The following is a 57,671-nucleotide window of genomic DNA, read 5'->3' as shown; positions in this document are numbered from 1 at the left end:
GTTGGAGAAAGTGTTTATTACAATAAGCCGTTTGGGCTGGAGTCGCTTGTGGTTGAAAGAATTGATTGTCCGACCAACCCGATTCGAATTTATGACCAGCTTGGCAATCGGATTCCGATGCATATTGGTGCGGCAAACAAGGCGATGCTCGCGTTCCTGCCGCAGGCGGAGTCTCAGAAAATTGTTGGTACGCTGGTCGCTGCTGAGGGCCAGGACGCATTTTTCGAGAAATTGCAGGCTGTAAAATTGCAGGGCTATGGCATCAGTCATGGCGAGAAAACGAAGGGAACATCGGCGGTGGCCGCCCCCATTTTTAACCAGATGAATGAGCTGATTGGCGCCATTAGCATTGGGTATGTCAATTTCCAAGTTTCGGAGGAGCGGGAAAAGCTGTTGATTGACAGAGTAGTGGAATATGGTAGAAGGATTTCGGTGAAGTTGGGGTACAGGTATTAGCTAGTCTTGGTTAGTGCCTGGCACCATTGTGAAATTTTCACATTGGTGCCAGGCATTTTTTGTTTAGTTTTGTGTTTCGCTGATTGGAGAGCTGTTATCACTGATAGACAATAAGAGTCCACCCCACACGGACAAAAGGAGCAGAAAGTCCACGGCCGGTGTCAGGCACTGTTTTTTGGCACTGTTTTTTACCATAGATCCTCTATTACTTCTGACTGGATGAGGTTGGTGTCGATGTTGCAGGTTTGGCCGTCGATTCCGTATTGCCAGATGGATACGTTTATTTTGTCGGGCGCTTTGGGCTTAAATTTTGGTGCGCTGTCCTTGTTGGTGATTCCTGGTTCGGGGTTGCTGCTCCAGATGATGGTCTGGTCCTGAATATTCTTATCCTTCTCCATCGCTTTTTTATATGCGGAGGTAACCTTCGATTCCTTTGTGAACACTCCGTAGATTCCAGGTTTATAATCCGATTTGTGCAAGGTATCGACCCAACCGCGTATAAATCCTTCATCGACGGGATATTTTGGTTCGATATCGGCGAAAATCGCGGTCCCCTTTGGAATTCCTATCCTGTTAGCATAGCGTATTGCTTCTTTTGCTTCAGACACCCCATTTTTATAACCGGTAGCATCGATGAAATGATTAAATATCGGAATAACTTTGACTCCCTCTTTGTGAAGAAAGTCAGCCTCTTTTTTCGTAAGTCCTGTCGAGATTCCCTCTTTCGTCTCTAAATAACGGCCAAACACAGCCGGCTTGCCATAATGCTTTTTTACACATTTTAAAAATGCTTGATCCACCTTTGTAGCGGAATCGACACCCCAGAGGGTTTTATGTTTGGGAGCAGGCTTCTTTTCCGGTTTAGGCTGATGGTCTGCCTTGGGATTTGGTTTAGGCTGGGAATGAGTTTGGGAGTGGGAATTGGGGTGAGTCTTTCCAGGATTCTTTGCGGTATTATCCCCCAAGACTGTCTGCACATCAGGCAGATCTGACTGCTTTTTCGTTCCATTATCATGGAACATTACGAGAAGCAACGGGAGAACCAATATGGCACTTAAAACGATTGTCCAAAACCATTTTCGTGTTTTCATACTTTCCCTCCATTCGACATTCTGTAAAAACACAGTATGCGAATGGCAGTTCGAACGTGTGGGCATGGACACTCCTAGTTGGACAGGAGCAGCTGTAAAAAAATAAATCCCTCACGCTTGTGGGAGATTCTGTTATAATAACAACAGATCAAGGGAGGTGCGTACAGTTGGAGAATCACTTAAGATTGTCTGGTACTTCTGCCACTCATGCAAAGCCTAATATTGGAAAGGCGATACTTTGCATGGGGCGAATCATTTAAATTTATCGCTGACCTAGCTTTTCTACTATTTTGGCTTTGCACCTTATTTTTTTCAAAATCAAAATAAGGGGCTGGCAAAAATGAAATATATTAATGCAAACAAGGTTTTACCCGAAAAGCTGATCGTAGAAATCCAAAAATATGTACAGGGGGAAACCCTATACATCCCCAAGCCGGAAACGGAGTATCGGCAATGGGGAACCTCAAGCGGCGGGAGACGGCTGCTCGATAACCGCAATTCCGCTATTAAAGAAAAGTTCAACAGCGGCTGCAGCATTCAGCAATTAGCCGAGGAACACTATCTCTCAACAGAAACCATCAAAAAAATTGTCTATTCGAAAAAGACATAAACCTACAGCACTGGTGAAAAAACTTCATCAGTGTTTTTTTATGTAAAAAACAGTTCTAAGCCATTTTCTCCATTTTAGAAACCTGCATGATTTTTTAAAATAAACAGTATAGAGAATGATAGGAGATACCCAGCATGACCGAAAAATTTATTAGAAATGAACAGCTTAATTTTATAAAAAATCAGATTGCCTTGATTAAGGACAGCGCTAAAAAGAATGTGGCCCCAACCGTTTTAACTGCAGTGATCGACTTAGCTAATGCTAAAATCAACGACCTTTTTCCAAATGCAACATTAGAACAGCAGAAAATGCTCGACCTTTCAGAGCTGAAAACTGATGCCGAATATGACCAATATATCCAGCAGCTTTCCGCCTACGTAATCCCTTTTCCAAAAATCACTGAGCAGCAGTTGAAAAAGATGTTTCCTAAAAATAAAAAATTAAAGCTGCCGGATTTATCACAAATTGATCACGGCCAACTGACCTATTTGAGCTGGAACGACCTCAGTTCCAATAAAAAATTTATTGTTTATGAGCTGGAGGGAAAAATTGCCGGCATCGAATGCAAACCTACTCCCGCCAGTAAAAAGAATATCTGTTCCTTCTGTAACCGGTTTGGCCAGGTTGCTTACATTTCTACCGTAACAAAAGCGAAAAAGTCCAAGAACCCAGATTACTACAAAGCCATCGGCAATTATATTTGCACCGATAGTACCGAGTGCAATAAAAAAATAACCAATGTCGACTATTTGACAGCCTTTCTTCAGGAATCACTGGGAATGTAAAAACTTCACATGGTTTCTTTCACCATTGTTAAGTTTTCACATCCTTCTATTTAGTTGGTGTTAGGAATTGATAGATGGCCGAGAAATCAAGTTCCCCGAGGCCCTGTTGTTTTGCTAACGCATAAAGTTCCTTTGTGAGGTTGGCGCTTGGCATCGATAAAGAGTGTTCGTATGCCGCCTGGGAAACTAACTGAAGGTCCTTTTGCATCAGCCTTAACGGAAAATCGGCCGAATACTCGCCGGAGAGAATCTTGGTCTTTTTTCCTTTCAACATTGGAGCCGCGGTCGGCCCATTTAACAATGTCTCCATAACAGTTTCCTTTTGAAGACCGAGAGCTTCACCAAGATTCAAGGCCTCCGCAAACGCAGCCATCGATTGGGCGAGCATTAAATTAATGACCATTTTCATGGAAGTCCCTTTTCCGACTTCTCCTTGATAGAGAACATCCTTCCCCATGGTCTGAAGCAGCGGCCTTACCTCCCCCATATCCTCTTCCTTGCCGCCTACGAGGAAAACAAGCTCTGCCTTTTCTGCAGGAATTCTTGAGCCCGATACAGGAGCATCCAAAAAGCGAATTTGACGTTTTTCTGCCTCCGCTGCCATTCTTCGTGTAAACGCAGGATCGACAGTACTGCAGTCAACCCATAGGCTGCCTTCACATAAACTCCCCAAAAATCCATCCTCACCCAAGGCAACCTCTTCCACAGCCTTTGGCACCGCAAGCATGGTAAAAATAACAGTGGACTGGGCAGCGACTTCCTTCGGAGATGCAGCCCAATTTGCCCCCTTGTTTAAAAGGTCCTCCGCTTTTTCCTTTGTTCGATTATAAACGACTATTTCATGTCCGCTTTTTAGCAGATTTTCAGCCATACGACTGCCCATAATTCCAAGTCCGATAAAACCAATCAAATCCTAACATCTCCCTTATTTTGATAATTTTAGTATGGCTTATGAGGGTATTTTTCAATAAAGTGGAAGGGGCTTCCAACTTCCTGTTACTTTCCATTAATTTTAATAAAAAAATAGTGAATTTAAATTGAGTGATATTTCAAAATAACCTATTATAGTAATATTACCGACTAATTTCGATGATTATCGCCAATCTCCTATAAACTGGAGGTTGTATACTTTGAGGAGGCTCGTTATGAAACTGAGCAGTGAAGAAATTGAAATTTTAAAAATACTTGAAGAGGACCACCAATTATCGGCGGCCACCATCGCATCCATGGTCATGAGCGATGAAGAAACCGTCAAAAACACGATTAAAAAATTAGAAGATCAAAAGGTTATTATCAGTTACCCGACATTGATCAACTGGAGTAAGGTTGAAGGCGAAGCAAACATTATTGCCATGATTGAAGTAAAGGTTACTCCGAAACGCGGCGTTGGTTTTGATGAAGTGGCGGAAAGAATCGCTCGTTTTCCGGAGGTATCTTCTTTGTATCTGATGTCCGGTGCATATGATCTGTCGATTACAATAGAAGGAAAAACGATGAATCAGATTGCCAACTTTGTTTCGGAAAAACTATCAACGATTGAGCATGTGATCTCCACCACCACCCATTTCATGTTAAAAAAATATAAGCATGATGGAGTTAATTTTGAAGGCGGCGAAGATAAGGATCGCAGGATGGTGGTTACACCATGAAAAACGGGTATTCTTCCTATATTTCGCAATTAGCAAAAGACATTCAGCCTTCAGGAATTCGTAAATTTTTCGATTTGGCTGCCAGTATGGAGGGCGTTATTTCGTTAGGGGTGGGCGAACCGGATTTCGTCACCCCCTGGAATATTCGCGAGGCAACGATTCTTTCACTCGAGCAGGGAATTACCTCTTATACTGCCAATCCGGGGTTGCTGGAATTACGCCAGGAAATCTGTAAATACTTAAATAATCGCTTTTCTGTCGAATATAATCCTAAAGATCAAGTGATCGTTACCGTCGGGGCAAGTCAGGCAATTGACCTCGCTTTCCGTGCGATTTTAAACCAAGGGGAAGAAGTTTTGATTGTTGAACCAGCATTCGTGGCATATGCTCCATTGGTTGCATTGGCTGGCGGTAAACCTGTTCCGGTTTCGACTTCACCGGACAACGGGTTTAAGGTAACAGCGGAGCAAATCGAATCTGCCATCACGGAAAAAACAAAGGCGATTTTACTCTGTTCACCGAACAACCCGACAGGAAGTATGCTGGCAAGAGAAGATTTAACGGAACTTGCCAAGATTGTTGAAAAATATGACTTAATTGTTGTTTCTGATGAAATTTATGCGGAACTAAGCTACGACGAAACCTTTACAAGCTTCGCAGCCATCGATGGGATGTATGAGCGGACCATTTTAATTAATGGTTTTTCAAAAGGCTTCGCGATGACCGGCTGGCGCTTAGGGTTCCTAGCGGCACCAGTGGAATTTGTTGAGGTTATGCTGAAGATTTACCAATATACGACGATGTGTGCGCCGCATATGCTGCAGATCGGAGCGATTGAAGCCCTTCGCAACACCTATCATGAAGTGGAAGAAATGCGAAAAAGCTACCGCAGGAGACGGAACTTTATGGTGCAGGCCTTAAACGAAATCGGCCTAGACTGCCATGTACCGGGTGGTGCCTTCTACGTATTTCCATCGATTCGTTCAACCGGTCTAAGCTCAGAACAATTTGCCGAAGAACTACTAATGGCGGAAAAAGTCGCCGTCGTCCCAGGCAACGTCTTTGGCGAAAGCGGCGAAGGCTACGTCCGCTGCTCCTACGCCACCTCCATGCAACAGCTTCAAGAAGCACTAAAACGCATGCAGCGATTCGTGGAATCAAGGAAAATGGTACTTCAGGGAAATCTTAAATAAGTGTGTTCGACAAAATTCGGGTGGTGCCTGTCACCACCCGAATTTTGTCGACAACTCCCTCTTGACTATGCTAAACTACTTCGGATATAAAGCTAAAGGATGATAAAATGTTACGTTCTTTCACTACGAGTCTTCTAAATCGATCGAAGATGTTCTCCAGTTCTGATCGGGAGTTTGGCAATTTTAACAATGATGTTTTGTTTGAGCGTTTGAAGCTTGTTTCATATATGTTGATTTTCACTTACCCCGCATTTTTCGTTGTCGATTTCTTCCTATTAAATGGGCTTGCTTATTCGACCTACAAAAAGATGCTAGCAGGTGTACATATCTCCGGGCTTATGATTTCGCTTATTTTTATCGTGATTTATCGCTATTTTCGGAACGACATCAAGGCAAAAGGGTCTATCATTCACCTTTATGTCTTTTTTTATTTATTGATTGGGGCCGTTTCCTCTCTCAATAGCCAATTGCTGACCGGAAATCTTTACGCCTATATCATTATCTTAATTGGGGTTGCTGTCATTTTCCCAATCCATCCGGAGATTCTACTAAAAAATTTTACAGGGATTCATTTACTCTTTGTTATTGGCCTTTTTCTCCTTGAACAGGACCGAGTCTCATTTTTAATCAAGCTCATTAATTCCACAGGTGCTGCAGTCATTTCTTTTACGATTGCCCTAGCATTTTACACATTTCGTAAAAATGATTTTTTAAACAAAAGGCAGCTTAGCAGGAATGAGGAAGTTTTTCGCCACTTATTTAATTTAAATCCCAATCCCTTGTTTCTCATAAATCCTGATAACAATGAAATTCTTCTCATGAACCACCAGGCAGTTGAATACTATCAACTCCAGGACAAAGATACCGACGGAAGCTTCTTGTTTCGTACCCCTAAAGAAAAGGATGATATTTTTACAAGATTAAGGGAACAGGGAATAGTTAAAAACATTGTAACGGAGCAACAAATCACTCCAAATATCCGCAAATGGTCCATGCTCCATTTCGAGCTAGTTGATTACTTAGATCAAACCTGTATGTTAATTGGAACAACGGATATTACCGATATCAAGAAAACGGAAGAAGAGCTAGAAAGGCATGCCTCCTATGATATGCTTACTGGTGTCAAAAATCGTAGGATTGGGATTGAGCAGCTCCGTAAACAAGTTTCCGGAGGGCCAGAATCCGAAGAATTTATTCTTAGCTTTATTGATATTAATGATTTGAAAAAGGTCAATGATCATCTGGGCCATTCTTCTGGGGACGAACTAATTAAAACTTGCTGCGAAACCTTGAAAAGGCATATCGATCATCACGATGTCCTCTTCCGTCTTGGCGGAGATGAATTTATCATCCTCTTTTTTAAAAAGAAAAGGGAAGACGTTGAGCACATTTGGGGTGATATTCAGCGTGATTTCGAGTTCCTGAATGAAGAAAAACAAAAGGCATTTCACATCTCTGTCAGTCATGGGCTCTACCACTATGTACCCGGGGCTCCGATTACCGTCGAAGAAATTCTTGAAACCGCAGACAAAGAAATGTATAAGGAAAAATCCCTTTATAAGGCGCGAGAAGCCTCCTTCGTAAGATGACACCTCAACTGTCCACCCACTGTGTACAAAAATGATGAAATGTCCACGAACGGTGTCAGGCACCATGTGAATTCTTCACATGGTGCCTGACATGAATTAGTTCAAATCATCCATCCTTAAATAGTCTGTATAGATTCCCGTAACACCCTGATTTAATAGTGTTTTTGCCTCCACTTTATTATTGACTGTATGGACATACACCGAAATCCCCTGTCTCTTTAACCTCGCAATAAATGGCAAACTAGCTTGTTTCTGTGACAATGTTACTACCTTAATATCGCTATTTTGCAGAAAGCCAAGGATATTTTCCTGGCTCATGTCTAATCTATACGTTGTTAAAATCATATTTTCAAAAGGATAAATCTCCTTTATTTTTTGATAATCTTTTGGCCCGTACACTTGGGGAATTACTCTCTGTAGCAGTGCCCGATTCTCCTTTGAAAATTGAGCCACAACCTCACTAATAACACGTGTATTATCTAATTTTGTATCCGTGACAAAATAAACATCCGGGTACCTTTTCATTAAAGTGATGAGGTCGTATACGGACAGCGGCTCCCACCCGTCATGGATTTTTAAGCTTTTAAACTCTTGAAGTGAAAGTTGATCTCCTTTGTTCTCCTGGCCTAAAAACGGATACATATACGCGTGCCAGTCATGCCTTGCGACTAAATGACCGTCAGTCGTAAAAACAAGGTCCACCTCAAAAACTCGGATACCAATTTTATAATTGGATTGAAAGGCTTTTAAACTATTTGTCACTCTTTTCCTTTCAATTCCGCCCATTCCGTGAGCGATAATTTTGGTTTTCTGTACCCATGCATAGGGAGTGACTTTGAAAGGAATAAAGGGGAACCACTCATTTATATTTTTGGGTAATTCCATCTGAAGCAGCCCTTTACTTTCTTCTTGGTCGATTAGGTCGAATGCAGCGGAGCTTCCAGAACTTCCTGAAAACATAATTAGTCCAGAAAATAAAATAATAGTAGTGCATCTAATAAATAAGCGATTCATTGGCCAACAACATCCTAGCAATAATTAAAGGTAATATTCCGTCCCAATCCGTATTTTCCCTCGAATTTCAACCCATTATTCAAAAAGGTGACAGGCACCGTTCGTGGACTTTTCATCAATTTTGTCCTTGTGGGGTGGACACTAGACAAACAAGGTTAGGTTTATAAAAAGGAAAAGGATCTAAACCTCTGGTTCAGACCCTTTTTCGGAAAGTAGCAGAAGTGGAATTTCAACCCGAAACACCGCTCCTTTTGGCTTTCCGTATAGGGCTTGCCTTTATTGAGGGCAAGAAAAACCAACAACTCATACTCCTTTGTTGTTAACCTAATTTCCTGTCCATCTTTTTCAACGTATCTTTTTTTCGGTGTGAATCATTACATCGCGAACTTTGAGAATAGCCTGGCCACTCCCTTTGGACGATCCATCCGTTTAAAAATATTTTTTATATTGAACCATTAGCTCCCAGGAGGGGCGAAAAATGAACACTGATAGTTATGCGGAAATTTTATATTCTTCGACAGGATTTCCCAGGGAATTTTGCGATTTTCGACGTACGTTGCTAATCTGATAGCATCCTAAGGGGCTGATCAAAAAACTTTTTCACAATAGGAGTTTTTACTTAATTAAAAGCGCATCAAAAAACGTCAACCCTTCCTTAGTCTGAGGGTTGACGCTTGTATACAGTTATTGGAAAATACATAAAAAGAGTGATAAATGTAGAATTCAAGGGAGATTTTAGAGTTGAAGACGTAATTTGAGTTTTGCTAGTTCTCTTTCATTTCTAGCTGCCTTTTCCCATATATGGTCTTGATCAGCTTGGATATCTTTTATTCTATTGTTCATTTCGGTAACTTTTTGATCCAGAGCGCCTAACTTTTCAATCATAGATGTCTGATTTTCACGAAGATCAACTTGATCTTGGCGTATAACTTGCAACTTTTCTTCTAATCCGCCAACCATTGTCAGGATGCTTGTCAACATCTCTTCAAACTTATCCAGCCTTTTCTCATTCATTCTCAATCACCCCCTTCTCTCACATCATTATACATGATTCTACATCCAAAAATCGACACCAATTATGAATTCCTTGCTAAGAAAACAAAGGTCTATTCATTCGACAAAATTCGGGCGGTGACAGGCACCTGTCGAAAAATTTGATTGTCTCCTTCCAGCAAATCAGGTAAGATAAACTCATTAATATGACCAAAGGTTATTTACCATTCAAGGATAAGGATCTGATTTTTAATGCATAAGAGTATTCCGCTTTATCGACAGTTAAAGGAAAAAATCCTCAAGCAATTCAAGGACCAGTCACCTCTCACGCCGATTCCTTCGGAGAGGGAGTTATGTGACCTGTTTGGTGTAAGCAGACCAACGGTAAGGAGAGCACTAGAGGAACTTGAGCAGGATGGTGAGGTATATCGACTTGCCGGTAAAGGAACATTTATTGCGGATAAAAAATACACCGACCATGAACTGCAGTCATTTATTGGCTTCCACGAAGATGCAAGCCAGCAGAACAAAACACCCTCATCGATGGTACTTCAACAAATCGTGACAACAGCACCCGTGGACGTTGCAAAAATTCTTGAAATCCCGGAAGACTCAGAAGTATTTTTACTTGAGCGCCTAAGGTTCGTCGACAATGAACCCATCTGCCTCGTCAGCAGTTATATCCCATTGCACATATGTCCCGACCTCATCCGCACTGATTTTTCCGAACGTTCCCTATACAAATTTCTAAACCTGCACAACATTTCCATTCATAAGGCCAAACGGTCGATTGAAGTAAAAAAGGCACCAACAAGGGAATCTACTTATCTGAACATTGACATGGACAGCCCAATGGTTCTTTTTCAAAGCCTTGGTTTTACTGAAGACGGATTGCCTTTTGAATTCGTCCAATCAAGGTATCCCGCCTATAAGGCCCGTTTCGAAAGCGAAGTATACCGTCCATTCGAGATGTAAACCAGGCAGTCGGTGCTATTACGGCTGTCTTTTTTCGTGCAGAATTAAATTTTTGATTTTTCAAAAAATGTGATTGATTACCAGCTGATCCTTATGTTAAATTATAACCAGAGGTAACATACCAAAGGTAATATAAAATATAAGGCGGAGGGGTAGAAGATGTATAATTTCGATGTAGAACGATTTTTGAATATCCAAAATGGGGCGTTAAATTTAAAAAATGAATTCGAGCAAGCGATTGATACAGTGTTAGAAGAAGGCATTGAAAACGTATTTTTCGTAGGAACAGGCGGTGCAGCCATCCTAATGGAGCCGGCAGAATTCATCATAAAAACACACTCTACCTTGCCTGTCTTCACAGAAATCTCCTCAGAGTTAATGCTCATTGACCATAAACACTTTGGCCGAAAATCACTAGTCATCCTCCCTTCCCTTTCCGGAACCACGAAAGAAACCGTGGAAGCCGCGAAATACGCTAAAGAAAAAGGCGCCACCACCATCAGCCTGGTCGGTCATGCAGACACACCACTGGCACAAATGACAGACTACACCTTCGTCAACTTTGCAGAGGATGATACATCTTGCGAATCCTTTTACATTCAATCCTACCTGCTAGCATTCCGCATCCTGTATAAACTAGGCGAGTTTCCACAATACCACCAATTCGTCGAAGAAATGAAGAACATACCAGGGGTATTACTAAAAGTAAAGGAAGCAACCGAAGAACGTGCGAAAGCGTTCGCCCACAAACACCAAAACACACCTTACCACATTCTTTCCGGTGCCGGCATCGATTGGGCCCAAACGCATTATTATGGAATGTGCATCTTAGAAGAAATGCAATGGATCAAAACGCGCCCTGTCCATGCCTCCCATTTCTTCCATGGCACATTAGAACTAGTCGAAGAAGACACCAGTATCCTTCTTTTCAAAGGGGAAGACAAAACACGTTCACTCGTAGAAAGAGTCGAACGTTTCGCCGAGCACTATTCGAAGGAAGTAACTGTTTTTGACACGAAAGACTATGAGTTAGTAGGCATTTCAGCTGAATTACGAAGCTATATATCGCCGATCGTATTTGCAACCCTGCTCGAGCGCGTCAGCTGCTACCTGGAAAAATACCGCGAACATCCACTGACTACAAGAAGATACTATAAGAAAGTTCCATTTTAATTTTTTAGAAGCAGACACTTCGCGTGGATGCTTCTTTTTTTAAAAAGGAACATTGTTTTTGTAACGGAACAAGTAATGCGCTTATATCTGGTTAAACCTCTCCATCTATAATTCACTCCGAGGGATGCATACTAAATAAAAAACAAAATTCAGGTGGTTAAAACAGTGAAAAAAGTTGTTTTTATCCGGCACGGTCAAAGTTTATATAATCTAGAGAATCGCTTTACCGGCTGGCTTGACGTCGACCTCACCGATGAAGGGTATAATGGGGCACGGGAAGCCGGTGCGATTTTGAAAAAGCATGGTTTCAACTTTGATGTTGCCTATACCTCCGTTCTTAAGCGGGCGATTCGGACCTGTTGGATTCTCCTTCATGAAATGGATTTAGTGTGGATTCCGGTGCAAAAATCGTGGGAGCTGAATGAGCGGCATTACGGCGAGCTGCAGGGGTTGAACAAGGACGAGGTTATCGCCCGTTTTGGGGAAGAACAAGTAAATGAGTGGCGGCGCTCTGCCAGTGTTCGACCACCGGCCCTTTCCAGGGAGGATCACGCATGTTATCTGGCTGATCCGAAATATGCAGGGCTAAGGGCAGAAGAACTACCTTTTGCCGAAAGTCTCCTAGATACAGAAAAGCGTGCTGTAGCCTATTGGAAGGAAAGGATTGTTCCTGATTTACAGCAGAACAAACGCGTCATCATCTCTGCTCATGGGAACACACTAAGGGCACTGGTGAAATATCTAGACCAAATTCCCGACGAAGAAGTCACAAGTCTAAACATCCCCAACAGCACGCCGCTCGTCTACGAACTAGACGACTACCTAAAACCCATCCGGCACTACTACCTGTGCAACGAAGGCGAAGCAGACGAAGAAAGCATTCCACATCACATCGACCTGAACGACCCGGAAAACTGCGAATGGATTGGATGATTGGGTGATTGGATTCGACAAAAAACGGGTGGTGACAGGCACCACCCGTTTTTTGTCGAACACACACCATCACCTCAAGGACTTTCCACTACCGGATCGCCGCTCTTAATTTTCGGTTTTCTTTCCGAGCTAAGGCAGTGTCGAATAGTTGTTTTTCTTCTTCGCTTTCTGGGTATACGCCAGGAACAGGAATCGGTTTTCCCTCTTGATTGACGGCCACCATCGTCAGAAAAGATTCGGTTGTTAAGGTCTTTTTATTTGTAATCAGGTTATGCGCCGTTACCTTTACGTACACCTCCATTGAGCTTCTCCCAGTAAACGTAACAAACGCCTCTAATGTCAATGCATCCCCTACCTTGGCAGAAGAAAGAAAATCCACCGAGTCAATCGAGGCTGTCACAACCGCACAATTCGCATGCTTCATCGCTGCGATTGCCGCAATCTCATCAATATACGCAAGCACCTTCCCGCCAAAAATCGTATCTAAATGATTTGTATCCGGCGGAAAAACTAACCGCGTCTGAATCGCCCTTGAATTCTGTATCGGTAATTTTTCTAGAGTCATGAAAACCCCACCCCCTCATTATTCTTTCAACAAAATTCGGGTGGTGACAGGCACCGCCCGAATTTTGTCGAATCACTCAAACCATTCTAACACAGTCATTCGTTCACGGACCAAATGTGTGGCTTCTACCATATTTTTCAGGGATTGGATGGTTTCTTCGGTTCCTCTGGTTTTTAGGCCGCAGTCGGGGTTGATCCAGAATTGGGCCGGGTCTAGGGCGGCTAGGCCGCCGGCAATGACTTCGACGATTTCTTCACAGGTTGGTATTCTTGGGCTATGTATGTCATATACACCAAGGCCAATTCCTTTATGGTAAGCATGTTGATGGAATGTCGAGATCAGTTCCCCATGACTCCGTGAAGTTTCAATCGAGATGACATCCGCATCTAGTTGATTGATCGGCTCAATGAAATCATGAAAATCACAATAACACATATGGGTATGAATTTGTGTCGTATCCGCTACTGTAGAAGTTGTCACCCGGAAGGCTTTTACCGCCCAGTCTAAATAGTGGTCCCAAGCTGATTTCTTCAGCGGCAGTCCTTCGCGAAGCGCCGGTTCATCCACTTGAATCATTTTAATTCCTGCCGTCTCAAGGGCTTCCACTTCTTTTCTTAGTGCAAGCGCAATTTGAAAAGCAACCTCTGAACGCTGCAGATCGTCGCGGACAAATGACCAGTTCAGAATGGTGACTGGCCCTGTAATCATACCCTTAACTGGTTTTTCCGTAAGCGACTGGGCATACACACTTTCTTTTACCGTCATCGGCAGCAAAAACTCCACATCACCGTAAATCACGGGTGGCTTCACACAACGCGAGCCATAGGATTGAACCCATCCATTTTCCGTGAATGTAAACCCGCCTAATTTTTCCCCAAAAAACTCCACCATATCCGTGCGCTCGAATTCACCGTGAACGAGTACATCCAAGCCAATTTCTTCTTGGATTCCTATCCACTTGCTAATCTCCGCTTGAATAAATGAATCATATTGTTCTGTCGACCATTCTCCCTTGCGCCATTTTCTCCGTGCTTGACGTACTTCTAACGTTTGCGGAAAGCTTCCAATTGTCGTGGTAGGTAGCAGGGGAAGCTTCCAGCACTTTTGCTTTTCAAGACGCACCTCAAAGGAGGCAGTCCGCTCAACCTGCTGTGCCCAGATCCGCGTCACCTCTTCCTGAACCTCCCCACAGTTTCTAGCCGGGGATTGGTTTAAACGTTTCAACGCCCCTTCACTGAGCACGAACGCCTCACCCGCCTCCCCGTCACGAACACTTTCAACCAGACGCTGTACCTCTAATAATTTTTCATCTGCAAAAGCTAAAGCCTCTTTTATAACCGGATCTAACTTCCCTTCATGTTGGCTCGTAACTGGAACATGCAATAAGCTCGACGAAGGCTGCAACCATAATCGTTCCTGAGGGACAATCTTTTTGATCGCATCAACTAGATTTCTTTTTTCAGATAGATGTGCACGCCAAATATTACGACCATCAATCACCCCAGCAGCTAGGACTTTATCCTTCGGAAAACCAAACGTAGCCAAGGCCTGCAGATTCCTTTCTAAACCATGGACAAAATCCAGTCCAATCCCGGCAACCGGTAAATCAATAACGTCCTTATACCATTCAACCGCATCAAAATAGGTTTGTAACATAATCCGGAGCTGTGGCGCTGCTTCTTGCAGTTGCTTGTAAATATAAGCAACAGTTTTCATTTCATCCTTTGTGATGGAGGTAACCAAAATCGGTTCATCTAGCTGTACCCATTCAACGCCCTCTTCAGCCAGTTCTTGTAAAATTTGTGCGTACAACGGGACAATCTGCAAAATGAGCGCAGGCAGTTGCTTCGGCTCATATCCCTTTGAAAGCTTTAAAAATGTGTAAGGTCCAACCAGGACCGGCTTTCCTTGAATGCCAAGCTTATCCCGAGCCTCCCGGTAGGCTTGCAGCGGCTTATTTTCGGTTAAGGTAGGTTGAACTTCCCCGAGCTCCGGAACAATGTAATGGTAATTCGTGTTAAACCATTTCGTCATTTCACAGGCGACCGCTGTTTCACTGCCGCGGGCCATTGCAAAATAGGTTGAAAGTGGAACCGGACCTTTGCCTTCATAATTATATCTTTTCGGCACGCAGCCAAACATAATGGCGAGATCAAGCATATGATCATAAAAAGTAAAATCCCCAACAGGAATCCACTCAATTCCTAGATTTTTCTGTTTTTGCAGGTGGTGGAGACGAATTTCTTCTATTTGCTTAAGAAACTCCGATTCTCCTAATTTCCCGGCCCAAAATCCTTCCAAGGCCTTTTTCCATTCACGTTTTTCCCCAATGCGCGGGTACCCCAAATTACTGCTTTTCATCTTATTTCCTCCTACTCTCTTTGAAAAATAACATAGTGTTCCGTTACTTATTGGCGACATTTTGACTCGCCTCGCACCTATTTATGACCTTTTTTAGGTACATTCACCCAAATCAGCGGCCATTTTTGTCCTCAACCCTAGAAAGCTATTTTTTAAAAATAAAAAAAGGCATCTCTAACGTTCCAATAGAAAGTTAGAAATGCCTAATATCGATAGCGACATACGCCGCCCTTGTTATCAGCAGCAGCCAATCTAACACCTCCCTATTTCCCGTAGGTCTTCAGCGTTGTCGAAACAGGCAGGTCTCCTGACTTAAGGATCATCACCAGCCGCATACCTTCCCAATCATCTCGATCAGTGGCTTACATATGCGTTGATTTCCCTTTTACAGTGGCGGGACCGTGTCGGACTTGCACCGAGCTTCCCTTTTCATCCTTGAAACCATACTTCAAGGAACCTGTTCCCACTTATTCAATTTAACAAGTACTCTACCATCATAATGCAAACCATCCAAAAATTGCAATTTTTAATGAGATTCTAATCGATGATTTTTCAGGTTTCTTAATATAATAAATCACTCTCGAATCAAGGAGGAAAATAAATATGGACAAGAGATTGCGGGAAATCCAGCAGCGGATTACACAAGAACATAAAGACCTTGGTAAGTTCGTACAGCATGTCCTTGACGAGTTCGACAAAAAGACAGATGAACATCGCCGTCTAAGTTCCTCGAACGCCTTAGCCGGAATCAAAACCTCCGGAATCGCAGAAAAAGCCTTCTACGACACCGTAACCGAAACAAAAAAATGGATCCTCGACGTCCTCGAACGCACCATCCAAGACTTCGAACACTCCGGGGACAAACACTGGAACAAAAATTTCAAAGATGGGGTCAGGGAGTAAATGACTTTCGACAAAATTCGGGCGGTGACAGGCACCACCCGAATTTTGTCGAACCGATAAGGTTTCATAAAGTCCATATTCCTCTTCAGTAAAAAAGTGCAAATCTCTGGGAGTTTGCACTTTTTTATAAAAATCTTTTTTATTGCGTCAAATCCACTGAATACTTTGCAAATCCTCCATCAGACGGCCCCATATATTTAATATTCGGGAATTGCCCAAGGTATTTTTGCGCATTTGGTGAGGATTCAAACACTGGAATGGCTGAACCGCTGAATTTCGCAAAGGACCAGTTTTGGTCTGCAGTCGGATTCAGCGGTTTGTGCGCCTGAATATAATTGGTTACAATCTGCCGACTCTCATCCGGTGCCTTTAACACAATTTCGCCCTGACTAACTCCAGGAAAAGTCGCACTGGAAGCACGATAATTATTGGTTGCAACAATAAACTTTTGGTCGGCTGCAACCGGCTTCCCTTGATACGTTAAATCAACAATCCTGTTTGAGCCCGCATTCACCATATTCCCATTCACATCATACTTCGCTGGTTTGGTTACATCAATTTGATAATGAACACCGTCAATTACATCAAAGTTAAACGATGGAAAATCAGGATTAATTAATTCCTGCTCGCCGCCGGCAGGATTAATTTGATTAAATTGTCCCGCACTCATTTCCAGCCATTCTTTCAACTGGGCACCGGTCACCATTTTTGCCTGGAGCGTATTTGGATACAAATACAAATCCGCAACATTTTTGATGGCAAGTTTTCCAGCTGGAATGTCAGTATAATATGTCGGACCGCCGCGACCGCCTGCTTTAAATGGCGCTGCCGCAGAAAGAATCGGAATCCCCGCATATTTTTGGTCCTTTAATGCTCCCGCAACATATTCTGCTTGCGCATTATTGACAATTTGCACAGAAGGATCGTCCTTGACGAGGGCAAAATAGCTATAGATTGGAGCGGTTGTTTCCCCAACAGGCTGATTAACGTAGTTGATGGTCGCCTCATGCTCTTGTCTAATCGCCTTCATTAATGACTCATCGGTTTGAACAAGAGATTTCCCAGCAGGATCCACAATTGGCCGTAATGCCGCTTTACTTTCAACTACTATCCACTTACCGCGTTTTTTCTGCAGCTGCAGGTCAATCACGCCGAGATGGCTTCCAAAGGCTCCGGCCATGACCACCGGTTTCCCGTTAATGGTGCCCTTCTCGAGATTGGTATTCGGCAGGTCCTTGTAGATTGGACCTGGGAAGGTGTTATGCTGATGTCCTGTAAATACCGCATCAATGCCCTTAACCTGCGTTATGTAGTAACCTGCATTTTCCATTCCAGGCTGATAAGGGTCCCCGCTAATTCCCGTGTGAGCAAGGGCGACAATCAGATCAGCTCCCTGCTTTTTCATTTGCGGAACATATTTTTTCGCCGTCTCCACAATCGATCTTGTTTCCACTTTTCCTTCTAAATTGGACTTATCCCATTCCATGATTTGCGGCGGAACAAAACCGATGACGCCTACTTTAAGGTTTTGCTTTTTGCCTCGCTCATCGACAACCTTCTTTTTCAAAATAACAAACGGTGTAAAATACGGCTCTTCGGTTCCAGCCTTTACGATATTCGCATTGACTACTGGCATTTTTGCATCATTCAAAGTTTCCTTTAAAAAATCCAATCCGTAATTAAATTCATGGTTCCCAAGCGTGGTCGCGTCATACCCCAATAGATTAAACGACCGGTAAACAGGATGGACTTCACCTGGCTTTAATCCCTTTACCCTGGCCATATAATCGCCCAATGGATTCCCTTGAATCTCGTCGCCATTATCAAACAGCATGGAGTTTTTCACTTCATTGCGCGCCTGTTTGATGAGGCTGGCGGTCTTCACCAAGCCGACCTTGTCATCCTGCTTGGTTTGATAATAATCATAGTTTGCCAAAAACACATGGATATCGGTTGTTTCAAGCAAGCGCAGCTGCACCGTGCTATCCGGCTTTTGCGCAAATCCTTTAGACGGCATCGCCTGCACCGCCAGAACCAGCACCGAAATGGCGAACAAAATAAATTTTTTTACCAATGAAAAAAATCCTCCCTTATATGAAAATCATACAAACGAGGATAGTATTTGTTACCTTAAAAGGAAATATGACCTTATCAATCTTTTTCAATAAGAAAACTTATCGATCAGCCATTATTTTTTAACCGTCATTTTTGTACTTTTACTCATGTTTCCAGCATGGTCCTTTGCATATATATAGATTTTGATTCCTGCTTTTTGTTTCTTGATTTTTATACTAAAATCCCCATCAGGATTTGCTTTTCCACTACCGATAATCTTCTTGTCCACTTTTACAACCAGTCCTGCCTTAGGCTCGGCTGTTCCATTCACGACCGTGTCATTTGACGTTATTCTCTGAACTTTAGGGGCAGCAGGCGCAATCTTATCCTTTACGGTTACAATCGTAGGTTTGCTTCTATTTAATCCACGATCCTCTGCATATACCAACAACTTTGTACCCGCTTCTTGCTTTGGAATTTGAATTTTAAATTTCCCCCTTGTCCTGATAGACTTAACCCCTATATATTTACTGCCTTTATAGATCCAAACACTTGCCACATCTGAAGCGATCGTTCCTTTTACAAACGTATCCCGATTGGAAACACTACTTACCTTAGGAGCATGCGGAGCAATTTTATCATTTACGATCACAAACGTTTTACCTATATACCCTGCACGATCTTTGGCCGTCACAGATACTTTTGTTCCGGCTTTTTTCTTCTTAATCTTGATACTAAATTCACCATTCTCATCTGCTTTGCCGCTGCCGATTTGTTTAGAACCAGCTTTGAACGTTACATACGAATATCTTTCTGTAGATCCTTTCACAACGGTTGTTTTGTTCGAAAGGCTGTATACCCTTATAGTTGGAAATGTTTCATCTTTAACCGTTACCTTTGCAGCCTTACTCTCATTACTGGATTCATCGGTTGCCGTTACTTTTAAAACGGTGCTTTCGATTTGCCTTCCAATCTTTATTGAAAATTTACCATCTACAGTGACGGCTGTTCCCAGAAGTACACCGTTTGCTTTTACATTAATGGCACTTCCTGCTTCAGCCGAGCCTGTCACATATTTATCACGATCACCAATTGAATCTACCTTTGGAGGCAATGGAGCCGTTCGGTCTACTGAGGTATTACCCTTTAATACACTGCCGCCCCAATATACATAGAGCTTAGAATCAAGCCACTTTTTCGTGAAAATTGATCCAGTAATACGCTTCGGGGCAATTACTCCCTTACTTACATTGACTAAATAGGTAGATTGATCGTTAATAAAAATAACATCCCCATTAGGATTTACTGAATCTACTTTAGAGTCAGAATCCAAAAAAGTGATTTGTTTGTTTTTGGAATGATCCCATAAAAAGATCTGTTTTGTTCCATTCACGTATTTTTCATAGGCAACTCTTCCATTGTTCACTACCACATTGAGGAAATATTCATCAGTGGTTGTTAATTTTTCTTCTTTCGTTCCATCAAACACCACGACCTCGGACGGACCAATCTCCCCCTCTTCCGGGTTGTCACTTATCCTAGACCTTTTAAAAGCGGTTATGGAACCATCTGTTTTTAGTTCTGAAATATGCATATCGGTAGGTTCAGTTAATAGTTTTGTTGTTACACCTTGCTTATACTTCATTAGATCGTTTCCGACGGAATAAACCACTTCTCCAGAATTAGTTAAATCAGCACGGTCTGTAGCATAATTTTTTGTGGCAAGTAACGTAGTTTGCCCACTTTCACTATCTCTTAAGAATAGTTTGTCATCCTTCATCCAAATCACATAATTGCCCTTGACAATAATGGAATCTGCACTGTTGTCGAGTTGTGTAAGATTCCCGTTAGCATATTCCCAAAGACTTAAATTCCCAGCACAAAAAATAGCACCTAATGGCGTTAACCATCCTCTAAGCTGACGGTCGAAATCATCGTGATCTACGAATATCTTTTTTTCTGTTCCACTAGAAATGTCCTTTATATATACATCATGATCATGTTTATATAAAATCCTTTGACCATCATAATCCATTACTTCCCCTGGAACATAATGAAGAGGAGTGAGTGATTTACCGTAGTCATAATAAAAGTCTCTCGATTCCATGTATTGATTATCGACATAAACGGTAAGCTTTCCATACCCAGAGCCCGCCTTCAAAAGAATATCCTTGTTAATAGCGTTTACTCCTTCTACATATCCTCCAAATTGCTCACCAGATGAAATAGATACCCGTATGTTTCTAATCAGCATACCTTTTGTTGATAAATGACATTAGTTTTGAGATTGGAACTTCTTGTGAACGAATGAGAAGATGATAGTGGTTGGTCATCAAACAATAAGAGGCAATTTCAAAGTGGAATTGATCATGGAGCTCATAAAGGATATGGAAGAAGGCATCAATATCGGATTCATCACGGAAAATCGACTCACGCCGGTTCCCTCGACAACCAATATGATAAAAAAGTTGTGGAACATAGATTCTCTTTTTACGAGACATAAAAAAACAACCTCCAAACAGATTATTTTAAACAACAAAGCTTTATTCGACAAAAGTACTAGAAATCCTGCAAAAATCCACAAGGGAACATTCGACAAAATTCGGGTGGTGACAGGCACCGCCCGAATTTTGTCGAAAAATTTTACACTTTCCTACTTTGGTCCTATGAAGTATACTAATAAAAGTGTAGAAATTTGGAGGAGAATGGGAAATGAAGAAAAGATTACATAGGAATGCTTTTAGTTTTGTTTTGGCGGGGACGATTGCGTTGACGCCGATTGCGGCGAATTTTGCGATTGCTCCACATACTGCTCATGCGGCGACGGATGTGACAGCGAATATTGTCACATATCATGATGCAATTTATAAAAAATTGACGGCTTCTGATATTGTCGATATTAAAGCGGCTTATAATAAGGTCGAAACTGTTGATTTTTCAAAGGTTCTTGGTGCTAGTTTAGTAGCGAAAATCGACGGGAAAACTTCTAAAGGTACAGCGGTAGCCATTGCAAAGGACCTAGCCAAGCTACAATATCAAACGAACTCAAAGGATTTCAAAGCCACACTTGATAAGTTTAGAACAGTGCACAAGGATCATTTTACTAAGATTTTTGACGGAAAGCTTTCGGTTGACCAAGCCATCCTATTATTTGCTGATTTTGAAAATCGCTTGCAAAATAAACTTGTACAATCCTTTATTAAAAAAGACAACTCAAGCTTTAATGCGATCGTAAAAGCGGCTGCTAATGAAGCTGCAAAGGCTAAAGGGGTTGACGGATTATTCTCGCAAAAATTAGGCGTATCCCTAGATACCCTTTTAGCTATCAAAGCTAATGCAGAAAAAGCCATGGACCCAGCGAAATCTGCCTCTGCAGGATTATCATCAGGATTGATTCGTAGCAATGGCGGCGACATATATGGCTCAAGCTCCCTATATGCAGGATCGTCAGCTTCCTATACATTTAAAGTTGCTATTTTAGGAGATTTTACGAAGAATGTTCAATGGAAAACAACCAATTCAGACATTGCTTCCTTCAGCGGCAATAAACTGACAGCCAAAAAAGCTGGGAAAGTAAAAGTACAAGCTTACTATTTAAACATGCCGGTTATTACAAAAGATGTGACCATCTCAGTGAAGGACACGGTTGCACCAGCGGCTCCAAAAGTCGATCCTTTTGGCAACCGAGACAAAGTGATTTCCGGAAAAGCAGAAGCCAATTCCTACATCACCGTAAAACGCGGCAGTACTACCGTTGCGAAGGGCAATACTTCATCAAAAGGAACTTTTGCACTGCAAATTGAACGCCAAAAAGGCGGTACGATCCTTACGCTAACCGCAAAGGATAAAGCCGGCAATATTAGTAAGGCAACAACCTATAAAGTACTAGACATATATACAGAAGCACCAACCGTTTACTCTGTTGACAACAATGACAAAGTCATCAAAGGAAAAGCGGCAGAAGGACATTCTTACATTACCGTAAAATATGGTAAAACAACGATTGCGAAAGGCTATACTTCTTCAAGCGGCAGCTTCTCACTTAAGATGAAGACGCAAAAAGCGGGTACTGTCCTTAAGGTTTATGCAAAAGATAAAGCAGGTAATACAAGTGTAGCGACATCCGTTACAGTCCATGATAAGATTGCACCGGCAAAACCAAAAGTTTACTCTGTTGACTCAAACGATAAAGTAATCAAAGGAAAAGCCGAAAAATACGCAACCATTACCATCAAAAAAGGTTCAAAGGTATTAGCAACCGGAAAAGTCTCCAGCAAAGGAAACTTCAGCATTAAAATCAAGGCCCAAAAGAAAGGCACAGTCTTATATGTAACAGCGAAAGATAAGGCGAAAAACGTAAGCAGCAAAACAAAAGTAGTTGTAAAAGCAGCTAAGTAAACATAAGAACAAAACTTTACACAAACCACAAAAAAGCGGTCGTCCCTATTTAAAGGGGCGGCCGCTTTCTAATTGTTGTGGAACATTCACTTGTGAAACAAGAAAATTCGGGTGGTGACAGGCACCACCCGAATTTTGTCGAATTGCTATTTCAAATATTTTTTATCGATCCATACCTTTTTGCCACCGAAGTTGCCGTAGTACCAGGTTGCTTTTCCGACTTTCCATGTGGAAGTGATTTTGAATGTTCTTCCTTTGTATTTGGATAGGCTTTTGTAGGTGGTGTCTTTTTTGCTGCCCCATGGTTTGCTGTAGGCGCTGCCGGTTCCTATGACAACAAGTTTTTTGCTTATTTGTTTGACCTGCGCATAGCTCTGTGAGGAAAGGTCAGTTTGTTTCACCCAACCAATTACTCCTTTGCTGCTACTTGGCTGCGTGCTTACCAAGTAATAGGTTTGTCCCATAAAGCTTGCTTGTTTCTTAATATAATAGACACGACTAGTATAAGTAGAACCCGCCTTGAAGTCGGACTCGCTATCTCCAATCAGTTTATAAATCATTCTTGAGCTGCTTTTTATCCGGCCTAAACGGCTTGTGCTACTCTCTTTGATAGCTTTGACAGAATAAGAAGGAACCCAAACCGTCTTATTGCCCAACTGTCCGCGATACCAAATGGTACTGCCGATTTTAGCGGTTAGCTCCGCCTTAAATCCCTGTTCCTTATAGACGGATAGATTTTTAATAGTGGAATCCTTTACGCCGCCCCATGCCTTGCTATAGGCACTGCCGGTTCCATTGATTAAAAACATCTTCGGATTTTTATCAACTTCTGCATAGGATTCCGTTGTTAAATCCGTCGATTTTGCCCAGCCGATTACTCCTTTTGTGCTGCTTGGCTGTGTGCTAAGCAGGTAATAGGTTTTACCGTTTGCCGTAGCTTTCTTTTTAATGTAAAAAACAGTGCTGGTATTCGTTGCACCCGCTAGATTCGCAGTCGCTTCCTCACCAATGTTCTTATAAATCTTAACATCAGGATTTTTGACCACACCTAATCGGTTTGTGCTGCTTTCAGTGATAGTCGTTACGTTGCTTGAATAAACCCAAACCGTTTGGCCTGCAAGCGTTCCGCGATACCAAATCGAGTTTCCAATTTGCTCCGTTGCGTTGACTGCGAAATCTTGGTCGGCATAGGAAGAAAGCGTCGCGATGACGGCGTCATTTTTCTGGCCCCATTCCTTGCTATAGGCTTTTCCGGTTCCTTTTAAAATAAAATTTTTTGATTTTTTACTGATGAGGGCATATGGCATTACGGATAAATCCGCTGACTTTACCCATCCGATAATTCCTTTTTCATTACTTAATTGAAAAAAGATTTGCCCGTCTTCGATCGCTTGTTTTTTTATGTAATAAACGCGATTGGTATAGGTTGAATCTGCTGTATTGGCAGTGGTGTCTCCACCAATTTCTTGATAAATTTTTGCGCCTTCGTTTTTAATATAGCCTAATCTTTTTGTATCGATGGTTGTATTTAAGGTATTGTATTTTTGCGTGACTTGATTCACAAAGTCATTCCAGTTATAGCCCCATTGGGAAAAATAACCGTGCGGGTCGCCATGGTCTGTGCCGCCAAGGAATTTGGAAACAGCATTATGGGACCACAATGTGCCTTTACCTGTTTTTTCAGCGCTGGTGACGCCTAGATTGTATTCAAATAGTAGAAAGGCAAGGTAGTTCGCGTAGTTATTGATGGAGCGGGCAAATTGATCAAAGCTATGTACTCGGACCAGTTCGACATGGACAAAGCGTTTGTTAGCATACGGTCCTGCGCCCCATGCCCCATAATCGGGGGACTGGATTTCGATGACATGGGAGCCATCGACAAATGCATGAACAAATGCATTGTTATAATGTTTCGACATATAGGCGATTTCGTCGTAGATGGTCGAGTGGCTGTTTGCCGTTTCATGGGCGACGACCCCTTCAACCATCGCATAGCCATTACGATAATTAAAGTCTGGAAACTTACTGATATGCTGATATTCGAATTTCACCGGTGTGAGCTTTTTTGTTTTAATATATTCATTCACATCCGGATAGTTGGCCTTTGCAAAGGCCTGTCCCCCTGTCAGCCATTGCGGGAACATTGTCGAACACATCAACATAACCACTATTAAAATAACTGCTTTTTTCATACTTCCTCCCCATATTTTTATACTCGAAATATTTCACTAAGACCATTATACTATTACTCTATTACAAAATTTAAGATATTTTGAGATTTTTTGAGATTTTTTTGTAAAAAAAGGGGAGAATCGACAAAATTCGGGTGGTGACAGGCACCACCCGAATTTTGTCGAATAGGATAATAAGTCTATTGCAGATGGACTAATTTTTCATCAAAGTATTCGTTCATGAGGAAATTGAGTTTTAGTGAAAGTGTGATGTAGTCGGGGGTGCTTGGACCTTTTTCTTGGTAGAGTTTTTGCATTTTGAGTTTAAGATCACGGATTTCCGTTAAAAGTTTCAGGTTTTCGCTTTGAAAAGCTTGGTTTAGCTTCATCATCCACACCTCTATTAAAGAATTATGATGATTTTGGAAGGTATGATGACTGATTCATTTTGTTGTTTCATTGTTCGATTGATGGGCACAACAATTCCAAAACCAAATTGATCGTATCATAGTCCATTTTTCATGTGAACTAAGATAATAAAAGTAAAAATATTTAAAAAAATAGTAAATAATATTGATATACCAAGTAGCAAGGGAGAATTTTGCCCAAACTCCTTTAATACCATCTTTAGAGTAACAATAGTGAAAAAACACGTTATATCGTAATAATATCCGCACCAAAAATAAAAGTATTTCGAAATCACTAAAAATTCGACAAAAATCGGGTGGTGACAGGCACCGCCCGATTTTTGTCGAATCAAAAGAACCCCCTTACCCAATTAATCGCGACCGAAAAGGTTGGCCGTCCCAGAGGATGTGGCTTTCGGCTTGTCTTTGTTTGACTTCGGGTTGTTCTAGGAGTTGGAAGAAGTTTTTGGTGGGGAGGCTTCCAAGTTGGTGTTTTTCGGATAGTTTGTCTAGATAGGCTCTTCTTGACGCCGGATCTTTCGATTGGTTATTGTTCGCATCGGAAAAGTCGTATAGAACACCGGCTTTCGCCACCCGATGGACCCGGTGGTTTTCCGATACCCGCAAGAAGAAGTCCCAATCCCAATAGTTATGTACGTCAGGGTCAAATAACCCCAATTTTTGATGCAGCTCCCGTCGATAAAGACTTCCCGAGGGAACATAGGTGGAGAAGCTTCTCATTGCCTTTAAATCCATTTCATAGGCAAACAAGAACCGGCTGGCCGCAACCCTCACCCGGTTCTCCATCGTAAAATTCACAATCTCCACATCGGAATAAACCAAATCATATTCCCGTATCGCTCTGACCATCGTTTCAAGATGGGTTGGGATAATTAAATCATCATCATCAATCAGCATGATGAACTCACCTTTAGCCCGTAATACCCCTTGATTGCGCGCCAGTACATGCTTCGAATTCTCCTTCAGCTCCACCATCACCAGATTCAAATCAGGATACACTTCCTGAAGGACATCGACCTTTTCCCCACAATCGTTAACAATGATTACCTCATACTTTTTGTACGTCTGCCTGCTGAGTGCCTCCACCAACTCGGCTAATTGATAAAGCCGATTGTAGGTTGGGATCACAATTGAAACAAATGGCTGACTTAATACTCTTTCTCCTGTCATTATGTTACTCATCCCTTTTATTTCACCTGATAATATTCACAATACCAATCCGTGAATTTTTGCAGCCCTTCTTCAATTGAAGTGGAAGGTTTAAAGCCAACCGCTTTTTCTAGCCTGTCTGTCGAAGCAAAGGTGGCTGGAACGTCCCCCGGCTTGATAGGTTCAAAGACTTTTTTAAAAAGAACCTCTCTGCCCAGCGAACGGCTTAAAGCTCTTTCCAATGTTTCAATGAAGTCCATTAATTTTTCCGGGCGATGGTTGCCAATATTGAAGATGGTATGCGGTACACCTCCATCTGCCATAGGAGGCACTTCTAGTAGACGCACCAGTCCTTCAACAATATCATCAATATACGTAAAATCCCGATAAAGGTCGTTTTCCAAATCACCATTATTAAAAATCCGAATTGGCTCTCCCGCAAAATACTTCTGAGTGAACCCGAAATAGGCCATATCCGGCCGCCCCATCGGCCCGTAAACCGTGAAAAAGCGCAGTCCTGTGGAAGGAATTTTATAAAGATGGCTATACGTATAGGCCATCAGCTCATTTGACTTTTTCGTTGCCGCATAAAGCGAAACTGGGTGATCAACAAAATCCGTCTCTGTGAAAGGCACTTTTTCATTCGCCCCGTAAACCGAGCTCGAAGATGCATAGACAAGATGGTCAACCGGATGATGCCTGCACGCCTCTAAAATATTATAAAAACCAATCAGATTGCTTTGAATATAAACATCCGGGTTCTCAATCGAATAACGAACCCCGGCTTGTGCGGCCAAGTTCACCACGATATGCGGTTCATGAGTCTCAAATGCTCTGAAGACCACTTCCTTGTCGGAAATATCCCCTTTAATAAAAATAAACTGATCATAGTTTTGAAGTTTTTCCAGGCGGGCTTTCTTTAGGTTTACATCATAATAATCGTTTAAATTATCAAGCCCAATGACCCGACAGCCTTGCTCTAATAACCGCCACGCCAAAAAGTAGCCGATAAACCCAGCTGCTCCAGTGATAAGATAGGTTTTATTTTTTTCAAACATGATTTATTTCCCTCTCTAGCACAGCACCGCTTCTCCGCGTTCCCGCTTGTCTTCCAACCGAATAATATTCAACCCCGGCTCCCTTCATTTCTTCCACCAGGTAAATATTGCGGCCATCATAAACCAGCGGTGTTCGCATCCACTTTTTATAATCGTCAGGCTTCACCGCTTTGATTTCGCCCCACTCGGTAAAAATAAAACAGACATGTGCTCCCTCTAAAGCTTCTACCGCCTTTTCCACATATGTGATACTTCCTTTTCCGCTGGAGCCCTCAGGAAACCGCCGCTTAAATTGCTCGGCGCCAACCGGGTCATATGCAAAAATCTCAGCCCCCTGCTCTAGAAGCAATGGAACATTATCAAGGGACGGCGCCTCCCGTGTGTCATCCGTTCCCGGCTTAAATGTCAAACCGAGCACAGCAACCTTCAAGCCATTGAAGGTGATCAGCCGCTTGCTTGCCTTCTTATATAATACCGTTTTTTGATCAATGTTCACGTCAATGGCCGCCTTGACGGTCCGCAGCTCATACCCATGCTGCTCGGCCAAATAGTTGAGCGCCTTTGTATCCTTTGGAAAACAGCTGCCGCCATAGCCAATTCCCGCATGCAAAAATTTTGCACCAATCCGCTCATCAAAGCTCATCCCGACAGCCACATCCTGAATATCGGCACCAACTAGCTCACATAGATTCGCGATATCATTCATATAGGAAATTTTTAGCGCAAGAAAATCATTTGCGGCATATTTAATCATCTCCGCCGAACGTCGGCTGACGGAAACAATCGGCAGCTGAAACGGTTCATAAATCTTCTGCAGCATCTGTTCTGCCCACTTGCTTTCCGTCCCAATAATGATTCTCGGCGCATTTAGTGTATCCTGGACAGCTGTACCCTGTGCCAGGAATTCGGGATTTGAAGCTACCTCGACTCGGATTGGCTTTTCCGAGGCGGCCCCATTTCCCATTACCCGTCCGCGATGATGAGGTAGAAAATCATGGATAAACTGTTCTACTTTATCGTTGGTCCCCACAGGAACCGTTGATTTCACCACCACTAAGCAGTCCTTCTCATTGGTTTCAGCAATTTGCCGCGCAACAGTGGCGATCGACGAAAGATCTGCCGAACCGTCCGGCTGCTCTGGGGTACCGACTCCGATAAAAATTGCGTCGGCATCCCTGTAGGCCTGTGAATAGTCTGTGGTAAACCGTAATCTGCCAGCTGCATAATTCTTCTTCATAAGTTCTTCAAGGCCCACCTCAAAGATAGGAGAAATCCCCTGTTTCATCCTAGCGATCTTGTCTTCATCGACATCGACACACGTCACCATGTGGCCAACCTCAGCAAAGCACACACCGGCAACCAGCCCAACATAGCCAGTCCCCGCCACCGCCAGCTTAAAAACCTGATCATCACGCCTGCTTTCATCTATATAATCATTCATAAATGACAACTTCCTTCCAAAAACCTCACTAGAACCTATCTTAACATAAGTAATGGATAAATAATGGAATCGAAAGCTTCCAAATGAGGGGTTCGACAAAATTCGGGTGGTGACAGGCACCGCCCGGTTTTTGTCGAATTCAAAAAGACCACCGTCCATGGGGACGAGTGGTCTTAGATCTTCTGTTTAGGCAGAGTGGGTGTCTGATTCGATTGCACCGTTGGTTGTTGCTTTTTTGATGGTTTTAGGTATGAGCATGATGGAAATGACGGCCATGATGCCTGTCCCGATTAAGTAGAACGCCGGCATGAGGTTGTTTCCTGTAGCTGTTTGTAAAGAGGTGATAATGAATGGTGCTCCACCTCCAAAGATGGCTGTCGAAACATTATAGGAAATCCCATAGGCGCTGTTTCTTACTCGGTCTGGAAACAACAATGGAATGGTCGAAGGAAATACCCCAATAAACATCGCAACAATAATTCCTAAGGCAAAGAAACCTACTATCGGACCGGCAGAAGATCCGCCTGAAACGAAAGCAATAATCGGAACGGCTGTAAAAATAGCAAGGAAGGATGACAAGAGCAGAAACTTTTTCCTGCCATATCGATCTGCCAGAATACCAAAAATCGGAAAGAGAATCATCATGAACAACATCCCGCTCGTCGTAACCACAAGTGATTGCATTGTCGAAAGCCCCACCTGTGTCTCAAAATAAGAAGGAAGATAGGTTAATAAAGTATAATAAGCACCATTGGCGAACGCCACATTTAAAAAGGCAATCGCAAGCGGCTTGCGAGCAGTTGAAAACATTTCTTTTAGAGGGTTCTTAGATAAAGTATTCTCTTTCTTCATCTGAATAAAAGTTGGTGTATCATCCACTTTCGTTCTAACATACATTCCCACTAACGCTAAAGGCAAGGAACAAATAAATGGAATCCGCCATCCCCATGCTGCCATATCGTCATGGCTTAGCCCGGACGTGAGCAACGCCACAAATATGGAACCGATAATGTAGCCGAGTAAGGACCCCGATTCTAGCAAACTAGTAAATAGCCCGCGTCTTCGACCAGGAGCTGACTCATTCATAAAGACAGATGCTCCTGTATACTCCCCACCTGCGGCTAACCCTTGCGTCATCCGCATCAAAATTAGTAATAGCGGTGCGAAAATACCAATGGACCCGTAACTGGGAATTAACCCGATAATAGCGGTTGAAGATGACATTATCATAATCGTTACCACCATTACTTTCTTCCGCCCCAAACGGTCACCAATCGAACCAAAGATTATTCCACCGAGCGGTCTAAAGAAGAACGAAATTGCAAAAATAGCAAATCCGTATAACAAAGCTACTGAACTACTTTTTTCCGGAAAAAACTGAGCACCAATAAGAGCCGCAGTATAACTATAGATACCGTATTCATACCATTCAACTAGATTCCCTATTGCAGTAGCCATCGTAGCTTTCTTCATCCATGCATCATCCCCTTATTTAATCGAATAAATTTTAGCCTTCTAGATTAAATCTCTTTAAACTAAACAAATTCCTTCAAGGTCAGTTCCCTTGGCATTTTGGCAAAGGTTTCGCAGCCTGTTTCGGTGATCCGGATGGACTCACTCACTTCAAAACCATATTTGTCGAGCCATAATCCTGGAATCAGGTGGAATGTCATATTCGGCTGTAGAATGGTTTTGTCCCCTTTACGAATACTTACCGTGTGCTCGCCCCAATCAGGCGGGTAATTACATCCCATTGAATAACCAAGTCGTGATTCCTTTACAAAGCCGCTTTTCTCAATCGTCTTTCTCCAGGTTTCTTCAATTTCCTCCGCCGCGATACCAGGGCGAATCATCTCAAGGCAAGCATTAATGCCTTCGACCGCCACCTTTGAGAGGGTTTCCATTTCTTCTTTAGGCTTGCCAATTTGAACCGTTCGAGCCAGTGGGGAATGATATCTTTTATAGCAGCCTGCCAACTCCAAAATAACCGCATCCCCATCTTTATATCGTTCATCTGTCCAAGTCAAATGCGGTGTAGAGGTTTTTTCACCGGATGGCAATAACGGTACAATCGCTGGATAATCTCCGCCAAATTCCTCCGTTCCAGTGATTTGGGTGTAAAAAATCTTAGCAGCCACATCACATTCCCGGACACCCTCTTGAATCATTTCAATTCCAGCCTGCATCGCCTTTTCGGCAATCACCGCAGCCCTTTTCATATAATGAATTTCCGCATCAGATTTGATGAGGCGCACCCAATTCACAAGTAAAGTTGCATCTTGCAAGCTAGCATTTGGCAGTCCCTTTTTTAGTTGCTCGTAGCTTTTGGCTGTAAAATAATAGTTTTCCATTTCGACCCCTATGGAGCGATTTTCCTGGCCAATTTGCTTTAAAAAGCCAGCCACGAAATCCATCGGATGCTTGGTGTCCGAATGAATATAATCATCCGGGTAAGGAATGATATTTTCACGATATAGCCAGGTCGTTACCTTAGCAGCATTCGCATCCATTCCTCTTCCAATCCACATCGGCTGTTCTTCGTCAATGATCACAGCAAGCATCTGATGCACATAAAATGACCAACCATCATAGCCAGATAAATAATTAATATTAGCCGGATCAGTGATGAGCAGGACATCAATTCCTTTTTGCATCATTCGTTCTTTCGTTTTCCGTATTCTCTCTTTATACTCACTTGTTGTAAATGACATAAGCGAATTTCCTCCCTGGGGGTATCAACTTTTTTTAAAAACTACTGATCTGATAACTTAAAGCACACGACCTTTGGTTCCGTCATTTCTTGGAGGGCAAACTTGATGCCTTCCCTGCCTAAGCCAGAATTTTTCACACCGCCGAACGGCATCGCATCAATTCGATAATCACTGCTGTCATTGATCATAATCCCGCCCACATCCAATTTGGAAATGGCCTTATGAGCTTTTTCGATATTTTTTGTAAAAATTCCCGCTTGTAAGCCATACTCCACGCTGTTTGACTTTTGAATGGCCTCATCTAGATCCGCTACCGGGTAAAGAAGAACAACCGGTCCAAAAATTTCTTCTTTTGCGATGCTGCAGTTTTCAGGAACATTCGTCAAAACAGTAGGGGCGTAAAAGGCTCCGTTCCGTTTTCCGCCTGTTAGTAAAATGGCACCTTTTTCGATGGCTTCCTCCACCATTTTTTCAACACGGATCGCTTCTTTTTCGGTAATCAGCGGTCCCATGTCGGTAAGTACAGATTGTTTATCGCCAACATGATATTGCTCTGTTCTCGTAACAAATGCTTTTTGAAATTCTGCCATGATCCCCGCTTGGATATAAATACGCTGCACACCAAGACAATTCTGACCAGCAGCCCAAAAGGCACCAGATACGGACGATTCAACTGCATCTCCAAGGTCCGCATCCTCCAGCACGATGACAGGAGAATTGGAACCAAGCTCCATCCCAATCTTTTTCAAACCGGCTTTCCGAACGATTTCTTCTCCCGCTTCCAATCCTCCTGTAAAACTAATCATCCGAATCGCAGGATGTGTGACAAGGATGTCACCAATCTCACGGCCATGTCCGGTGATGACAGATAGCACTTTAGGAGGAAGGCCTGCAGAGGAGAAGGCTTCAGCAAGCATTAGGGCACTTAGCGGTGTCACACTTGCAGGTTTTACGATAATCGCATTGCCTGCCGCAATCGCCGGCCCCACCTTGTGCGCAACAAGATTTAAGGGATCATTAAAAGGAGTAATTGCGGCAATTATGCCTATTGGAAAACGATAGTAATACCCAACGCGATTCTCACTGCCAGGCATTTGATCAAAGGAGAGCGTTTCCCCATTTAATCTCCTTGCCTCTTCGGCACTAATTCTTAATGTTTGAATACAGCGGGTGGCTTCTTTTTGCGCTTCGCGAATCGTTTTGCTTCCTTCATGACTGATGAGTGAAGCATAACGCTCTTTATGAGCTTCAATATAATCAGCAGCCGCATGGATGACTCTGATTCTTTCGTGCACAGGCATGCCGGCCGCGATTTTGGCCCCTTCTTTTGCCGCCTCAATACATTCAAGCATATCATCTTTAGTAGCTGCTGGAACGGTATCAATCAAACGATTATCCTGGGGGTCGCGCACTTCAATCACTTGATCACGCTCCACCCATTGGCCGCCAATCAACATCTTCTGTCCTCTGATTTGAACTGTCATCCCTTTCACGCCTTTCTATTTTTTATTAAACGACTACCGGTTTACGCTCACGGTTAATATGAATCAAGTCGATTAACAGAGAAAATCCTGTTTCTGTTTTACCAGCTCCAGCCCCGCTTAAGGTAACAGGCCCCAGCAGATCACATTCATACGTAATCGCATTGACAGCGCCGCCAATCGATGCTAATGAATCGGTAATCTCAACCTTTTCCGGTGCAACCGAAGCAGTCACTTCGCCGTTTTCCTTTTTCACTTTCCCAAGCAGCTTCCAGCGTTTTCCTTCAGCCTTCGCTTCTTCAATGTCCTTTAATGAAATCTTGGTGATTCCTTTACAAGAAACGTCTTCTACCTTTAATGGAATACCCATGATATAGTTTGCTAGAATGACAACTTTATATCTTGCATCATAGCCTTCGACATCACTTGTTGGATCTGCTTCCGCATACCCAAGCTCCTGTGCCTCTTTCAAGGCTGCTTCATAGGAAACGCCTTCTTGTTCCATCTTCGTTAAAATATAGTTGGTTGTACCATTCAAAATCCCGCGGATTTCCTTGATCTCATTTCCTGCCAGCGTTTCAATTGGCATTCTTAAAGATGGAGTGCCGCTCATTACTGTCCCTTCAAAGCCCCAATGAACCCCATTCTTTTCAGCGATTTCCGATAATTCCTTATACGCAAGGGCAACAGGACCTTTATTGGTCATCACGACATTTTTTCCACTTTCAAATGCTGCTTTGCAGTGGTCAATCGCCGGCTGGCCGGTTTTGACATCCGTATAGGAAACTTCAATAACCGTATCTGCGTTTGTGGCCTTGATCGTTTGAAAACTATCCCAGCCTGTGATTAAACCTGATGTCTGAGGATAATTTTCTAGACTTCCTGTCTCTCTTAGGGCTTTTAAAACAAGATCTAAATCTAGGCCATTCGGGTGATAGATCGACCCTTTGATAAAATCAGAAATCGCCACAACCGTTGCTTCGAATCCTTCTTTTTCCTTTAATTGTTCTTTTTTCTCGAGTAATATTTCTGCTAAGCCCTGACCAACAACGCCAAAGCCGATAAACGCTAATTTATGCGCCATGTACCTGCACCTCCGTTTTTAAAGATTGGGATTTTTCTTTTAAAAAATTCACAGCCGTTTGCGTTAGAATCGCGGCACCAATGGACAAGCTGCTTTCGTCCAAATCAAAGATTGGTGTATGTAAATCCCGCTTGAGCCCATCCTCTGTCCCGCTTCCTAGGAAAAATAAAGCTCCTGGCAGTTTTTGAGTCACATAGCCAAAATCTTCTCCGCCCATCCCAAAGGGACGCTTAACAATTTGAAAATCCGGATACATTTCATCCATTGCCTTTAAAAATAACTCGTTCACATGAGGGTCATTATTTAAGGCAGGTTCCCCTCTTTCCACTTCAAGTGTGTAGCTTCCACCCATTGGCTCGACAATCGACAGTGCCTTCTTCAGTTCTAGACTTAATAAGTCCCGTACTTCAGGCGTATAGCTGCGGATTGTCCCAGAGATGAAAACCTCACTTGGAATGATATTGCTTGCCGTTCCGGCATGGATCTGACCAATACTGATGACACCCGCTTCCAAAGCAGGAATTCTGCGGGCCACAACACCATGTAACGCCTGCATCACAAGTCCGAGCATCCAAACCGGGTCTGTTCCTAGCTCGGGATAAGCCCCATGACCGCCGCTTGCAAAAATTTTCGCCGTAAACACGTCGACATTGGCCATACTATACCCATTATTCACCTGGGCCGCTCCAACTGGGAGCCATGGGCACATATGAAGGGCAATCGCTGCATCGACATCATCATAGGCTCCGGCCTGAACCATGTAGGGTGAACCGGAAAGTCCATGTTCGTCTGTTGCCTCTTCTGCTGGTTGAAAAATAAATTTGACGGTCCCTTTCAGTTCTTCTTTTTCAAATTTCTCTGCTAGAAGTTGGGCGGCACCAAGCAAGATGGTGGTGTGGGCATCATGACCACATGCATGCATGACACCTTCATTTTTCGAATGATAGTCAACCGCATTTTCTTCCTTAATTGGAAGCGCATCCATATCGGCGCGAATCGCAATCACGGGTCCTTCGCCTGATGTTAAGGTAGCGACAACACTTGTTTCGACACCAATCCCTCTTTCAACTTGTAAACCCTTCACCTTTTCTAATGTTTCGGCAACAAATTGGGAGGTCCCGAACTCTTGAAAACTGAGTTCGGGATGTTGATGAAAATGGCGCCTCCATTCAATCAGCTGCTCGCTCAATGCTTTTGCTTGAACTGCTGTAGGATGATTTTCCATCCGTTCATTCCTCCTACTGATTTGGAAGTCTTATTTTACTTGTAATAGGCTTTCAACATGGGCAAATGCTTGTTCAAAGTCTGCAATGATATCTTCAATATCTTCGATACCACAAGAAATACGGATCAATCCTTCAGGAATTCCCACTGCGGCACGCTCTTCTGGTGTACACTCAACGTGGCTAGTTGTACGAGCAGGTCCAACCGTTGTTTCAACCGCACCTAAGTTCGCAGCACGGTTTGCATATTGTAATTTAGGAAGAAGATCACGAACCGTATCAACGCCGCCTTTTACTGCAAAGCTAAGCATACCGCCGAAGTCCTTCATTTGTTTTTTCGCAACATCATGGTGTGGGTGAGTTTCAAGACCTGGATAGTAAACACCTTCAACAAGATCTTTTGTTTGTAAGTATTTTGCTAGTTTCATTGCATTCTCACATTGTGTGCGCACACGCAAGTGGAGCGTTTTCATTCCGCGAAGGATAAGGTAAGCTGCCATTGGGTCCATTGTCGCACCATTAATTTCACGGAAGTGATAAATCTTTTCAACCAACTCATGGGATCCACAAACAACGCCGCCTAATGCATCCGCGTGTCCGCCTAGGAATTTTGTTGCACTATGGATAACTAAATCAGCACCTAATGCTAAAGGATTTTGGTTCATAGGAGTTGCAAATGTGTTATCAACAACCACTAATGCTCCCGCAGCTTTACCTGCTTTTGCCATACGCTCAATATCGGTAATTTTTACAGTTGGGTTTGTTGGTGTTTCCAAGTATAGAATCTTGGCGTCGCCATTCGCTACTTCACGCTCGATTTGCTCATGGTTCCCTGTTTCACATAAAACAACTTCTATACCTTGACGAGGCAGGAATTCTGTGAAAATTTTATTTGTGCCGCCGTAAGTATCTTTAATAGAGATAATTTTGTCGCCAGGCACTAAAAAAGTGGAAAGCGTATTGCTGATCGCTGCCATTCCTGTTGAAAAGCTTGTTGCTGCTTCTGCACCTTCAAGAACTTTAATTTTGTCTTCAAACGCCTGAACCGTTGGATTTGTATTACGTCCATAAATATGGCCTTTTGCCTTGCCGATTGCTACATCATACCAGTGATCCATATCGTCATATCCATATGCCACACTTAGAACTACTGGTACTTGTGTTGCTCCGTGTACTAAATAATCTTTTTCTCCAGCCCATACTGCTTTCGTTCCCATTTTTGCGTTTGTGTTCGTCATTAAAACCACTCCTCATTAGTTATTTTGTAAAATTTTATTGTTTTCGATGGTTATGCCTTTGTTTCTTTTCACCATTTCTTTATAAGCAAACAGGGCAATGGCTGTATCCTGTACACCCGTTCCTGTTAGATCACATACGGTAATTTGTTCGTCGTTTTTACGTCCGGCCACCCACAAGGAAGTTAGGTCACCTAATTCGACAACCTCCGACTCCTCCGTGAGGACAACAGCTGTAAGAGCATGATGCAGTTCCCCTAACCGGGCACATTGAGCTTTTGTATCACAGACAAGGATGTCCGCTTTTGCTAAAACTTCGGCTTCTAATTCCTGCTTATGCTCAGCATCTGACCCCATGGCAGTAATATGAAGACCAGGATGCAGCCACTCGGCTTTGATGATTGGTTCTTTTGCCGGGGTTGTGGTAATCACAATGTCACTATTCCGGACTACCGCTTCAGCGCTGTCAACGGCCGCAACCTCAATTCCTAATTCAGCGGTCATTTCTTCCGCATATTTCTGAGCGCGTTCCGCTGACCGGGCGTACACGAGGACCTTTTGAAACTTCCTCACAATATTCAGTGCTCGCAGCTGGTATTTTGCCTGACTGCCTGCTCCAATAATCCCGACGGTTTCAATCGTATTTTTGGCAAGATAGGATGCTGCAACCGCTCCCGCTGCCGCGGTGCGGACATCGGTTAAGTAGCCGTTGTCGAGTAAGACAGCTTCCGGAACCCCCGTTTGCGTGTTAATCAGGATCATCATTCCATTGCCACTTGGCAGCCCAAGGAGATGATTATTGAAAAAGCCGGAAGAGATTTTGATTGCAAACATTTCTTTTTCCTTGATATAAGCCGTCTTTACATCGACTTCACCGTTTTGATCGTCAATGTCCACTCTCATAATCGGCGGCATGGAAACTTGATTTTGCGATAAGCTGGTAAAAGCATCTTCAACCACTTTTACTGCTTCAGAATTTAATGAAACAAATTGCTTTAGTTCCTGCTCTGTGAAGATTCGCATCGTGCGATTCACCCCCATTTAAGGTTTACTTTAAAAGCTGTTGTCCCTTTAATGCCAAGTCCCTAGGGAATTTTGCAAAGGTTTCACAGCCAGTTTCGGTTACTCGGACCGACTCGCTTGCCTCAAAACCATATTTGTCGAGCCACAATCCCGGAATGAGATGGAATGTCATATTTGGCTGTAAAATTGTTTTATCGCCTTTTCGGATGCTCATGGTGTGCTCGCCCCAATCTGGCGGGTAATTACAGCCCATGGCATAGCCTAAGCGTGACTCCTTCACAAATCCGCTTTTCTCAATCGTTTTTCTCCAAGTTTCTTCAATTTCTTCAGCCGCGATGCCTGGGCGAATCATATCCAAGCAGGCATTGATGCCTTCGACCGCTACGCTCGAAAGGGTTTTCATTTCTTCTGTAGGTCTGCCAATCTGAACCGTTCTTGCTAATGGTGAATGATATCTCTTATAGCAGCCTGCGATTTCAATGATCACAGCGTCGCCATCTTTATAGCGTTCATCTGTCCAAGTTAAGTGCGGGGTAGATGTTTTTTCACCGGATGGTAATAATGGAACAATTGATGCATAGTCCCCGCCGAATTCTTCGGTACCACTGATTTGTGCGTGAAAAATCTTTGCTGCCACATCACATTCCCTGACACCTTCATCAATTAAATCGATTCCTGCCTGCATTGCTTTTTCAACAATGATGGCGGCGCGTTTCATATATTCAATTTCTGCATTGGACTTGACTAAGCGGACCCAGTTAACAAGCAATGTTGCATCTTGGATTGTGGCATTTGGTAGCCTCTTTACAAGCTGCTGATAGCATTTAGCTGTGAAATAGTAGTTTTCCATCTCGACACCAATCACGCATTTGTCTTTGCCAAATTCCTTTAAGCGATCGGCAACAAAATCCATTGGGTGTTTAAAATCGTTATGAACATAATCATCAGGATAAGAAATGATATTTTCATGGGAAAGCCATGTAGTTAATTTGGCGCCATTGGCATCTTGGCCGCGGCCAATCCATTTTGGCTGTTCTTCATCAATAATGACGACAAGCATCTGGTGTACGTAAAACGACCATCCGTCATAACCGGAAAGATAGTTTAGATTAGCTGGGTCGGTGATTAAGAGAACCTCAATCCCTTTTTCAGCCATTTGTTCTTTTGTTTTGCGGATACGTTCTTTATATTCTGTTATTGAGAATGACATAAATCTTGTTCACTCCTGTATCGTTATGTTGTTTTTTGAATATTTCTATTTGTTTGTATTATATAAAACTGTTAAAAGCTTTTTCATCTGTCATTCTGTATGAAAGATTTTGCTAGTTTCTAGTCAAAATTAGCAAAAAGGTAAGTGAAGATTAACTTTATCAGCTAATTCCTGGGATTTATCAGCGTTTCTGACCAGTTTATCAGCGATTCTTGGTTCCTTATCAGCGAATCAAACTATTTTATCAGCGAATTATAAATACAACCTTCTTCCAAAAAAACACAAGTGACGATATCACTTGTGTAATGAAAGATACTTTTCAATGACCGAATGGATCACAGAAAGATCAACATTCTGACCGCTAATGATAACCGCAACATCCCCTTCTTGGTGCGGGATTTTATTGCCTAAAACTGCCGCAATCCCTGTAGCTGCAGCACCTTCCATCATCATCCGGTGTTTGTCCATCATAAAAGCCATGCCAAACGCAATTTCCTCTTCTGGAACTAGAACAACCTCATCCATATATTGCCGGACCATCGGAAACGTGTATTGATTCTCGAGGCCGATTCCACCTAGTAAACTATCAGCGAGTGTCTCGCTTTCCGGAAGCACGACTGGCTTACCCGCCTTTAAACTCTCATACATCACAGCTGATTTTTCCATCGAAACCCCCGTTACGCGGATTCCTGGATCATTGGATTTCATTGTCAAGCCAATTCCAGACAGCAATCCGCCGCCCGAAAGCGGAACAATTACATCGCTTAGATTGGAGATGTCATCCAATAATTCCAGCCCAATCGTTCCTTGACCGGCAATCACATACGGGTCATCAAATGGTTCAATAACCGTTAATCCCCTCTCCTTCTCTAGCTCATAACAGCGCACACCTGCGGCATCCTGGCTGTCACCGACGATTTCAATATGTGCATCAAGCCTTTTTAAGGAGTCGACTTTTGCCTTTGGCACCCGATTGGAAATACAAACAACCGCATTAATGCCAAGCTTTTTTGCTACATAAGCTACCGCCATGCCATGATTTCCGGTTGAGTACGTTGCAACTCCTCGTTTTCTTTCTTCCTCACTTAAGCTTAAGATTTTATTGGCTGCTCCCCTTACTTTAAAGGCTCCAACTTCATGAATGTTTTCGAGCTTTAAATATACATTACGGCCAATTTTTTCTGATAGTATGGACGACTGGATGACTGGTGTTCGTTTGATGAGCGGACTAATTCGTTGCCTTGCTTCCCATACGTCCCGAATTTTCACTAATTCTTTTTTTCTTTGTATAACCGTCATGGAACCAACCTCCGTGCATTTTACTCTAATCCTAAGTTTTTGTTACTGGGATATCAATTGTCAAAACTGTCGATAAATTAGGCGGATTTTTCATACACTTTTAATGAAAAAAGCCGGCAATGAAGTGACTTGCCAGCATTTTATAAAATGATCTGCGAAATTTATTGCCCCATTTTCCAAGTTTTTATGCTCAAATCTAATAAAAACAAATCATCTGGGTCAACAAGTGACAGCCCGGTTAACTCTTCAATTTTTCGTAAACGGTAAAGTAAGGATTGCCGATGCAAAAATAATGCTTTCGCAGTCTTACTTACATTCCCCTGATAATGATTATAGGTACTGATGGTATCAATTAAATCAAGATTCCGCTGTTTGTTATATTCAACGAGCGGTTCAACGGTGGCTGTAATAATTTCTTTCATTTCTTGGTTTTGAAAGAGGTTGAGAAGGATTCGGTCAATCCTTGTGTTTTCATACATCACCCGGTTTCCGATTCCTTTTTTATTCCTGCTGATATTTAAAGCGGTCAGTGCATTTTGATAGCTTTCCTTAAAACCTAAAACCCCTTCATTATAATTGCCAATCCCCCAAGAAATCACCACTTTTGGAAGTAAACTGCGCAGGCGGCGTTCAACAAGATCTAAAAAATTGGTTACGCTTTCTTTTTTGTTTTCTAAAGAAATTTCAATCATAACGATTAGCTTTTCTTGTTGAAAGGTGATCATCACTTCTTTATTCAAGGACTGGGCAGCATAATAAATTTCTTCTTTAATATAATGAATCATGCTTTCAACCCACTGCTGATAAGCCATTTCATCCCAATTATTTTTCTGAAAAAGCTTTTTTAAATTTTCCGGTGCTCCAATCAAACAAATATAGGGAAGATTCAAGTTATAGCCGACAATTTCAGCTTTGGAATTTGCTGAATCCCAAGACGTAAATTCTCCACTCGTCAATTCTTTGACAAAAGAATCGTGAAGAATGGATTTTGCCTCTTCAACTGCATTTTTTCTTGAAAACCACAAAGCAATGGTTGTGACAGCATGCTCTAATACATTGACGATATACTGAGTTAAAAACTGATCTAGCAATACATCAGACGGCAAAATGACGAATAAATAGCCTGGGGTATTTCCTGAGACCTGAATGACGGGGAGCTGTAAGATACAATATTCTTCAATATAAATTGATTGGATTTTTTGAATCATTGGATCATGTGACGATCTTAGCGTTGGCTTCCGCTGGGGAAGGACCCCTTTTACAGCATAGCCTCGCCAATATTCAAGAAAATTGGGGGCATCTTTACTTTGAGCCTGGATTGTCCCAATTTGGTCTGTAATCACAATCGGGTACTCAATACACCCATATAAATAATTTGAGATACAAGTAAGGCCTGTCTCGGTTAGTATTAGATTCAAAAGCTCCTGCTGAACCTTTTCGGATCTTCTGCTTTCCTTATAATTGACATCATTTAATTGAAGCATGACTTCCTCAATGATATTAGAAAAGCGTAATTCCCATGGCAGCTCAATCAGGATTAAATGATTCTGATGCGCTTTTTCAATCACTTCATTTGGAATCTCAAAAATATGACGTCCTAAAGCTACTGCCAGTGCGGAAGCCTCAGAATCAATCACATCTTGTACAAATTTTTCAAATTCCTTCACGTTCTGACCGCAGCCGATTGCTGTAGTTAACACAAATTCATTCTTTCGTACAAAACTCTCCACCGGCATTTCCATAGCAGAAACCCATTGAACCTCTTTATGCTTAACCATATCTTCCCCGGCAACCACCATAGCGTCCTTCATAATCTCTAACTGTAAGATGTCATTTACAAGTAATCCCATGGAACCTCCTGTTCTGCTGCAAACTAATTTATTATCCACGTATAATATTATTCTAACAAACTCTGACTAATCAGTAAATTATGCAAATTTATTCGACAAAATTCGGGTGGTGACAGGCACCATCCTTTTTCAAAAGCATCCGGGTGTGCCAGTCCCTAAAAACCACAAAAAAACGGCCATTTTATTTTCATTGAAATAAAATAACCGCCTTTATGGTTTTGTATTATTCATAATCTTATCCATATTTTACTGGTTCGCCAATTTTTCTTCAACATGGTCTGGTCGGTGATCACAGAGTTGGGTGAACAAATAAGTTAAATAGGAATGAAGTTCAAATCGGTCTTCCTGGACAAAAAGATCAAACAAGTTTTTATGTTTCTCCACGTTTTTTTTACCCCTTTCTTTTTCCTTCGCCGGATTTTCCTTATAAATTTTCGACTATTAGATTGTTCGTTCTGCAGTTACTACATCCCTATTAATCAATCATAATTAGTATCGGCCCCGCCCTACGCTCAATACCATGATGGCCACGCGCGCCATCCACCTATCCATATTATAATTGAAAACGTTTACATATTCAAAGAATATTATGTTACAAGTTTTGACAAAGTGACCGAAGTATAGAAAAACTGCCCACTTAGACAAGCACTAAAACATTTCCGCTTAAAAAGGGGGTGTATAAAAATCCAATTATATTCCTTAATATACAACAATACAATGACTTGTAAAACTAAAAAAAGAATTCGACAAAAATCGGGTGGTGACAGGCACCACCCGATTTTTGTCGAAAAAGTCTATTATAAAAACCCTACAAATATTCCAGCTAATATGACAGAGACGATGGTGACGGAGATGAATCCGCCGACGAGCATGGGTGGCAGCATGTGGCTAGTCAACACTTCTTGTTCTTTTTCGTCTTTGGTTAGGGATTTGATGACTTCGTTTGTGATGATGTAGTCGGATGGGAATCCGTATAGTGCTGTTAACGATACGGCGAAAGCCATGTGTTTGCTAACCCCAAGGGCCTTTCCAATGATAAACGAGAAAATGTACATTCCGATGACACCTAACACAATACAGCCAATCAACGGATATAAAATTTCCATAATCATCCCTGGCGTTGCTCTTTGCAGCGGATCGAAAACAAACAGCATGAGAACCATGATCGCAATTCCAAAACCATTCGCTTTTTGCAATACATGCCTTTCAAGGAAGCCGACACTTCGTGCAATAACACCAAATAATAAGCATAAAACAAATGGACTAATGTCGACGACTGGCTTCAATAAAGTGGAAACGATGAAGGCTAAGAATCCGACAAATGCAAGTCGTAAGAATTTGAAATAATCAGTATTATATTTATCAGGCAAATTTTTAAATAGTTTAAGTTCCTTTGGTTCCGCGACGGTTGTTGCAGCAACCTCCTCGTTTGCTTGAGCCATTCCCAATTGACCGCTGCGATACCTCTGAAGAAGATTCCTTCCTTCTTTTTTCAATACAATCGAAGTAAGTGGATAACCGGCAAATCCTTGCATGACATAAATGACGATGGCAAAGACGGATAACGTTGTAAGCCCTGCTTCCTTTGCCCCTTCCGACATAATCAACGCAGATACTAAGCCGCCGACTAACGGCGGAATCGCAACAACAATGGTTTTAAAGCCAAAAATAAAGGTTCCAATTCCAAATAATAACGCAATGATTCCGGCAATCCCTGCAAGCGAAATGATAATCGTCTTCCATTGTTTCTTTAATTCCTTTAAAGAAAGTAACGTGCCCATATTGGAAACCAATAAGTAGATCATCATTGTCGCTACAACCGGCGGCACACCCGCTAACTCAACAATATTCTTCGGGAAAAATGTCCAATAGCCAATCAAGAATAAAACCGCACTGATAAATACAGAAGGAATCCAAGCTTTGGTCTTAACCGCCACAACGTCTCCAATAAATAAAATAAGAACAACAATTACTAGTGCAAGCATTTGAGACATAAGAATCCCTTCTTTCTTTTTTTATTTAAGGTAGGCACTTGTTCCTCCGAAGGGAACAAAGCACCTGACCCATTTATTTTTTATTTTTCTCCAAATATGTTAATGTAGCTGCTCCTAATACTTTAGCAGCAATTAACATACCCTTTTCGTCAATGTTAAATTTCGGATGATGGTGTGGATAGGTTTCGCTCCACTCTGGGCTTTGGCCGCCTGTGTTGAAAAACGCCCCTTTCACATGTTCCAAATAGTAGGCAAAGTCTTCGCCACCCATTAGCGGCTCGATTTCCCTCACAGCGGTAACACCAGGAACGGTTTCAGCAAGATTCGCAACGAACTCCATGTCTTCCTTATGATTGACAAGGGCAGGATAGCCTTTTTGATATTCATAACGGTATGTGCAATCAGCAGCAAGACAGGTTCCTTTTATAACCCTTTCAATTTCCGCTTCAATAAATTCCCTTGTACTTTCTTTAAAGGTTCTAACTGTCCCCTGAAGGAAAGCCGTATCGGCAATCACATTCGATGCATTTTTCGCTTCAAATGAACCAATTGAAATAACGGCTGAATCGAGCGGATCGACTCGGCGTGAGACAATTTGCTGAATAGTACCGACAAGCTGTGCTCCAATCACAACACTATCTTTTGTTAAATGAGGCTGGGACCCATGTCCGCCGCGGCCTTGAATTTTTACCTTGAAAAAGTCTGCTGCTGCCATCATCGGGCCAGTCCGGTATTCAATCGTTCCAACAGGGGTTGGGGACCAAATATGCTGGCCAAAAATGACATCGACACCATCCAAACAGCCATCTTCAATCATTGCAATCGCGCCGCCTGGGAGAAGCTCCTCTGCGTGCTGGTGGATAAAGACGACATTTCCTTCGATTTCGTCCTTCATGCAGTTTAGTACTTTGGCGAGTCCGAGAAGGGTTGCCGTATGGCTGTCGTGTCCGCATGCATGCATGACGCCTGGCACTTGAGATTTGTACGGAACATCCGTCTCCTCCTGAATGGGCAATGCATCAAAATCGGCACGTAAGGCTACTGTCTGTCCAGGTTTACCGCCATGCAGTGTAGCAACAACACCATTGCCGCCAACGCCTGTCCGGACTTCATGTCCCAAATTCCGATGATACTCAGCAATATATTTGGCTGTATTCTCTTCCTGAAAGGAAAGCTCAGGATGTTGATGTAAATATCGGCGAATCTCCACCATTTCCTCGTATGCCTGATCCAATAATTCATAAAGCTTGTTCATTTCATTGACCTCCTATATATAAAAAAATTGCTGTTTATGTTTTTCCACTATACTAAAGAGTATAAAATATCTGAAAATTATATCAATGTACGATTGCACAATAAAATTACTCATTTACTGTATACTAGTCCATAGGGAGGTCTTCTACATGAAAAATCAGCATCTTTACACCTTTCTTTGTAAAAAATTTAATCCAATGCCTTTTCAAATTTATTTTTTTAAAAACAGAAAGCAATCACCTCAATTGCTATATACAAATAATGAAACAACACCTAATCACTTTACGATGCTGCTCGCTTCAGTAACAGACACCATCTCGATTCAATTTGATGGGAACCAAACGGCAGTTTCTTTTTACTACTCAGAGCACAATCAGGTCCTTCTCACTCTTTCAAGCCCTAACGTGAACCTTTCTGAGCAAGAACTCGAACACCTGCATGTGATGTTTTCTTTTCTTGCGACGGAAAATACTTTACGGGAGAAAGAAGCGGAACTTGCCAGCATGATCGAAAGCAGTCTGACAATTACATCCTCACTAGAGCTTGAAGAGGTGTTAAATAAAATCATTACGCAGGCCCTAAGTGTCATTCCTGCGGCAGATAAAGGATACCTGCAGCTATATGATGAAAAAACAAATGAATTAATTCCACGTGCAGCTGTCGGATACAACGAAAAACTTCAGGCGGTAAAAATCAAAAGCGGGGAATCGATTACCGGAAAGGTCTTTCAGGACCGAACACCTGTGATGTATGAATCACCCTCTGAGGTGTTCAAAGAGATGAAAACGATCACAAAGGGAAATTTGACGATTTTTCAAAAATCAATTGATTTTTTGCAAATAAAATCAATGATTGCCATTCCACTGATCTTGGAAAATAAAGCAATTGGAGTCATGGCGGTTCAACAATTTAACACAGAGGGAAAATTGAGAGAGCGCGATTTCAGCTTATTACAAGGATTTGCCGCCCAAGCAGCAATTGCAATTCAAAATGCCAAGCTTTTTCAAGAAAAGAATGCCCGGTTGGCGGAAATCACTAATTTAACACGAGAATTAGAAGATAAAAATAAACTGCTTTTAAGGCGGGCGGAAATTCATGAAACGTTAACACAGCTTTCCCTGCAAAATAAGAGTGTCGAATTCATCATTCTTGAATTGAACCGCATGATGAACAGTGAAATCTTCTTTTTCGATCATCTGGATATGGAGCTTTTTCCAAAAAAGAACATTCCTTCCTCTTATTTAAGCAATGATGAATTCTCAAAAATTCTAAGAACAAGAAAAAGGCCTTTCTTAATGAAGATTGTGGATGGGAGCGAAATCGAATACTATGTGTATCCGATCCAGTCGGACCGTGTAACACTTGGCTGTTTTTTCGTCCCGTTGCGGGAACCGATTTCCCAGCAGGATAAAATGACGATTGAGCAGGCCAGTTCCGTTCTGGCATTGGAATTAACGAAACGAAAAACCCAGGCAGAGGTATACTACAAAAAAACACATGAATTATATAATGAATTGCTGCAATATAAAGACCCATCAGCCTTAAAGGAAATAGGCGAATTATTAGGGTTGAATTCGCAATCACATTTTTCTGTCATATTCGTTGAAGTGGTCGCATATCAGGATTTACAAACATTAGAAGCGGTGATCCACCGCTTAATTTCCCAATTAAAGCGGCGGATCTCAAGCCAGGGGACCTTGATTTTTGGATTCCATAATAAAGTGACCATTCTTTTCTCGACCCAGCACACACACGAGATAAACGAATGGGTCCATTCGCTTCATTCTCTGTTAGTCAAGTGGAGTGATCGCGAGGAAATGCCTCTTTATGCCGGACTTAGTACCCCGCAGGAAGGAATTCAATCGATTGTGAAGTGTCATGAGGAAGCAAATAAATCCTTGGCTTATTTGATCAGCCGAAAGCAAACAGGAATGATGGATTATAAGAAAATGGGAATCAATCGGTTATTTCCGACAGGATCCTCTCCGGAAATTGAGCGCTTCGCCGAAGAAATTCTAGCGCCGCTTCGTACGGAAAAAGCCAGGAATAATGATCTGGAGAAAACACTTATGACCTATGTAAAATGCAATAAATCGATGATCGAAACGGCTGATACACTTCATATTCATAAAAACACACTTTATAACCGTATTAAAAAAATCGAAGAACTGCTCGGCCTAGAGTTTCACAACCCGGAGGATTACCTGCAGATTCTATTAGCCTGCCATTTCCAGGAAGATCTTTTGCTTTCACGAAGGAATATAGGAGCTCTGATAGAGTAGGATTTCAGTGGAAGAATAAGACAAAAAACAAAGTTGATAATTATTTTCATTATCTATATTAATGCCGCCTCAATTGCTGTTTAAAACAAACCTTTTATCTTAATAAACATGTTATCGACAAAATTCGGGTGGTGACAGGCACCACCCGAATTTTGTCGATGAAACTTTTCTAGCACATCGTTCGTAGGAATATTCATATAGAAGTTGGAAGGGATTGGGTTTATGGGAAATATGATTTTGTTTACGTTTATTATTGGTGTTGTTTCGGCGGTTATTTTGGTCCCTTTTAGGAGTCCGAAAGGGAATGCTCCAAAAGCTCGAGGTTTGGTGGTGGGTTTGATTGTTTTTATACTTGCTATTTTCGCATTCTTTTATTTTTCAAACCTAGATCGAAATTTATCCGCCATATGGCCGCTGGCAATCATCTTAACTGCGGCCGGGACAGTTCTTTCCACTGGATTGGAACAAAAGATTAAAGCAAGCCTGTTTTTGGGGAGCCTGGCCCTGGGCATTTACTTTCTTACGGCCTTTTTATTTAATGCCAACGAAAAATATACAATTGCCAAAATGACGGAAAAGGGTGAAATTAAAGCATTTGATGAGCATGAAAAACCGGCAAGCGTCCCGCCGCAATTTGCCCGTAACAAAATGAAAAAGGCATTTGGACAGGTCCCGAACACAAGTTATTATGAACTGGGTAACCTGCAAATCCAAAAAGTGAACGGGGACTATGTTTATATTGCTCCCGTTGAATTCTCGGGATTTTTCAAATGGTGGAAGGGGTCAGAAACGCCAGGTTATTTTTCCTTAAGCGCAACTGATTCATCAGCAAATCCGAAGTTCATAAAGAAAGAAATGATTTATACCCCTTCTTCTTTTTTCAATAAAAATATTGAACGGCATATTCGCCTGGAATTTCCCAAAAAGATTTTCTTCGGTGATGTCCAGTTAGAAGTCGATGAGGATGGGACACCATACTATATTCGTTCCTACGGTGATTTCATCTCTGCTCGAAATGGTTTTAACGTGGAAGGGGTTGTTTTAGTTGACGCTAAAACCGGGAAAACAAAGGAATATTCATTAGATAAGGCTCCAGATTTTATTGATGGCGCTGTCTCACCGGAGGCTGTCAGCCTGCAAAACAGTTATTTTGGCAACTTTATTCATGGCTACTGGAATAGTAAATTTGGAAAATCAGATGTGAAATTGCCTTCTGATGAGGGTACAGAGGCCAATGTCAGTCCGATTTTTGATGAAAATGGAATCATGTATTATTTCACAGACTTCACCAGCCTGAAGAAAAATGTCGACTCAATGCTCGGTTATTCGTTGACAAATGCAAGGTCGGGCAAGGCAACCTATTATACGGGAAACCCGGAAGAATCGTATATGGATTCCCAAGGAGCCCTGCAAATTATTGAGAAAAAATTCATTGAGAAAAAGTGGGAAGGAAAAATGCCAATCCTTTATAACTTTTTTGGAGAGGCAAGCTGGTTAACCCCTGTCCTTGATTCCAATGGATTTTTACAAAACTACTTTATCGTTTCAGCAGCAAATCCAGAAATTTCCGCCTATGGTTCTACGCCAAACGATGCCTTAAAACAGTATAAAACAGCCTTACAACGTGGCAAAGGAACGGTTGACGGCAGTTCAAAAGCCGATCAAAAACAGGTCAGCGGAACCGTCCTTAGAGTGTACAAAGAAAAATCAGGTGACTTCACGGTCGTTTCCTTTCTGCTCAACAATCGCCATAACTTTATTCTCTCATCTGAAAAGGAACCACTCATCATCTACCTAAAAGAAGGAGATAAAGTAAAACTAACCTACTTAAATACTGAGGAACAATTCCTTCCGGTGAAGGAAATTAAGATTGAAGGACTTCAATAGTGCATTCGACAAAAAACGGGTGGTGACAGGCACCACCCGTTTTTTGTCGAATAGGTATTTTTCATTAAGAATGCATCTTTTGCGTCTATTTATATAAGTACATTTTACTATTTTTGTTAAATTTACTAAATATTTATATTCCATTAAATGTAACTTTACAATTCTCCTATAAGTTTAGTACGAGTACATAACTTATAGGAGATGAATGAAAAATGAAAAAGAGTTTAGTAGCGGGAATTGCTTGTCTTTCTTTATCATTATGCTCAGCTGCTCCATGGGCAGTTCTAGCAGCACCTCACCAAACCGTTGCAACTGACAATGGACAATCTACCTTACAGCCAATCACCTCTGATGTAGCGGTCATTGCCCATCGGGGAGCCTCTGCATACGGGCCGGAACACACACTGGCTGCATACAAAGAGGCAATTAAAATGAAAGCTGATTACGTGGAATTTGATTTACAAATGACCAAGGACGGTCAGTTGATCGCCATGCATGATGAAACATTGGCGAGAACGACCAATGCAAAGGAATTATACCCGGACCGTGCACCTTGGCGTGTGAAGGATTTTACCCTAGATGAGATTAAACGCCTTGATGCCGGTTCATGGTTTAATGCCGCTCATCCGGAGTTGGCGAAGAAAGAATACACCGGGCAGCATGTTCCTACTCTTGACGAAGCGATTCAATTTGTGAAAAAGCATGGGAATGGAAAAGTCGGCCTCTATATGGAAACAAAAGCACCAGATGTTTATCCGGGAATGGAAGAAAAATTGATTGAAATCTTGCAAAAAAACAAGGTGCTAGATAGCAAGAATCTTTTTCTGGAATCATTCAGTGAAGACAGCCTGCGCAAGTTGAAAACATTGGCGCCAAATGTAAAGCTGATTCAGCTATATACGGGGGCGATGCTGAAGGGTAAAGATGTTTATCAGGAGTTCAAACGAGTTTCTGATTACGCCGCTGGAGTAGGGCCTAGTAAGGAACTCGTTGTTCCAAAATTCATGGAGGCTGCACACCAAAATCAACTGCTTGTGCATCCATGGACGGTGAATTCTCAGGATGATTTAGCATCCCTTCTTTCCCTCGGGGTAGATGGCGAGTTTACCAATAATCCTGATAAGATGGTTGAACTAACGGAAAAGCCATTTATTTCTCATGGCGTTGCGAGTGGCGATGTCACCGATACGTCGGCGATTCTATGGGCAAGGACAAATGACGCAGCAAATGTACAATTTGAAATTTCTACGGACAACAGCTTTAAAAAGCCGTTTATCGTAAAAACTGTTCATGCTGAGGTCGAAAATGATTATGCGGTAAAGGCTAAAATTGATGGCTTAAAGCAGGATACTACGTATTTTTACCGTGCTCATGCTATTTCCAGTAGCTATACCGTGAACGGATCATTCAAAACGGCACCGGCTGGAAACAGCTTAAAACCGTTGACCATGGTCTGGGGCGGCGATACGGGCGGACAGGGAGAAATCCCGCCGTATAACTCCTTTAAGGCGATGTCCGCTTTAAATCCGGACTTCTTCCTGTTCAGCGGTGACACGATTTATGCCGATAATAAGACACCGGCTGTGCCAAATCCTCCATCACAAACTGTTCAGGATTTCTGGGCAAAATATAAGGAGAACCGTACGGACGCTGGATTACGTAGCTTACTGCAAAAAACGGCTACCTTCTCGATTTGGGATGATCATGAGGTGACCAACGACTTTTCGGGACCATCTCAGCCATTGACACCGACTGGCCTTCGGGCATTTGAAGATTATTGGCCGATTTCGAATGAACGCAGTGCAGCGGACAAGCTTTATCACACCTATTCTTGGGGCAATACCCTCGATATGATGATTTTGAACAACCGCGGTTACCGTGATCCAAATACTCAGGCAGATGGTGCGGATAAAACGATGCTTGGCGAGGAACAGTTAGAGTGGCTGAAGAAGCAGCTTCTTGAATCGGATGCCAAAATTAAACTGGTTGCTACTTCTGTACCAATCTCTGTTCCAACTGGAAAGGCAAATGCCAGGGATGGCTGGGCAAATGGCAATCAAGTAAACCCAAATGATCCGACCGGATATGAGAATGAGTTCAAAAAAATCTCTGATTTTATTATGGAAAAGGGAATTAAGAATGTATTCTTTGTTACGACGGATGTTCACTTTGCTCAAGTGATTAAATATGACGCAAATCAAGACGGTAAAGCCGATTATCATGAGCTGATCAGCGGTCCAATCGGCGCAGTAAAAATCAACCCCGGAACATTGGACCCAACCTTCAGCCCGGAAAGCATGTACGCAGAAGGCAACTTCTTCAACTTTGGTGTATTTAAAGTAGATCCAGCAACAAACATAGCTACAGTGGAAATCCGCGATGAAAATGGAAAAGTTCATTTCAGCCATGACTTCCAGCTTGAAGATTAAGAGTAATCGACAAAAATCGGGTGGTGCCTGTCACCACCCGATTTTTGTCGATTTTAGATTTTCCGCAAGACGGCGCGGACTGGGCTCCCGTCGGCTTCTACTAATGGAAGTGGAAGTGCGGCAAGTTCGTATTCTCCCGATTCGATTTGATTTAGGACTAGGCCTTCAAGGATATGGATTCCGTGCCGAGTTAGTTCGTGGTGAGCGGTGAGTTCTTTGCTGTCAATCGGGTCGACGGATGGCAGGTCGAGCCCAAGGAGACGGACTCCGAATCTAGCTAAATAGGAGGCTAGTTCGGGTTCAATCTCTGGAATCGCGCTTGGGAACTCCTGGCGGTCCTCCAAGGAATCGGTTCGGATTAGCAGACGAGTAACCCCGCCAAGTTCGTAATCGGATAATTCCTTTATTCCGATTGATGTTGGTTTTGGCAGATGAATCACCTTTGCAGGGCCAATATAAAGATTCACATCGAGATCGATGACCTTCTTACCCTCATTATCAAAATGGAACGGTGCATCAATATGGGTGCCGGTGTGGGTGCTCATCGTGATTTGTCCGACATTAACCGAGCCGCTTTCTTCCTTACTCCAATTAACTTTGTATGTAAATGGGGTGTCACCCGGCCAAACTGCAATTTCGTTGTCGAGCGGTTGTGAAATATCAATCCAAGGATTCATGTAAGAATTCCTCCTTATATTTGTATTTTTTCTTGAAATTTTAGCCCCGAAACGCAAATATCACGCAAAGCGGTCCTCCCATCAACAGGAAGACCGCCTCTTACATCCTACAGCTTCGTCCGTAAACTCAACAACTCAGGGAAAAACTGCTGATCGAGTACTCTTTTTAAATACGTTACCCCAGACGAACCGCCCGTTCCCATTTTGTTCCCAATAATTCTTTCCACCGTCGTCATATGATTAAATCGCCAAAGTTGCTGCTGGTTACCGATATCCACCAACTTCTCTGCCAGCTCATATAAATCCCAATATTGATCCGGATTGCGGTACACAGTCAGCCACGCCGCCTCGACACTCGCATTTGGCTCATAATTTTGTGACCAATCCCGGTTCAGGGCTTCTTCATCAACCGATAACCCGTGCGCCACCAGCGCTGAAATCGCGGCATCATAAATACTCGGCTCGTTTAGAGCCTCCACCATCACCGGATACAGCTCCGGCTGATGCTGATAGACGGCAAGAGTACGAGCATTCTTGTTTCCAAGCGCAAACTCAATCAAGCGATTCTGATAGGATTGGAATCCAGAAGAGTGACCCAATTTATCGCGGAATTGCATATACTCAGACGGGGTCAACGTCGAAAGAACACTCCATGACTGAATCAACTGCTGTTGAATTCGCGATACCCGCGACAACATTTTAAACGATGGCTCCAAATCATTTCGACGGATACACGCAATCGCTGCATTCATTTCATGCAAAATCAGCTTCATCCATAGCTCACTTGTCTGATGAATAACAATAAACAGCATTTCATCATGGTGATCTGAAAGGCGGTGCTGGCTCGATAAAATTTTATCAAGGTGGAGATAATCGCCATAAGACATATCCTTTTTAAAGTCTAATTGAATGCCTTTTTCTAAGTTTTTATTCTCTGAGTTTTCCATTTTGTTGACCTCCTAATTAATCCTCTATCACAATATCCTGTTGGGCAGCTGCCTCCACCCTTTTTTTATGAAAAAAGAAATACACAACCGTTAAAAACACCAGCCATGGGATGCCGAACTGAAGCAAAATTTTAAAAGGCGTAAACCAAGTCGTAATCATTAAACTCACTAACAGAACCGCCCCAATAATGGTCAAATAAGGAAATCCAATCATTCTCACCGGCAGCTTGCGGCCGCCTGATTTTTCCCACATTTTTCGAAAAAATAAATGCGAGATAAAGACCATAAACCAGGTGAAAATTGCGCCAAACATCGATATACCCATCATAAAGGCGTACGAAGTTTCCGGGAACAAGGCACTAACAACAGCTGCTACAATAATTCCCATAGCTGAAATCGCTAAGGCAGATGATGGCACTCCTCTTTTATTGACCCTTCCAAAAACGGCCGGAGCAAATTTTGACTGCGATAAGGAAAACACCATTCTCGTCGATGCATACAATTGACTGTTCATCGCCGATAATGCCGCGGTTAAAATAATAAAATTCATAATTCCGGATGCACCAGGGATATTCAAAATTTCCATTACTTTTACAAATGGGCTTTTATCGATGCCTGCATTTTTCCAAGGAACAATCATCAACATGATAGCGAGCGTTAAGACGTAAAAAGTAGAAAGACGGAAAACGGTTGCCTTCAAGGCTTTTGGCACTGCAACATCGGGATCTTTCGCTTCACCAGCGGTCACGGCAATCAATTCCGTTCCTAAAAAGCTGAACAATGAAATGAAGATGGCGATCCAGACGCCTTTAAAGCCGAACGGAAGAAATCCCCCGTCGTTCGTGAAATTTTCAGGTCCAATTTTGGCAGCGCCAGAGGTGGATCCAAATAAAACATAGGCTCCTAGTAAAATAAAACCGATAATTGCACTGATTTTAATCATTGAAAACCAGTATTCAAAGGTGGCAAAGGTGTTTACACTAGTGGCATTTACATAAATAAGTACAGCTCCAAACAGCAAAATCCAGACAATCCCCGGAACGGTTGGGAACCAGTATTTCATATAAACGGCAATCGCACTGACTTCGACGCCGACCGCGAGTACATTGGCAATCCAATACGAGTAGCGGACAAGATATCCGGCCATCGGGTGAATGTATTTTTCGGCAATTAGTCCGAACGATCCTGAAGATGGGTGTGCAACGGTCATTTCCGCTAAACAACCCATGAGCAGCAGAACAATAAATGCCCCGACCGCATAACTAATCAGCACGCCAGGTCCTGCCGTACTAATCGCGAGACCGCTGCCGAGGAATAGCCCGGTCCCGATGGCGCACCCCATCGCAATCATCGTCAACTGCTTTGTTTTTAACTCCCGCTTTAATCCCTTTTCCATCTTATTCTCCATACGTCCCCGCCTTTCCTTTGTAGGAATCGATTTTTGAAAGATCCTAGAGTATATCATTGAATTTTATCCGCGAATTTTTAGGTTTTATCCGCGAATCAATCTATGCTACAATTTCCCGCTCATTCGCAAACTTCTCATATTGCTTTTCAACCATAATCTTTTTCAAAATTTGAACCACGTTCCAAACATCTTCATAGGAAGTATATAGCGCAATCGGGGCAAGACGGATCACGTTTGGTGCGCGGAAATCTGGGATTATCCCGTTTTCCTTCAATGATTTACAGATGCGTGCCGCTTCCGGATGCTCCAGGCAAACATGGCCGCCTCGGCGTACATCATTACGCGGATTGCCAATTTCAAACCCAAGACCCGCCAATTCAACTTCAATCAAATCCATAAAATATTGATTAATCTCAAGCGATTTTTTTCGAATATTTTCAATTCCCGCTTCAGCATAAATTTCCAGAGAGCCAAGCAGCGGCGCCATACTTAATACATGTGGTGTGCCAATTTGATAAGCTCCCGCCGTTTCAGCAGGAGTGAAAGTATGCTCAAGGTCAAACTGCTTATCCTTATGGGAACCAAACCATCCGGCTAATCCAGGGTTCGCGCCAAAATGCTTGCGGTTGACGTACAGCCCGCCAACACTTCCCGGTCCGCCATTCAAATATTTGTAATTACACCAATAGCCAAAATCAACATCCCATTCACTGAAAGAATGTGGAATCGCGCCGACAGAATGGCAGCCGTCAAAGCCAATTAAAATCCCGCGTTTATGGGCTTCCTCGGTTAACCGCTTCATATCAAGGATTTGCCCGCTGCGATACTGTACCGTTGGAAGAATCACTAACGCAACCTCATCCGTCATTGCTTCAATGATATCCTCTTCTTCAATCAGGCGGCCATCGCGGCTTTTTACACGAATCAAATGCTGTTCCGGATCAAATCCGTGGATACGCAGCTGGCTTTTTAGTGCATAAATATCGGTCGGAAAATTCAACTCATCGGCTAAAATTTTCGTCCGCTTTCCTTGCGGCTGATAAAAGGTCGCCACCAGCTGGTGAAGATTGACGGTCGTGGAACCGGTTACAATTACTTCATCAGCAGATGCGCCAACTAGTGGTGCCAACCTTTCTGCTAATCTCTCAGAAAGTGCAAACCATGGATGGTTTCCCATCGTCCAGCCGTCAATTCCATGTTCTTTCCAATCCTCGACTGATTCGAGAAGGGTTCGTTCCGCCCGCTTCGAAAGCAGCCCCAATGAATTTCCGTCCATATAAATCGTCCCTGGCTTTAGATAAAATTCCTCGCGAAACTGCCTTAGCGAGTCCCCCTTGTCCAACTGTTTAGCGTATTCTAAAGTTGGTTGTATCATTATGATCTTCCCCCTTTTTATTACTTGAAGAAACTATACCAATAAATATGACATCATGTCAATATTACGATTCTGAAAATTGTTAATGTTGTAACCACTTTCATTTTTCGAAAAATCCTTATATGCTTTATGGTAGAGAGTACGGGGGGATACGGATATGAATGAGAAACATGATGTGATTGACAAACGCCATTTGCGTTCGATAAAGACAAAGCAAAAGCTGTTGGAAGCAGCAAAAGCGGTGTTTCTTGAGGAGGGCTTTCAAAAAGCAACGATTTCGCAAATGATTAAAAAAGCGGGGATTGGCTATGGCACCGCTTATGTTCATTTTGAGGGAAAAGAGGAAATTTTAATGGTTTTGATGGATGATGTCATGGAAAAATTCTATGACATTGCCGAGGTTTCCTTTTTACCACAAACAAAGGAGGAAGCCAGGCAGATCATCCTACAGCAAGCAACTGCCTTTTTAAAAATGGCCGAAACCGAACGAAGCATGATGCAATTGTTCGAGCAGGCCATCGGGATTTCCCCTTCGATATCAGCCAAATGGAAAGAGATCCGCGAAAAATTTATCCAACGAATCTCAAAAGATATTGCCTTCGCTCAAGCAAGAGGCCTAGCCCGACCCGAACTAAACCATGGACTCGTCGCCCGAGGCTGGTTCTTCACCAACGAAATGTACCTATGGGAAATCGTCCGCAACGAACACCTTGGCACCGTCGAAGAAATAGCCGGAACCATGACCGCCGTTTATGCGAACGGACTTTATATATAGGGATTCGACAAAAATCGGGTGGTGCCTGTCACCACCCGATTTTTGTCGAATCAAACACCCCTTGTAATAATTTGTTCAAACCTTTATTACAGATTTGTGAAACAGTGAACAAAGAACTCTCATTTCAAGATAAACGGATTATAATATAAGTGTAATCAAGTTATTAATAATACTTTTTCTTAAAGGGGTCCTTTATATGTTTAGCAAATTTTTAAGAGAGAACAAAGTCGCTGCTGCCTTTCTTACAGTCATCCGCTTATATCTTGGATATGAATGGATGATGGCCGGTCTTCACAAACTTACTGGTGGATTTGATGCTTCTGGCTTCCTGAAAGGTGCAATTGCCAACCCTGTCAAAGGTCCAGATGGAAGCATTGTTTACGCCACTTACGTTGGATTCTTAAAACACTTTGCACTGCCAAATGCGGACCTTTTCAATACAATGATTCCATTAGGTGAGTTCCTTGTTGGTTTAGGATTGATTCTAGGTTGCTTAACAACTGCCGCTGTATTCTTTGCTTTAGTTATGAACTTCGC

Annotated in this window: 46 protein-coding genes, 1 pseudogene and 1 riboswitch (1 of these 48 only partly in view); of the genes and pseudogenes, 16 read left to right on the top strand and 31 right to left on the bottom strand. The window is 42.5% G+C overall.

Annotation, left to right across the window (positions count from 1 at the left end):
* On the top strand, window positions 1-456 hold the 3' portion of the coding sequence (locus tag M028_RS0122140) for an IclR family transcriptional regulator (RefSeq protein ID WP_331280331.1). Its footprint begins 351 nt before the window's first position; the window shows 456 of its 807 coding nt (coding positions 352-807); the start codon falls outside the window, past its left edge; its stop codon occupies window positions 454-456.
* A gap of 188 nt (window positions 457-644) precedes the next feature.
* Here the strand turns inward: M028_RS0122140 and M028_RS30790 are convergent, their stop codons facing one another.
* Complete coding sequence (locus tag M028_RS30790; RefSeq protein ID WP_051591194.1) at window positions 645-1,547, bottom strand: glycoside hydrolase domain-containing protein; 903 nt, start codon at window positions 1,545-1,547, stop codon at window positions 645-647.
* A gap of 340 nt (window positions 1,548-1,887) precedes the next feature.
* On the opposite strand from M028_RS30790, the gene M028_RS0122130 reads away from it, so the two are divergent.
* Both M028_RS0122130 and M028_RS0122125 read left to right on the top strand, forming a co-directional pair.
* Window positions 1,888-2,157 carry a CD3324 family protein gene (locus M028_RS0122130; RefSeq protein WP_026575788.1) on the top strand — a complete coding sequence of 90 codons (270 nt, stop codon included), beginning with the start codon at window positions 1,888-1,890 and terminating at the stop codon, window positions 2,155-2,157.
* A gap of 134 nt (window positions 2,158-2,291) precedes the next feature.
* Complete coding sequence (locus tag M028_RS0122125; protein WP_026575787.1) at window positions 2,292-2,942, top strand: FusB/FusC family EF-G-binding protein; 651 nt, start codon at window positions 2,292-2,294, stop codon at window positions 2,940-2,942.
* A 46-nt stretch (window positions 2,943-2,988) separates the two neighbouring features.
* Here the strand turns inward: M028_RS0122125 and M028_RS0122120 are convergent, their stop codons facing one another.
* The gene (locus tag M028_RS0122120) at window positions 2,989-3,852 is read right to left on the bottom strand and encodes an NAD(P)-dependent oxidoreductase (RefSeq protein WP_026575786.1); all 864 of its coding nucleotides are present in this window, start codon (window positions 3,850-3,852) and stop codon (window positions 2,989-2,991) included.
* Between the two features lie 235 nt (window positions 3,853-4,087).
* On the opposite strand from M028_RS0122120, the gene M028_RS0122115 reads away from it, so the two are divergent.
* From M028_RS0122115 to M028_RS30785, 3 genes are all read left to right on the top strand, one after another.
* Window positions 4,088-4,591 carry an Lrp/AsnC family transcriptional regulator gene (locus tag M028_RS0122115; protein ID WP_026575785.1) on the top strand — a complete coding sequence of 168 codons (504 nt, stop codon included), beginning with the start codon at window positions 4,088-4,090 and terminating at the stop codon, window positions 4,589-4,591.
* A complete protein-coding gene (locus M028_RS0122110; RefSeq protein WP_026575784.1) occupies window positions 4,588-5,784 on the top strand; it encodes an aminotransferase in 1,197 nt (398 codons plus the stop codon). Before M028_RS0122115 ends, M028_RS0122110 begins: the two co-directional genes overlap by 4 nt.
* Before the next feature lie 107 nt (window positions 5,785-5,891).
* The gene (locus M028_RS30785; RefSeq protein ID WP_051591193.1) at window positions 5,892-7,373 is read left to right on the top strand and encodes a sensor domain-containing diguanylate cyclase; all 1,482 of its coding nucleotides are present in this window, start codon (window positions 5,892-5,894) and stop codon (window positions 7,371-7,373) included.
* Between the two features lie 96 nt (window positions 7,374-7,469).
* On the opposite strand, the gene M028_RS0122100 is transcribed toward M028_RS30785, so the two are convergent.
* On the bottom strand, window positions 7,470-8,387 hold the full coding sequence (locus M028_RS0122100) for a phosphatidylinositol-specific phospholipase C/glycerophosphodiester phosphodiesterase family protein (protein WP_026575783.1): 918 nt from the start codon (window positions 8,385-8,387) through the stop codon (window positions 7,470-7,472).
* A 735-nt stretch (window positions 8,388-9,122) separates the two neighbouring features.
* A complete protein-coding gene (locus M028_RS0122095; RefSeq protein ID WP_026575782.1) occupies window positions 9,123-9,401 on the bottom strand; it encodes a hypothetical protein in 279 nt (92 codons plus the stop codon).
* A gap of 231 nt (window positions 9,402-9,632) precedes the next feature.
* Between M028_RS0122095 and M028_RS0122090 the strand changes: the two genes are divergently transcribed.
* The 3 genes from M028_RS0122090 (at window position 9,633) to gpmA (ending at window position 12,461) form a co-directional block, all read left to right on the top strand.
* Window positions 9,633-10,355, top strand: a complete 723-nt coding sequence (locus M028_RS0122090) for a GntR family transcriptional regulator (RefSeq protein ID WP_026575781.1) — start codon at window positions 9,633-9,635, stop codon at window positions 10,353-10,355.
* A gap of 159 nt (window positions 10,356-10,514) precedes the next feature.
* Window positions 10,515-11,528, top strand: coding sequence for an SIS domain-containing protein (locus tag M028_RS0122085; protein WP_026575780.1), 1,014 nt, complete (start codon window positions 10,515-10,517; stop codon window positions 11,526-11,528).
* Window positions 11,529-11,693: 165 nt separating this feature from the next.
* Entirely contained in the window at window positions 11,694-12,461 is a 768-nt protein-coding gene (gene gpmA / locus M028_RS0122080; protein WP_026575779.1) for a 2,3-diphosphoglycerate-dependent phosphoglycerate mutase, read from the top strand.
* An 88-nt stretch (window positions 12,462-12,549) separates the two neighbouring features.
* Here the strand turns inward: gpmA and M028_RS0122075 are convergent, their stop codons facing one another.
* Both M028_RS0122075 and metE read right to left on the bottom strand, forming a co-directional pair.
* Window positions 12,550-13,026 carry an acyl-CoA thioesterase gene (locus tag M028_RS0122075; RefSeq protein WP_026575778.1) on the bottom strand — a complete coding sequence of 159 codons (477 nt, stop codon included), beginning with the start codon at window positions 13,024-13,026 and terminating at the stop codon, window positions 12,550-12,552.
* Window positions 13,027-13,098: 72 nt separating this feature from the next.
* A complete protein-coding gene (gene metE, locus M028_RS0122070; protein ID WP_026575777.1) occupies window positions 13,099-15,387 on the bottom strand; it encodes a 5-methyltetrahydropteroyltriglutamate--homocysteine S-methyltransferase in 2,289 nt (762 codons plus the stop codon).
* Window positions 15,388-15,667: 280 nt separating this feature from the next.
* A riboswitch (cobalamin riboswitch) is annotated at window positions 15,668-15,863 on the bottom strand.
* 127 nt (window positions 15,864-15,990) lie between these two features.
* Here metE and M028_RS0122065 point away from each other — a divergent pair.
* On the top strand, window positions 15,991-16,290 hold the full coding sequence (locus M028_RS0122065; RefSeq protein ID WP_026575776.1) for a hypothetical protein: 300 nt from the start codon (window positions 15,991-15,993) through the stop codon (window positions 16,288-16,290).
* A gap of 139 nt (window positions 16,291-16,429) precedes the next feature.
* Here the strand turns inward: M028_RS0122065 and M028_RS30780 are convergent, their stop codons facing one another.
* From M028_RS30780 to M028_RS32335, 3 genes and pseudogenes are all read right to left on the bottom strand, one after another.
* The gene (locus M028_RS30780) at window positions 16,430-18,364 is read right to left on the bottom strand and encodes a bifunctional 2',3'-cyclic-nucleotide 2'-phosphodiesterase/3'-nucleotidase (RefSeq protein WP_035424565.1); all 1,935 of its coding nucleotides are present in this window, start codon (window positions 18,362-18,364) and stop codon (window positions 16,430-16,432) included.
* Window positions 18,365-18,478: 114 nt separating this feature from the next.
* Complete coding sequence (locus tag M028_RS31605; protein WP_442852804.1) at window positions 18,479-19,939, bottom strand: Ig-like domain-containing protein; 1,461 nt, start codon at window positions 19,937-19,939, stop codon at window positions 18,479-18,481.
* Window positions 19,940-20,591: 652 nt separating this feature from the next.
* A pseudogene (locus tag M028_RS32335) lies at window positions 20,592-20,846 on the bottom strand (transposase); the annotation flags it as partial.
* Window positions 20,847-21,057: 211 nt separating this feature from the next.
* Between M028_RS32335 and M028_RS0122045 the strand changes: the two are divergent.
* Entirely contained in the window at window positions 21,058-22,743 is a 1,686-nt protein-coding gene (locus M028_RS0122045; RefSeq protein WP_026575773.1) for an Ig-like domain-containing protein, read from the top strand.
* A 146-nt stretch (window positions 22,744-22,889) separates the two neighbouring features.
* Here the strand turns inward: M028_RS0122045 and M028_RS30770 are convergent, their stop codons facing one another.
* The 18 genes from M028_RS30770 to M028_RS0121950 all read right to left on the bottom strand — a co-directional run bounded on the left by M028_RS30770 (window position 22,890) and on the right by M028_RS0121950 (window position 45,355).
* Complete coding sequence (locus M028_RS30770) at window positions 22,890-24,935, bottom strand: GW dipeptide domain-containing protein (protein ID WP_026575772.1); 2,046 nt, start codon at window positions 24,933-24,935, stop codon at window positions 22,890-22,892.
* A 179-nt stretch (window positions 24,936-25,114) separates the two neighbouring features.
* Window positions 25,115-25,306: a hypothetical protein gene (locus tag M028_RS0122035; RefSeq protein ID WP_197031455.1), complete on the bottom strand. Its 192-nt coding sequence runs from the start codon at window positions 25,304-25,306 to the stop codon at window positions 25,115-25,117.
* Between the two features lie 378 nt (window positions 25,307-25,684).
* Window positions 25,685-26,524, bottom strand: a complete 840-nt coding sequence (locus M028_RS0122025; RefSeq protein ID WP_231510875.1) for a glycosyltransferase family 2 protein — start codon at window positions 26,522-26,524, stop codon at window positions 25,685-25,687.
* A gap of 5 nt (window positions 26,525-26,529) precedes the next feature.
* On the bottom strand, window positions 26,530-27,549 hold the full coding sequence (locus M028_RS0122020) for an SDR family NAD(P)-dependent oxidoreductase (RefSeq protein WP_026575768.1): 1,020 nt from the start codon (window positions 27,547-27,549) through the stop codon (window positions 26,530-26,532).
* The gene (locus tag M028_RS0122015; protein ID WP_051591192.1) at window positions 27,542-28,990 is read right to left on the bottom strand and encodes a UDP-glucose dehydrogenase family protein; all 1,449 of its coding nucleotides are present in this window, start codon (window positions 28,988-28,990) and stop codon (window positions 27,542-27,544) included. The genes M028_RS0122020 and M028_RS0122015 overlap by 8 nt, the downstream gene beginning before the upstream one ends.
* A 186-nt stretch (window positions 28,991-29,176) precedes the next feature.
* A complete protein-coding gene (locus tag M028_RS30765; protein ID WP_051591191.1) occupies window positions 29,177-30,463 on the bottom strand; it encodes an MFS transporter in 1,287 nt (428 codons plus the stop codon).
* A gap of 62 nt (window positions 30,464-30,525) precedes the next feature.
* The gene (locus tag M028_RS0122005; protein WP_026575766.1) at window positions 30,526-31,701 is read right to left on the bottom strand and encodes a M24 family metallopeptidase; all 1,176 of its coding nucleotides are present in this window, start codon (window positions 31,699-31,701) and stop codon (window positions 30,526-30,528) included.
* Between the two features lie 41 nt (window positions 31,702-31,742).
* Window positions 31,743-33,185, bottom strand: coding sequence for an aldehyde dehydrogenase family protein (locus M028_RS0122000; protein WP_026575765.1), 1,443 nt, complete (start codon window positions 33,183-33,185; stop codon window positions 31,743-31,745).
* Window positions 33,186-33,210: 25 nt separating this feature from the next.
* A complete protein-coding gene (locus M028_RS0121995) occupies window positions 33,211-34,266 on the bottom strand; it encodes a homoserine dehydrogenase (RefSeq protein ID WP_026575764.1) in 1,056 nt (351 codons plus the stop codon).
* The gene (locus M028_RS0121990; RefSeq protein ID WP_026575763.1) at window positions 34,256-35,491 is read right to left on the bottom strand and encodes a M20 metallopeptidase family protein; all 1,236 of its coding nucleotides are present in this window, start codon (window positions 35,489-35,491) and stop codon (window positions 34,256-34,258) included. Before M028_RS0121990 ends, M028_RS0121995 begins: the two co-directional genes overlap by 11 nt.
* A gap of 30 nt (window positions 35,492-35,521) precedes the next feature.
* Window positions 35,522-36,727 (bottom strand): cystathionine gamma-synthase family protein, encoded by a 1,206-nt coding sequence (locus tag M028_RS0121985; RefSeq protein ID WP_026575762.1) that lies wholly within the window; start codon window positions 36,725-36,727, stop codon window positions 35,522-35,524.
* A 15-nt stretch (window positions 36,728-36,742) separates the two neighbouring features.
* Window positions 36,743-37,747: a cyclodeaminase gene (locus M028_RS0121980; RefSeq protein WP_026575761.1), complete on the bottom strand. Its 1,005-nt coding sequence runs from the start codon at window positions 37,745-37,747 to the stop codon at window positions 36,743-36,745.
* A 25-nt stretch (window positions 37,748-37,772) separates the two neighbouring features.
* Window positions 37,773-38,957 carry a M24 family metallopeptidase gene (locus tag M028_RS0121975; RefSeq protein ID WP_026575760.1) on the bottom strand — a complete coding sequence of 395 codons (1,185 nt, stop codon included), beginning with the start codon at window positions 38,955-38,957 and terminating at the stop codon, window positions 37,773-37,775.
* A gap of 294 nt (window positions 38,958-39,251) precedes the next feature.
* Window positions 39,252-40,256 carry a hydroxyectoine utilization dehydratase EutB gene (gene eutB / locus M028_RS0121970; protein WP_026575759.1) on the bottom strand — a complete coding sequence of 335 codons (1,005 nt, stop codon included), beginning with the start codon at window positions 40,254-40,256 and terminating at the stop codon, window positions 39,252-39,254.
* Window positions 40,257-40,417: 161 nt separating this feature from the next.
* Window positions 40,418-42,106, bottom strand: coding sequence for a PucR family transcriptional regulator (locus tag M028_RS0121965; RefSeq protein ID WP_026575758.1), 1,689 nt, complete (start codon window positions 42,104-42,106; stop codon window positions 40,418-40,420).
* Between the two features lie 246 nt (window positions 42,107-42,352).
* Window positions 42,353-42,490 (bottom strand): hypothetical protein, encoded by a 138-nt coding sequence (locus tag M028_RS33425; protein WP_197031454.1) that lies wholly within the window; start codon window positions 42,488-42,490, stop codon window positions 42,353-42,355.
* Window positions 42,491-42,903: 413 nt separating this feature from the next.
* A complete protein-coding gene (locus tag M028_RS0121955; protein WP_026575757.1) occupies window positions 42,904-44,100 on the bottom strand; it encodes a hypothetical protein in 1,197 nt (398 codons plus the stop codon).
* Between the two features lie 73 nt (window positions 44,101-44,173).
* Complete coding sequence (locus M028_RS0121950) at window positions 44,174-45,355, bottom strand: M20 family metallopeptidase (protein ID WP_026575756.1); 1,182 nt, start codon at window positions 45,353-45,355, stop codon at window positions 44,174-44,176.
* A 148-nt stretch (window positions 45,356-45,503) separates the two neighbouring features.
* On the opposite strand from M028_RS0121950, the gene M028_RS0121945 reads away from it, so the two are divergent.
* From M028_RS0121945 to M028_RS0121935, 3 genes are all read left to right on the top strand, one after another.
* Window positions 45,504-47,636, top strand: coding sequence for a helix-turn-helix domain-containing protein (locus M028_RS0121945; RefSeq protein WP_026575755.1), 2,133 nt, complete (start codon window positions 45,504-45,506; stop codon window positions 47,634-47,636).
* Between the two features lie 222 nt (window positions 47,637-47,858).
* Window positions 47,859-49,523: a hypothetical protein gene (locus M028_RS0121940; RefSeq protein WP_026575754.1), complete on the top strand. Its 1,665-nt coding sequence runs from the start codon at window positions 47,859-47,861 to the stop codon at window positions 49,521-49,523.
* Window positions 49,524-49,735: 212 nt separating this feature from the next.
* Window positions 49,736-51,952 (top strand): glycerophosphodiester phosphodiesterase family protein, encoded by a 2,217-nt coding sequence (locus tag M028_RS0121935; RefSeq protein ID WP_026575753.1) that lies wholly within the window; start codon window positions 49,736-49,738, stop codon window positions 51,950-51,952.
* A 53-nt stretch (window positions 51,953-52,005) separates the two neighbouring features.
* On the opposite strand, the gene kynB is transcribed toward M028_RS0121935, so the two are convergent.
* The 4 genes from kynB to kynU all read right to left on the bottom strand — a co-directional run bounded on the left by kynB (window position 52,006) and on the right by kynU (window position 56,359).
* On the bottom strand, window positions 52,006-52,629 hold the full coding sequence (gene kynB, locus M028_RS0121930) for an arylformamidase (RefSeq protein ID WP_026575752.1): 624 nt from the start codon (window positions 52,627-52,629) through the stop codon (window positions 52,006-52,008).
* Between the two features lie 107 nt (window positions 52,630-52,736).
* Window positions 52,737-53,576 (bottom strand): tryptophan 2,3-dioxygenase, encoded by an 840-nt coding sequence (kynA, locus tag M028_RS0121925; RefSeq protein ID WP_026575751.1) that lies wholly within the window; start codon window positions 53,574-53,576, stop codon window positions 52,737-52,739.
* A gap of 16 nt (window positions 53,577-53,592) precedes the next feature.
* Window positions 53,593-54,984, bottom strand: a complete 1,392-nt coding sequence (locus M028_RS30760) for an amino acid permease (RefSeq protein WP_035424530.1) — start codon at window positions 54,982-54,984, stop codon at window positions 53,593-53,595.
* 100 nt (window positions 54,985-55,084) lie between these two features.
* Entirely contained in the window at window positions 55,085-56,359 is a 1,275-nt protein-coding gene (gene kynU / locus M028_RS0121915) for a kynureninase (protein WP_026575750.1), read from the bottom strand.
* Between the two features lie 157 nt (window positions 56,360-56,516).
* On the opposite strand from kynU, the gene M028_RS0121910 reads away from it, so the two are divergent.
* Window positions 56,517-57,134 carry a TetR/AcrR family transcriptional regulator gene (locus M028_RS0121910; RefSeq protein WP_026575749.1) on the top strand — a complete coding sequence of 206 codons (618 nt, stop codon included), beginning with the start codon at window positions 56,517-56,519 and terminating at the stop codon, window positions 57,132-57,134.
* A gap of 196 nt (window positions 57,135-57,330) precedes the next feature.
* A partial coding sequence (locus M028_RS0121905; protein WP_442852799.1) for a DoxX family protein occupies window positions 57,331-57,671 on the top strand: 341 nt, incomplete at its 3' end.

Source organism: Bacillus sp. UNC438CL73TsuS30, assembly GCF_000482325.1.
Classification (GTDB): domain Bacteria; phylum Bacillota; class Bacilli; order Bacillales; family Cytobacillaceae; genus Neobacillus.
Note: the sequence above shows the minus strand (reverse complement) of the source record. Positions and strands in the feature narration are given on the sequence as shown.

Coding starts and splice junctions, on each gene's coding strand:
- M028_RS0122125 (WP_026575787.1), top strand. CDS start 2,292: ATGACCGAAAAATTTATTAGAAATGAACAGCTTAATTTTATAAAAAAT.
- M028_RS0122020 (WP_026575768.1), bottom strand. CDS start 27,549: ATGTTTGAAAAAAATAAAACCTATCTTATCACTGGAGCAGCTGGGTTT.
- M028_RS0121955 (WP_026575757.1), bottom strand. CDS start 44,100: ATGTCTCAAATGCTTGCACTAGTAATTGTTGTTCTTATTTTATTTATT.
- M028_RS0122090 (WP_026575781.1), top strand. CDS start 9,633: ATGCATAAGAGTATTCCGCTTTATCGACAGTTAAAGGAAAAAATCCTC.
- M028_RS0121940 (WP_026575754.1), top strand. CDS start 47,859: ATGGGAAATATGATTTTGTTTACGTTTATTATTGGTGTTGTTTCGGCG.
- M028_RS0121980 (WP_026575761.1), bottom strand. CDS start 37,747: ATGCGAATCTTCACAGAGCAGGAACTAAAGCAATTTGTTTCATTAAAT.
- M028_RS0122130 (WP_026575788.1), top strand. CDS start 1,888: ATGAAATATATTAATGCAAACAAGGTTTTACCCGAAAAGCTGATCGTA.
- M028_RS30790 (WP_051591194.1), bottom strand. CDS start 1,547: ATGAAAACACGAAAATGGTTTTGGACAATCGTTTTAAGTGCCATATTG.
- M028_RS0121975 (WP_026575760.1), bottom strand. CDS start 38,957: ATGTCATTCTCAATAACAGAATATAAAGAACGTATCCGCAAAACAAAA.
- M028_RS0122075 (WP_026575778.1), bottom strand. CDS start 13,026: ATGACTCTAGAAAAATTACCGATACAGAATTCAAGGGCGATTCAGACG.
- M028_RS0121995 (WP_026575764.1), bottom strand. CDS start 34,266: ATGGCGCATAAATTAGCGTTTATCGGCTTTGGCGTTGTTGGTCAGGGC.
- M028_RS0121965 (WP_026575758.1), bottom strand. CDS start 42,106: ATGGGATTACTTGTAAATGACATCTTACAGTTAGAGATTATGAAGGAC.
- metE (WP_026575777.1), bottom strand. CDS start 15,387: ATGAAAAGCAGTAATTTGGGGTACCCGCGCATTGGGGAAAAACGTGAA.
- M028_RS0122025 (WP_231510875.1), bottom strand. CDS start 26,524: ATGAGTAACATAATGACAGGAGAAAGAGTATTAAGTCAGCCATTTGTT.
- M028_RS0122065 (WP_026575776.1), top strand. CDS start 15,991: ATGGACAAGAGATTGCGGGAAATCCAGCAGCGGATTACACAAGAACAT.
- M028_RS0122085 (WP_026575780.1), top strand. CDS start 10,515: ATGTATAATTTCGATGTAGAACGATTTTTGAATATCCAAAATGGGGCG.
- M028_RS0122110 (WP_026575784.1), top strand. CDS start 4,588: ATGAAAAACGGGTATTCTTCCTATATTTCGCAATTAGCAAAAGACATT.
- M028_RS0122005 (WP_026575766.1), bottom strand. CDS start 31,701: ATGTCATTTACAACAAGTGAGTATAAAGAGAGAATACGGAAAACGAAA.
- M028_RS30760 (WP_035424530.1), bottom strand. CDS start 54,984: ATGGAGAATAAGATGGAAAAGGGATTAAAGCGGGAGTTAAAAACAAAG.
- M028_RS30785 (WP_051591193.1), top strand. CDS start 5,892: ATGTTACGTTCTTTCACTACGAGTCTTCTAAATCGATCGAAGATGTTC.
- M028_RS31605 (WP_442852804.1), bottom strand. CDS start 19,939: ATGCATATTTCAGAACTAAAAACAGATGGTTCCATAACCGCTTTTAAA.
- kynU (WP_026575750.1), bottom strand. CDS start 56,359: ATGATACAACCAACTTTAGAATACGCTAAACAGTTGGACAAGGGGGAC.
- M028_RS0121910 (WP_026575749.1), top strand. CDS start 56,517: ATGAATGAGAAACATGATGTGATTGACAAACGCCATTTGCGTTCGATA.
- M028_RS0122095 (WP_026575782.1), bottom strand. CDS start 9,401: ATGAATGAGAAAAGGCTGGATAAGTTTGAAGAGATGTTGACAAGCATC.
- M028_RS0121985 (WP_026575762.1), bottom strand. CDS start 36,727: ATGACGAACACAAACGCAAAAATGGGAACGAAAGCAGTATGGGCTGGA.
- eutB (WP_026575759.1), bottom strand. CDS start 40,256: ATGACGGTTATACAAAGAAAAAAAGAATTAGTGAAAATTCGGGACGTA.
- M028_RS30770 (WP_026575772.1), bottom strand. CDS start 24,935: ATGAAAAAAGCAGTTATTTTAATAGTGGTTATGTTGATGTGTTCGACA.
- M028_RS0122115 (WP_026575785.1), top strand. CDS start 4,088: ATGAAACTGAGCAGTGAAGAAATTGAAATTTTAAAAATACTTGAAGAG.
- kynA (WP_026575751.1), bottom strand. CDS start 53,576: ATGGAAAACTCAGAGAATAAAAACTTAGAAAAAGGCATTCAATTAGAC.
- M028_RS0122000 (WP_026575765.1), bottom strand. CDS start 33,185: ATGACAGTTCAAATCAGAGGACAGAAGATGTTGATTGGCGGCCAATGG.
- M028_RS0121950 (WP_026575756.1), bottom strand. CDS start 45,355: ATGAACAAGCTTTATGAATTATTGGATCAGGCATACGAGGAAATGGTG.
- M028_RS0121990 (WP_026575763.1), bottom strand. CDS start 35,491: ATGGAAAATCATCCTACAGCAGTTCAAGCAAAAGCATTGAGCGAGCAG.
- M028_RS0122100 (WP_026575783.1), bottom strand. CDS start 8,387: ATGAATCGCTTATTTATTAGATGCACTACTATTATTTTATTTTCTGGA.
- M028_RS0122035 (WP_197031455.1), bottom strand. CDS start 25,306: ATGATGAAGCTAAACCAAGCTTTTCAAAGCGAAAACCTGAAACTTTTA.
- kynB (WP_026575752.1), bottom strand. CDS start 52,629: ATGAATCCTTGGATTGATATTTCACAACCGCTCGACAACGAAATTGCA.
- M028_RS0122045 (WP_026575773.1), top strand. CDS start 21,058: ATGAAGAAAAGATTACATAGGAATGCTTTTAGTTTTGTTTTGGCGGGG.
- M028_RS0121945 (WP_026575755.1), top strand. CDS start 45,504: ATGAAAAATCAGCATCTTTACACCTTTCTTTGTAAAAAATTTAATCCA.
- M028_RS0122015 (WP_051591192.1), bottom strand. CDS start 28,990: ATGAATGATTATATAGATGAAAGCAGGCGTGATGATCAGGTTTTTAAG.
- M028_RS30765 (WP_051591191.1), bottom strand. CDS start 30,463: ATGAAGAAAGCTACGATGGCTACTGCAATAGGGAATCTAGTTGAATGG.
- M028_RS0121935 (WP_026575753.1), top strand. CDS start 49,736: ATGAAAAAGAGTTTAGTAGCGGGAATTGCTTGTCTTTCTTTATCATTA.